Below are 56,815 nucleotides of genomic sequence, written 5' to 3'. Positions count from 1 at the left end.
GTCCGTGAAATGGCCGCGAAGGCGCGCATGGAAAACGAGGCGTTGAAGCGCCGCGTGGCCGATCTCGAGGCCAAGGCCGGAACCGCGTCGGCCGCGCATTCCAACCACGGCGAGACCCCCTTCGCAGGTGACGAACCGCCGGTTTCACCCGGCCCGTAAGGCCCGCGAATCGGTTATCCACAGGTTGCCAACAGATTTCAGCGGGCGTTTTCGACGCCCGTCATCTTCGCGAAAAACGCGAAGCGAGAGTCGTTTAATGGAATCCGCTCGTGGATCGATTCAGGCGAGACTAGCAGAAAGTCCTTAATAATTCGGATCGCCCCTTAAGTCGAAGAATCCGGTTCTGTAGACTGATTCATAAGGGTGATTCGCTGCCGGCCTGGCAGGCGGAGATTGCGCCGGCCTTGAGCCGCGCCGATCCTGCCGCCGCCGTCCCATCGACCATCCGCGAAAAGCCAAGCGAGAGGGCGGACCGCCTTGCGGACGATCGAGAACATGGAAATCCAGGAGCGGCGCGAGAATCCGGTCGATGTGATCGAGCTCGTCGCGTCCTCGCATGAATGGGAGTTCGAACGCTTCTGCGACGACGAGATCGCGGTCGCCGTCATCGGACGCTGCACGGAATATTCGGTTTCTTTCTCCTGGTTGGAAGAGTGCGAGGCGCTGCATCTCGGCTGCGCCTTCGATTTCGACGTGCCGGAGAACCGCGAGGTCGAGGTGCTGCGGCTTCTCGCCAAGATCAACGAACAGCTTCTCGTCGGCCATTTCGATCTTTGGCCGAAGGAGAACGCGGTGATGTTCCGCCATTCGCTGCTTCTGTCCGGCGGTGCGGAGGCGACGAGCCATCAGGCCGAACGGCTGCTCGGCGTGGCGCTGGAGAATTGCGAGCGCTTCTACCAGGCGTTCCACTTCGTGGTTCAGGGCGGTAAGACCGCCGGCGAGGCGCTGGCTTGGTCGCTGTTCGAGACCGTTGGCAACGCATGAGCGATTCTCTGCGCGATATCGGCCGGGTGCTGCTGGTCGGCGCCGGCAATATGGGCGGCGCCATGGCGCGCGGCTGGGTCGGAGCGGGCGCTCGGCCAAGCTCGATTCACGTCGTCGATCCGCGCCGTTCCGAAGCGCTGGAGCCCTTCTTCGCCGACGGCAGTCTGGTTTATTCCGCCGCCGTGCCGAGCGGGACATTCGATATCGTGGTTCTCGCGGTGAAACCGCAAATGATGGGCGAAGCGTTGCCGGCTTTGCGCTCGGTTTTACGCCCCGACACGCTGGTGATCTCCGTTGCAGCCGGCACCACGACGGCGACGATCGCCTCCCTTCTCGGAGACGTGCCCGTGGTGCGCGCCATGCCGAACACACCCGCCCTGATCGGGCGCGGCATCACCGGATGCTTCGGCGATGCGCGCGTTTCTGCGCGTTCGCGGCGCGACGCGGAAGCTCTTCTGATCGCCTGCGGCTCGGTGCTCTGGGTCGAGCGCGAAGCGGATATCGATGCCGTGACGGCCGTGTCCGGCAGCGGGCCGGCCTATGTCTTCCTCCTGGCCGAGACGCTGGCGTCCGCCGGTGAGGCCGTCGGTCTGTCGCGCGATCTCGCCCTGACGCTGGCGCGCCATACGGTGGCGGGCGCGGGCGAATTGATGATCCGGTCTGAGGACGAACCTTCGACCCTTCGGCGCAACGTAACCTCGCCGAACGGCACGACGCAGGCCGCGCTCGACGTTCTGATGGCCGCGAACGGCTTAGGCCCACTGATGCGCGACGCCGTGGCCGCCGCCGCCCGCCGCGCTGCCGAGCTTGCCGGAGACAAGACGTGAGCGAAGATGCCCCAACCGGCCAGATCGCCTATGACGACTTCCTGAAGGTCGATATCCGCGTCGGCACGATCATCGCCGCAGAGCCCTTTCCGCAGGCGCGCAAACCTGCCTTCAAGCTCCAGATCGACTTCGGCGAGGCGATCGGCGTGAAAAAGTCCTCGGCGCAGATCACCGTGCATTACAGGCCCGAAGAACTGGTCGGTCGGCAGGTGATCGCGGTGGTGAACTTCCCGCCGCGCCAGATCGGCCCGATGCGCTCCGAAGTCCTGACGCTCGGGGTGCCGGACGAGGCCGGCGAAGTCGTGCTGCTCGCGCCCAGCATCAAGGTACCGAACGGCGGACGCCTGTTCTAAGAGGCTGTCTGAAAATTCCTCGTCGCCCCTCCGCCGGGGACTTTTCAGACAGCCTCTAAGCGGGAATCCGAACGAGAGCCCGCAAGCCACCCATCGCGCTGTCGGAAAGAAGGATGTCGCCGCCATGGCTGCGGGCGACGTCCCGCGCGATGGAAAGACCGAGGCCGGTTCCGCCCGCATCGATGTTGCGGGCCGTGTCGAGCCGCACGAAAGGCTTGAAGACCTCCTCGCGCTTGTCGGCGGGAATGCCGGGCCCGTCGTCTTCCACGGTGATCGTCAGCCAGCGCCCTTCGCGACGGGCCAGCACCGCGACGTGCTGGCCGTGGCGCAGGGCATTGGACACGAGGTTCGTCACGAGCCGGGTGAAGCTGTCGGGGCGCACGGCGATGAGCGGGTCGATCTCGACTTCGGATGTCAGCGACTTGCCCTTGCGCTCGGCATCGGCTTCGAGGCGGGCGAGCATGTGCTCCAGATCGAGTTCGCCGACATCCTCGCCCTGTTCGTCGCGCGCGAAGGCCAGATAGCCTTCCAGCATCCGCTGCATTTCCTCGACGTCGCGTTGCAATTCGCGCTTGTCCTCGCTGTCTTCCATGAATTCGAGCTGGAGGCGAAAGCGGGTGAGGATGGTGCGCAGATCGTGGCTGACGCCGTTCAGCATCTGCGTCCGCTGCTCGATCTGGCGTTCGATCCGGTCGCGCATCTGGATGAAGGCCAGCGAAGCGCGGCGGACTTCCGAAGCACCGGAAGGTCTGAAATCGGTAGGCGCCGCTTGGCCGCGCCCGAAACTGTCGGCGGCGGCGGCGAGCGCCTGGATCGGGCGGATCTGGTTGCGCAGAAACAGGATCGCGATCAGGAGCAGGACGAGCGAGGACGCTACCATCCAGACGATGAAGATATGGGTGTTCGACGCATAGGCGGAATTGCGCCGGGCGAAGACCTGAAGCACGCGGTCGGGAAGCTGGATACGCACTTCCACCACCTTGGATTCGCTGGCGGTGTCGATCCAGAACGGGCGCCCGATCTGGTCGCGGATTTCGTCGCTGAGAATGCCGTCGAGAATGTTGAAGATGTCGCTGCGGCGCGGCGCGGGCAGGGGCGTGGGCGGCAGGATCTTGACGCTGAGTTCCAGCCGGTCGTTCGCGATCCTCTGGATAAGCGCGAAGTTCTCGGGCTGCGGGAAGGCCTCGATGAGGTCGATCGTCGCCGCGATGTCCTGAACGACGGCCGTCGACAAACGCTGCGTGACGAGCTGCCAGTGCCTCTCCATGAAGAGATACACGACCACCGATTGCATCAGCACCATCGGCGCGATGATGATGATGAGCGATCGGGCATAAAGGCCTTTCGGCATCTGCCGCCCGAACCAGCGGGGCAGGCGGCGCAGCGGGCGGCGTAACGGTTCGGCGGCGGCGGAAGCGCCCGGCAGCGTGTCGCGCAGGCTGTGCAGCCTGTTTCCAGTCAGGCGCTCGATCAGCGACATCGCCTCAATCCACGTTCAGGCGGTAGCCGATGCCGCGCACCGTTTGCAGCCAGAGCGGGTTGGCCGGATCGCTCTCGATCTTGCGCCGCAGACGGTTGATCTGGACGTCCACCGTCCGCTCGCCGACTTCCGTTTCGTCGCCCAGAAGGTCCTGGCGCTGGATGGTTTCCCCGGCCTTGCCGGCAAATTGCGACATGATCTCCTGTTCACGCTCGGTGAGGCGGATGATCTCGGCGCCGCGCTTCAACTCGCGGCGGGCCAGCGAGAAGGTGAAGGGGCCGAACCGGACATTGTCCACCTTCAGAACCGGGGCAGGGGCGCCGCGCTTCAGGATGTTGTTGATGCGAAGAACGAGTTCGCGCGGGTCGAAGGGCTTGGCCAGATAATCGTCGGCGCCCGCTTCCAGACCCTCGATCCGGCTTTCGGTTTCAGAGCGCGCGGTGAGCATCAGGATCGGCGTATCGCGCTCCGCCGAGAAACTGCGCACCAGATCGAGCCCGCTTTCGCCCGGCATCATCACGTCGACCACGAGAAGGTCGAAATCGAGGCCGGACAGGATCACCCGCGCTTCGGCCGCATCTGCCGCCATCGAAACGCGGAAGCCGCGCTCGGACAGAAAGCGCGACAGGAGGCCGCGAATGCGGCGGTCGTCGTCCACGACCATGATATGCGGCGCGTCGTCTTCCGGCGCTTGGCCGCTTACGGCTTGGGGGGTGCCCTGCGTCGAACTCATCCCGTTTCCTCCTTCGCCGATCCGATGCCCTGGCGGTCGAACCAGGCGATGGTGGCTTCACGGTCGCCTGCCATTTCCAGAAGGAAATGCGTGATCGAACGCCGTTCGCCAGCATCGGTCGCTTCGAGCGCAGCTTCGATTCGATGGGCCTGCGCGCGAGACAGTTCCAGGGTCAGTTCCCGTCCGCGCGTCGTCGGGTAGAGATGGCGCTGGCGTCGATCCTCGCATCCTTGTTCCTGCTCGATGAAGCCGCCGTCAAGAAGCTGGCGCAGCACGCGCGACAAGGACTGTTTGGTGATCTGGAGAAGATCGAGGATGTCGGCCACCGTCATGCCCGGCGCGCGGTTGACGAAGTGCAGCACGCGATGATGCGCGCGCCCGAACCCGTACCGTTCGAGCACCATGTCGGCGTCGCCGGTGAACTCCCGGTAAGCGAAGAAGAAAAGTTCGATGATGCGAAAGTCCACGTCGCCCGTCGTGGGCAGGGGCTTGCGAACCACGGGAGGCGAGGCGGCCTGTTCGGAGGAGGAGCGGGAAATGTCTGCGTCCATCAAAATAGGTCAGTAATATTGACGTATCTGAGAGCCATTGTTACACCTCTCGTCGTCCCTTGGAACAGGGACGCTCCATCGCTTTTCGGTTCGGCAAATATCCACCTCTCCCTTTCTCCTTGATTCGTTCGTCAAAATGCGGGCGTCTTGTGCACGGAAGGACGAGAGATCGTCCGAAGCTTCGGAAATATCCGACAAGCGGAAACATACGGACAACGAGGAGATGCCCGAGAAGGGCACTGGACCGTCATGAGCGCAATTCCATTCGATCAGTTGAACGGCGAAATCTGGTTCAACGATGAGTTCGTCGCCTGGGGCGATGCGAAGATTCATGTGTTGAGCCATGGTCTGCACTATGCGAGCGCCGTCTTCGAGGGTGAGCGCGCTTATGGCGGCGAAATCTTCAAGCTGCGCGAGCATACGGAGCGGCTGGTCGAATCCGGCCGCATCCTCGGTTTCACGATCCCGTATTCCCTCGACGAGATCGACAGCGCCTGCAATGAACTCCTCCGTCGGCAGGGCTTTTCGGACGCCTATGTCCGGCCGATCGCGTGGCGTGGCAGCGAGTCCATGGGCGTTTCCGCGCAGAAGAACCGCATCAATGTCGCGATCGCCATCTGGCAATGGCCGAGCTACTTCAACCCGGAAGAGCGGATGAAGGGCATTCGGCTCGACATGGCCGAATATCGCCGTCCCGATCCGCGCACCGCGCCGTCCCGTTCCAAGGCGAGCGGCCTTTACATGATCTGCACCATTTCCAAACACGCCGCCGAGGCGAAGGGCTATGCGGACGCCCTGATGCTCGACTGGCGCGGCCATGTGGCGGAAGCCACCGGCGCTAACGTCTTCTTCGTGAAGGACGGCGCGCTCCACACGCCGACGCCCGATTGCTTCCTCGACGGCATCACGCGCCGCACCGTGATCGATCTGGCGCAGCGGCGCGGGATCGAGTTGAATGTCCGCACCATCATGCCGGAGGAACTGGAAGGCTTCACCGAGTGCTTCCTTTGCGGCACGGCCGCCGAGGTGACGCCGGTTTCCGAGATCGGCCCCTACCGCTTCTCGCCCGGCGAAATCAGCCGGCAGCTCGTCGCCGATTACATGAGCGAAGTGACGCCGAAGCGGATCGCGGCCGAGTGACGGACGCCCTTTCAAACAGCGGGTCGGACGGTTTCGGTATCGAGATCGTTCCGGTCACGCAATTCCAGCAGAACTGCGCGATCCTGTTCGATCCCGGCACGAAGGCTGCGGTGGTTGTCGATCCCGGCGGGGACGTCGAACTGATCCTCGCCGCGGTCGAACGTCTTGGCGTGACCGTCGAAGCGATCTGGCTGACGCACGGCCATATCGACCATGCGGGCGGCGCGATGGCGCTGAAGGAAAAGCTCGGCGTCGAGATCGTTGGGCCGCATGAAGCCGACCGTCCGTTGTTGGAGAATATCGAAAAGCAGGCGCAGATGTTCGGCGTGGGCGGTGCCCTCCGAAACGCCTACCCCGATCGCTTTCTCGCGGAGGGTGAGACGCTTGCGCTCGGCGATCTGCGGTTCGAGGTCCTGCATTGTCCCGGGCACTCGCCGGGGCATGTGGTGTTCTTCGAGCGCTCGCTGCGCTTCCTCCACGCCGGCGATGTCTTGTTCGCCGGCTCGATCGGGAGGACCGATCTGTGGGGTGGGGACCACGCGACCCTGATCCGTTCGATCAAGGAAAAAGTGCTGCCCCTCGGCGACGACGTTTCTTTTATCTGCGGGCATGGACCGGGAAGCACGGTCGGGCGGGAACGACTTTCCAACCCGTTTCTTCGATAGCATGGGCCGAGTCGGTCGGGGATCGGCGCCTCGACCGACAACCCTTTTTATTCGCCCGTGCAGAAGCGGCGAGCGCCGTTCTCATCGGTGAAGGTGCCGCGCGCCGGGTCGAAGTCGGCATGCGTGCGGGTGCAGTAGCGCTCCCAGCCTTCCGACCAGGGCTCCAGCGGAGCGCGGCGCGTGGCTTTGCTCGGCCCATCGTGCGGCTTGGCCTCCGCGGCGATGCGGATGATCTTCGCCGTTCCCACATAGCTGACCGAAACGTCGTCCTCCACCGGCTTGCGGTCGAGGCGGTCGGTTTCGACGTCGATGACGCGGGGCCCGCCGCCGTCGAGGGACGGGGTGCCGAGATAGATGACGCTCGATCCGCCGAAGCTCGGATAAACGCCGGCGAGGGAGCCGGCGCGCTGCAGCGGGGCGATGGAGTCGCGCAGGGTGACGAAGGAATTGTAGCGTGGGACGCGGATGTTCTCCGCGCCGTAATAAGGGCGCTCGGCGCCGTAGCCCGCGCCGGTGCCGCCATAGGCGCCGGTGGAAGCGGGGAGGCGGTCGATGGCGTAGGCTTCGCCGACATAGCCGCAAACGCCGCCGACAAGGGCGGTGAGAAGGGCGAGACCGAAGAGCGTCTTCGGGTTGCGGGGCATGGCATCTCTCCGATGGATCGGCGGAAAGCCGTCGGAGAAGCTGGTGCAGGAGGCGTGCCAGGCGAGGGCGTGCCGAAACGGGGCAGGTGGCGGGCAAAAGGCCTCAACCGATCAAAGCCGCCTGTCCGCTTGTCCCGAAATGAAACAGGGGCAGCCATGCCGCCCCCGTTCGAATTTCGTTGGGTGCCGCCGAGGATGCGGCGGCGGTGCCGAGGCTTAGTCGGCGGCCGAAAGGTTGACCGCCTTCGGGCCCTTGCCGCGCTTGTCCGGCTCGGTGTCGTAGGAGACCTTCTGGTTCTCCGTCAGACCCGGGAGCCCGGATGCCTGCACGGCGGAAATGTGGACGAAAATGTCCGGGCCGCCGGTATCCGGCTTGATGAAACCGAAGCCCTTTTCGGTGTTGAAAAACTTCACGGTGCCTGTCTGCGCCATCACTGTACTTCCATTTCCGGCTGTTCGCTTCGCCTTGTCGGCATCTGCAGGCAAGTCTCGAACTTCAAGAAAAGGAAGCGATACATCGTGGTAACTGCGGAAAGCAGCTTCCACTCGGAGTAAGCGTCTCCGATACGCAGTCCGCCCAGTCCCATGGTGTTCACGAAATTGCCCATGCACCCGAATTAATGCAATCGTCCGAAGACTTTTGCAAGTAGAACTTTCGTTGGGAGTTTTCTCTATTCGCTATCGTATGATGAAACCGGGCGAAACTATTGAGAACATGAGGAATATGCCCTCACGGGAATGTCGCGAAAGCTCTGCTTCCGCGCAAGCCCCGGTGGTTTTCGAGTTCGCCGGCTCATCTTTGGCGACACAAGAGTCGAAGCTTTCCGCGCCGCAAGGGAAGAGACGCGGCGACTTCCTGGAACCGTTCCATGACGAGACGAGGCAACACCGAAGCATCACGGCACTGTGTGGGCTTTTTCGCAACTGCGAAGGTTTTACGTCACCCGTGGCAGGAACGTTAACACTGGCTCCGCGTTGTTGTGGCAGAAATGGGCCTGGAATCGGGCAGCCGATTCGCCCTGAAGGGACCTCTGCCATGACGCGCATCCTCGTTGCCGCTCTCCTCACCGCCGTCGCTCTGCCGGCCGCCGCGCAGGACCGCGTCCGTTACTCCGCCCCCGAGCGCGTCGCGTCGATGGGCGGCCCGATCGAGAATCAGGTTTACGCGCCGGGCCTGCCGGGCGTCGGTTCGTCGGCCGGCATCACCACGGATCGCCCGAGCGGCCCCGGCGGCTTGTCGAACGGCGTCGGCGCGGTCGGCACCTTGATGCCGAACTCCTCCAGCTCCAACGGCCAGCTTCTGAACGACCAGGGCAACGGCATCGGCTTCCAGTTCGGCGCCCCGCGCCGCTTTGTCGACTGAGGGCTCGACGCCTTTCATTCTGCCAGCACGAGCGGCCCGCGCCCGGATCGAACCGGGGCGGGCCTTTTCGTGTCTCAAGCCTCCTTGCTGACGGTGCAGGAAGAAGGAGCGGCTCGGGCGCCGAAGGCAGACCCTCCGACGTATGCATTCGTCAAAACGGCCCGCCTTCGGCGCCCCGCACGGATGATTTCGACGCTTTGCCACCGGATGCCAGCTCCGGCGTCCCCCAAGCCTTCGACCGGACGGCTCATCCGGTCTCAAGGGCGTGATCCGACCATTGTCGCAGCCACACGGCCTTTCGGGTTCCTTCGGCTTGCTCCCGGACCGCCTTTATCATCGGCGGACCGGCTCGGGTTCGGCGTCGACCGGGCCTCGATCCCTCCGGTAGGGACAAAGACCCGGACCCGCCCGCCACCCCTTCGAACGATCCCGGTGATCATTCGCGCTCCTTCGTCGGGGCGGCGGTCCGGGGCATGATGTGCGAGACTTCGATTGCGGGGATAGATTTCTTCGCGGAACGGCGCGGGCGAGGGGGCGTTGCCTCCGCTCCAACCCTTGGCCGGAGAGTTTCCATGGTGCTGCGCCCGAAGGCCGTCGCCTTCGATATCATCGACACGGTCTTTCGCTTGGGAGCGCTCGTCCCCGCCCTGGAAGCGAACGGCATGCGGGCGGAGGATGTCGATACGCTCTATGCGGCGATGCTGCGCGACGCGATGGCTTTGGCAAGCGCCGGCGGCTATGCGCCTTTGCCGGACATTCTCGGCGGCGCGCTCGACCAGCTTCGCGCCAACCGGGGCATGGGGCCGAGCGAAACGGGACGCCAGGCGGTGGCGGACGCGATGAAGCGGCTCGACCCGCATCGCGACGCCAAGGAATGCTTCCGCCGCTTGCGGCAAGCCGGGATCGCCGTCCACGCTCTGTCGAACGGCGCGAAGAGCGCCACGGAGAAGCTGATCGACCGCGCCGGCTTCGCCGACTTCTTCGACGGGGTGCATTCGGTGGAAGGCCCCCGCAAATACAAGCCGCACCGCGCCGTTTATCTCGCGGCGCTCGGCGAGATGGGCTGCCTGCCGGAAGAAGCGATGCTGGTCGCCACCCATGCCTGGGACTGCCACGGCGCGAAACGCGTCGGGATGACGGCCGGCTTCGTGAAGCGCGGCCAGCCCTGGCCTCCCGCCTTCGACCGGCCGGACGTGATGGGCGAGGAACTGGTGGACGTCGCCAATGCCATTCTGGCGATGGGGTAGGGCGCGGCCGATCCCGCGCGACCTTCGATAAACGAAAAGCCTCGCATTCCCGAAGGAGTGCGAGGCTTTCGTGGCTCGATCGACGCCGCTGTCGGCGTTATCGGCAGGGAAGTTCGGGCCGCCAGTTCATCCGTGGTCGACCCTCGCTCCGAAGCGAGCCGTCCGTGAGAACAACCTCGCATGGGAGCCTTGGCTAAACCTGACCGATGACAGGGGAATGACAGGATGCAGCCCTTGCCTGCGAAAGGCCGCATCCGTGTATCATGAGGGGGAAAGCGATTCGAACACGAAAGCATGGCTCCCATGAAGCTCCCGGTTCTCCTCCTCGTCCTGTCCGGCGTCGCCCTCAGCGGCTGCCTGTCGAAGGTCCCGCCCGAGCAGCGCGCTGGGGATAGCTGGGTGAAGCGTGCGGAGATGACGAGCGGGCCAACGACGTTGAATTGAGCGACATGTAATATCATTACGGAGGATGTTCGATGAAGTCTAATGAACTGACCTACAATTCCTTGCAGAGAATTCTCAGTCCGTTTGTAGCAAAGGGTCGTTCTGAATCAGCGGCATTCTTGAATTGGTTTTTGGAGAATATATACCGCCTAGATGAAGTGGAGGCAGATGATGCTATCTGCGATGCCAGTAATGATAAAGGAATAGATGCAATATATGTCGATCACAACAATGAAGAAATTCATCTCTTTCAATGTAAAATACGACAGAAAGATAACGGAACCATCGGAGATGTCGACTTAAAGAACTTAAGCTCCTCAGTCAAGCAATTTGATACGAGTGACAAGGTAAAAAACGTTCTAGCTGGCAACGCTCATAGCGATTTAAAAAAGAACCTTGAGTCGAAAAATATTGCCGATCTTGTAGATAAAGGCTTCAAACTCGTTGGAGTATACGTCACTAATGAAAATCATGATTTAGCGTCCCGAGAATATTTGAAAGGTGATATTAGTTTACGCGTTTATGATCGGATCGAGATCGCAGACAATTATGTCGAGCTAGATCGTAAGGGCGGCATAACTGGTTTCTTCGAGTTTGACGTTAGCTATGTTGAGCCAATGGTCTTCGATGTAGATGGGTCAATCTCAACCTTTGTATTTCCGGCTCAAGCGTTGCAACTAGTTAAGCTGGAAGGTATCTCCGATGGAACATTATTCACCCAAAATGTTAGGTTTAGCTTGGGGAATACGTCTGTCAACAAGTCAATAACAAAGTCTGTCAGAAACAAGGGTGAGCACAAAAACTTTTCGTTGTTTCACAATGGCATTATCATGCTGTGCGAAAAGGCCAAATTGGACGGCAAGAAGCTCCGGGTCGAAAATTATTCGGTTGTCAACGGGGCACAAAGCTTATCGACATTTTATCGTAATAAAGGTGCTTTGACTGGCGATCTAAGAGTGCTGGCTAGGGTTGTTTCGCTAAATGACCAAGCGATGGCACGGAAAATCACTGAAAACAGTAATAATCAGAATTCCATCAAACCTCGAGACCTTCGATCGAACCATGATCTGATGACTAGGCTGCAAGCCGAGTTCAATAACAATCAAAAAGGGTACTTTTTCGAGATCAAGCGCGGTGAGGCCGTTCCACCTGAAAGGACGTCTATATCCAATGACCTAGCTGGTAGAATGCTAATGGCATTCGATCTGCGAAAGCCTTACGTTTGTCACCAAGTTTACAGTATTTTCGACGAAGGATACGCAGAGATATTCGGTCGAAAGGAGGTCGATTCGCAGAGGATAATTTTTCTCTATAATATTTATTCTCTTATCGGGGAGGCGGTTTCGAGGATAGAAAACATGCCATTTGCCCATTATGGTCTAACGAAGTTCTTTTTGATGTATACGGTAGGTAGAATATTGCGAAAGATACCTAAAACCCTACCAATAGTTCAAAGTCCTGCTGGTATGGCGCAATCTGGTTCAGAAGTTTTATTTTTAGATTGTCTGAAAGATTTAGTTGCTACAATCATTATTGATTTGAACTATGAAGTCAAAAGTAAGGGGATAGCTTTCGATTACAAGGCTGATATGAAAAGCCCTAGACAAACGGAGGAATGGGCTGACAGGCTTATACAATCCTACGAGAAAGATGCTGCTCGTGGGAAAGCTCAAAATTTCGAGGATTTGCCGTCTTTCAAGTCAATATAACGATCATTTGGAGAAGTGATTTTTATCAATGGAATCTGCCTCGAAATCAAGGCAGATATGCTTTTGTTTGTCCGATGTGGATATGAACACGCGATACGGGGGTTATTTACCTTCCAGGCCGCCCCGTCTTCCCCGGCCTCCGCTTGCTCCGCTTCACATCCGCCGGGTCCTCGAACGAGCCGATGCCGATGCGCTCGCGGCGAACCGGTTTGGCGTCTTCGCTGCCGGAGGGCTTTTCGGTGCGGCGCACGGTCATCTCGTCCAGCGTGTTCTTGCGGAAAAGGCTTGTGCCGGTCCCTCGTGGTTCGACAGGTTCACCATGAGGTTCGACAGGCTCACCATGAGGGACGATCCGCTCACCATGAGGGACGACAGGTCCGTCGCCATGAGGGACGTTGGCGTCGCGCCCTTCGAGGGCGCTGGCGTTGCGGCCATGAGGGGCATTGCCGTCGCGGCCATCCGTGGCGTCGCCGGAGCCGGGACGGGAAGGGCGGTTCGGGGTGGGGGTGTCGGTGCCGGGGCCCATGTCGTCCAGCGAGGGCTTCTGGAAGTATGAGCGGCCTTCGTCGGGCTTGAGGCGGGCGGCGAGGGGTTCGCCGTTGGGGCCGAAGCGGGGGTTCTGGCGGTTCGGGCCGGCGGATTTGGCACGCGGGGCCTTGCCGCCGGACGTGCGGGTGGCGCGGCCGGTGCTTCCCGTCTGGTCGTCCACGAACATCGAGACCTCGCGTTCGCGCGCCATCGGGTCGGCACCGATGGCGAGTTCCGTCGCCTGAAGGCGCTTGATCTCGTCGCGCAGGCGGGCGGCGCGCTCGAAGTCGAGATCGGCGGCGGCGTCGCGCATGTCCTTTTCCAGATGTTCCAGATGGGCGCGCAGGTTGTTGCCGACCATCGCGCCCTCCGACGCGAAGTTGCCGGCTTCGACGCGGACGTGATCCTTCTCGTAGTAGGAATCCAGAATATCGGCGATGCGCGCCTTCACGCTCTGCGGCGTGATGCCGTTCGCGACGTTATAGGCCACCTGCTTGTCGCGGCGGCGGTCCGTTTCGGCCATGGCGCGTTCCATGGAGCCGGTGATGCGGTCGGCATAAAGGATCACCTTGCCATCGACGTTTCGCGCCGCGCGGCCGATGGTCTGGATCAGCGAGGTTTCGGAGCGCAGGAACCCTTCCTTGTCGGCGTCGAGAATGGCGACGAGGCCGCATTCGGGAATGTCGAGACCTTCGCGCAGGAGGTTGATGCCCACAAGCACGTCGAAGGCGCCGAGGCGAAGATCGCGGATGATCTCGATGCGCTCCAGCGTGTCGATGTCGGAGTGCATGTAGCGCACGCGGATGCCCTGCTCGTGCAGATATTCCGTCAGGTCCTCGGCCATGCGCTTGGTGAGCACCGTGCAAAGGACGCGGTAGCCCTTGGCCGTGGTTTCGCGGATTTCGCCGAGAAGGTCGTCCACCTGGGAGCGCGCCGGGCGCACCTCGACCGGCGGATCGGTGAGGCCGGTCGGGCGGATCACCTGCTCGGCGAAGACGCCGCCGGCTTGTTCCAGCTCCCAGCGGCCCGGCGTGGCGGAGACCGCCACCGTCTGCGGGCGCATGGCGTTCCATTCCTCGAAGCGAAGCGGCCGGTTGTCCATGCAGGAGGGCAGGCGGAAGCCGTATTCGGCCAGCGTCGCCTTTCGGCGGAAGTCGCCGCGATACATGGCGCCGATCTGCGGAATGGTGACGTGGCTCTCGTCGATGAAGACGAGGGCGTTGTCGGGCAGGTATTCGAACAGCGTCGGCGGCGGGTGGCCGGGCTGGCGGCCGGTGAGATAGCGCGAATAGTTCTCGATGCCGTTGCAGGAGCCCGTCGCCTCGATCATCTCGATGTCGAAGGAAACGCGCTGCTCCAGCCGCTGCGCTTCCAGAAGGCGGCCGGCCTTTTCCAGTTCGGCGAGGCGGTGGCGAAGCTCCTCCTTGATGGATTTGACGGCCTGCTGGAGCGTCGGGCGCGGCGTGACATAGTGCGAGTTGGCGTAGATCTTCACCGACTTGAGGTCGTCGGTCTTCTTGCCGGTGAGCGGGTCGAATTCCTGGATCGCCTCGATCTCGTCGCCGAACAAGGAGATGCGCCAGGCGCGGTCTTCGAGGTGGGCGGGGAAGATCTCGATCGTGTCGCCGCGCACCCGGAAGGAGCCGCGCACGAAGTCCATGTCGCGGCGCTTGTACTGCTGGGCCACGAGATCGGCGAGAAGCTGGCGCTGGTCGAGCCGGTCCCCCACCGTCATGGCGAAGGTCATCGCCGTATAGGTCTCGACCGAGCCGATACCGTAGATACAGGACACGGAGGCGACGATGATGACGTCGTCGCGCTCCAGCAACGCGCGGGTGGCGGCGTGGCGCATCCGGTCGATCTGCTCGTTGATCGAGGATTCCTTCTCGATGAAGGTATCCGAGCGCGGCACATAGGCTTCCGGCTGGTAGTAGTCGTAGTAGGAAACGAAATATTCCACCGCGTTGTCGGGGAAGAAGTTCTTGAACTCGCCGTAGAGCTGGGCCGCGAGCGTCTTGTTAGGGGCGAGGATCAGCGCGGGGCGCTGCGTTTCGGCGATCACCTGCGCGACGGAAAAGGTCTTGCCGGAGCCGGTGACGCCGAGCAGCACCTGCGTCTGGTCGTGGTCGTCGCGGATGCCCGACACGAGATCGCCGATGGCCGTCGGCTGGTCGCCGGCCGGCTCGAACTCCGACACGACCTTGAAGGAGATGCCGCCTTCCGACTTGTCCGGCCGGGCGGGGCGGTGCGGCAGCCACATCTCGCCGTTCTTGAACAAGGGATTGCCGGACTCGATCAGCGCGGACAAAGCCTCGACCGTGGCGGTGACGCCCGACTGGGGCAGGGCGGAGGCGTCTTCCAGCGAGACGTTCATGCCGGCCACGGGGTTGAGGCCGGCGCGGGCGCGGGCTTTGGGGTCGCTGGCCACGCCCATGGAGGTGCCGCGCGACGTCTTGCCGGCGCTCTCGGTCTTCTTCGCCTTGGGCTTCGTTTCGGCCTTCACCGTGTTCTTGGCGGCGGCCTTCTCGGCTTCGACTTCCAAATCCTGCGCGATCTGGTCGGCCCAGCCGGACACCGGGCCGTCGAGAGGCGTGCCTTCGAACTCGGCCTGCGGCGCTTCGCCGAAGCCGCCGTGGAGCGACTCGGAAGCGTCGGAATAGTCGAGGATCGGCGAGCGGCGGGGCTGCTTGGAAGCGTCTTTGGCCATGCGCCGAATATGGAGAACGAAACGCGAAGGAGAAAGGGGGAGGAGCGTCGCATTCGCGCCGTTCACCATCCGCTAACCATCCCGCACCTATTCTCCGCCTGTCCGCTCGAGTGCCGCGGCTTTTGCAGTGCAGGAGGCCACCCCCATGAGTTTTCGCGTTGGTGGCTTGCCGATGATCGTGTCCGTCGCCGCATGTGTGGCGGCGACGGGCGCCATGGTCGCTTCCGCCAAGGACGTGGACAAGTCGATCCTCACCGGCTCCACGGCGAAATATGTCTGGGGCGGCAGCGTTCCCGATCTGCCGAAACCCGGCGAGAAGGTCGTCTACATTCCTTCCATCGGCCTGAACGGCGAGAAGCCGGTGCCGATGGTGCAGGATTTCGTGCAGGCGCCCTATGTCGCCGGCATCGAGCCGCCCAAGCCCCATGCGCCGGTGATCGTCGCGCCGGGCGAGGAGATCGAGGAAGGCGAGGGCCGCGAAACGGCGGGCGAAGTGGACGAGCCGCCGGTTCCCGCCGCCAAGCCCGATAGCAAGATGGCCAAGGCCGAGCCGCCGTCGCTGCCCAAAGCCCGTGATGTCGGCAAGCGGGAAGCCGTTGCCGCCTATGCGCCGCCGCGCGAAGCGGAGGAGGACCCGTGGGAGGGCCTGAAGACGGTCACGCCGGGCCTGACGCCGAGAAAGAAGGCTTCCACCCGCGACCTGCCGAGCTACGCTTCCCTGGAGCCGATGCCGTCCGCGCGCAGCCGGGTCGATAGCAACAATCTGCCTGGGCGCGGCGCGCTGGAAGACGAAACGCCGACGGGCTACCAGTCCATGCCGAAGGGCGAGGCCATGTGCCGGGCGGCGCTGAAGAAGCTCGGCGTGCGCTTCGTGGACATGGCCTCGATCTCGCGCGGCCGAAGCTGCGGCATCGACTTTCCGGTGAAGGTGACGGAAATCTCGCCGGGCGTTGCGATGAAGCCGGTCGGCGTCCTCAACTGCATGACGGCGCTTCGCGTGTCGCAATGGGTGTCGAACGAGGTGAAGCCGGCGGCGCAGTCGAACCTCTCCAAGAAGCCGGTGGCGCTCTTCAATGCCTCGTCCTATCGCTGCTCGCGCATCGCCGGCACGCGGACCGTCAGCGAGCACGCCTCCGGCAACGCCATCGACGTCGCGGGCTTCCAGCTCGCGGACGGCTCGAATTTCGACGTACGCAAGAAGGGTGCCTTCGCGTTCGGCGAAAAGAACTTTCAGGCCAAGGTGCGCCAGAGCGCCTGCCGTTACTTCGGCACGGTGCTCGGGCCCGGCTACAATCGCGACCATGCCGACCACTTGCATCTCGACCTGAAGCAGCGGCGGCGCGGCGTCTGCAAGTGATCGCGCTGCGACGATAAGCATCGCCGACTGCCGAAAACATCGGGGAACGCGGCCCGGATGGTCGTGTTGCTTCCTGCACATGCCTTCATCGGCGTGCCGACTTCGCAGGAGGCGAGACAATGACCAACACACTCATCCGGGCCATGCTGTTCGGATCGGCCCTGACCCTTGCCACGGGCGCCTTCGCGCAGGAGCACAATCCGAGCGGCGAAGCGCCCGTTGCCAATACGGGCAGCACCGCGACCTCCGGCACGCGCGCGGAAGACCTGAAGGGCCAGTTCGTGGAGAAGCTGGAGCCGAACCACATGATGGGTTCGACGCTGATGGGCGCGACGATCATGGGCGCCGACAACCAGCGCATCGGCACGGTGGACGACATTCTGCTCGATCAGGACGGCAAGGTCGCGGCGGTGACGACGGATGTCGGCGGCTTCATCGGCATCGGCGCCAAGACCATCGCCATCCCGGTCGGCTCGTTCCAGTTCGTCACGGCAGAAGCGCCAGCCGGCAACAAGCCCGAGAACAACCAGCAACCCGGCACCGGCCAGAACCCGGCCGGCATCGGCGGAAGCCAGCCGCCGGCGGGCGGGGACGTGACGGCAAGCACGACGCCCGCGCCGAAGCAGGGCGGAACGGATGCAGCGTCAGGCGGACCGAAAATCCAGGGCCAGACCGGCAATCTGGACCATATCCAGGTGACCTACAGCCGCGAGCAGCTTCGCAACGCGCCCGAATTCACCGAGGCCGAATAACGAGTTCACCGTGGGCGCGAGCGACTTTCCTCCTCGCGGCCACGCCATCGTTCTCACTCGGGAGGAATTTCGCGGGGGCTGCCGGTTTCGTCGAGCGCGACCATGACGAGCGTTCCTTCCGTCACCTTGACCTTCGTGCGGGTTAGGTGGCGCTGCGCCCAGGCTTCCACGGCAACCGTCACCGAGGTCCGCCCGACGCGCTCGATCGACGTATAGACCGCCAGGACATCGCCGATCTTCACCGGCTTGCGGAAGCTGACACCGTTGATCGCGACGGTCGCCACGCGACCGCCGACGCGCTCGTTCCCCCGGATCGCCGCTGCCAGATCCATCTGCGCGACCACCCAGCCGCCGAAGACGTCGCCATCGGCATTGGCATCCGCCGGCATCGCCTGAAGACGCATGGTCAGTTCGCCCTTCGGTGCTTCGTCTTCCTCGCCATCCGTGGTCATCGCTCGAACTCCTGCGTCCTGCCTTCGCTCGGCCGTGTTTGCGACAGTGCCATCGGCCAGCGCAAGGGGACGAGTTCCACTGCCAGCATGGCGCAGAAGATCAGGGCGCAGCCGCCATAGCCGATCGGCGTGATCCGTTCGCCTAGGAAGATCGCGCCGAAGAGAGCCGCGAATACCGCTTCGGACGACAGGAAGATGGCCGCCTGCGGCGCGGTGGTCCATCGCTGGCCGACAGTCTGGAGCGTGAATGCGAGGCCGGCCGAAATGCAGCCGCCATAGAGAATCTGCTTCCAGACGAGCGAAACGGCGGCCGGATCGACGGTCTCGAACGCGGCCGTTCCCACCGTCGCGAGGAAGGCAGACACGGCGAACTGGACGAAGGACAGGGTCAGCACCCGGCCGCTGCGGGACGCGAAGGCGCCGACAAGGACGATCTGAAGAGCGAAGCCCGCCGCCGCCACGATCGTCAGCCAGTCGCCGCGTCCGATCGCATCCAGCCGCCCGCCGGCCGCCAGAAGGAGACCGAACAAGGAAAGGAGCGAGGCTGGCCAGACGATCCAGTGCGGCTTGCGGCGAAACAAAAGAAGCGCGACGGCCGGCGTCATCACGACGTAAAGGCCGGTGAGGAACCCCGAATTGGTGACGGTGGTGGTGAGGATGCCGAACTGCTGAAGAATGGAGCCGGCGAAAAGCATCGAACCGCAAAGCGCGAAGCCGATAAAGTCCGCGCGGTCCAGGGGCCGAGCGGCCCGGCGCATTTCCCACAAGGCGAGCGGCGCAAGCGTTGCGGCCGCGAGCACGAAGCGCGCGGCCGTGTAGGTCCAGGGACCGATCGCCGACATCGCGCTGGATTGCGCGACGAAACCCATTCCCCAGACGGCCCCGGTGAGGAGCAGAAGGAGATTGGCCTGAATGCGGGTCATGCGACGGCGGTCCTCTGGAGCGTCGTTCAGGACGCCCTTTCCGGCAGCCAGTTCATCGGCTGGAAGCCGGGCAGGGCAACGACGCGGCGCAACCAGTTCGCGACGCCGGGAAAGGCGTCGAGATCGAAGCCGCCTTCGTCGGCGACGTGGCTGTAGGCGAAAAGCGCGAGGTCCGCGAGGCTGGGCGCATTGCCGGCCAGAAACGGCGTTTCCTTCAACTGCCGGTCCATGATGGAAAGCGCCGCCTCACCGCCCTTCAAGGTGGCGTCGAGGCGCTCGGGCGTCGCCTGCGCCTTGCGGCCAGGGTAAAGGAGAAGGGCGCGGCGCACCGCGATGAAGGGTTCGTGGCTGTATTGCTCGAAGAACAGCCATTCGAACATCTTGGCGCGCTCGAACGGGTCTTCGGGCAAGAAGGCGGTGCCCTCGCCGAGGTGAACCAGCATGGCGTTGGATTCGGCGAGGAAGCGCCCATCCTCGAGCTGGAGGAGCGGCACCTTGCCGTTCGGGTTCTTGGACAGGAACTCCGCTGAACGGGTTTCGCCCGCTTCCGAGTTCACTTCCACATGAATGAAAGACCGGCCGAGAAGGGCGAGCAGCAGGCGCGGCTTGTAGCAGTTGCCGGAATCCAGCCGTCCATAGATGGTGAGCATCGCCCTGTCTCCTCGCCGAATCGTGTCGCCCATCTTGCGCATGAGGAGCGGGCAAGGCCAATTCGCGAAACGGATCGGCTTCATCACGAGATTTGATGAGGTCGCGGCACTCACGCCTTGCGTGATGGAACCGCCCGAACTAGACCGGGCCGTTTTCATCGAACCGGAAGTCCGGAGCCGCACCATGGCCTTTCTCGCCTCCTCGCTCGATCGCGTGAAGCCCTCCGCCACGATCGCCGTCAGCCAGAAGGCGCGCGACCTGAAAGCCAAAGGGCGCGACGTGATCGGCCTCGGCGCGGGCGAGCCGGACTTCGACACGCCCGACAACATCAAGCGCGCGGCGATCGAGGCTATCAACCGGGGCGAAACCAAGTACACCCCGATTTCCGGCATTCCGCAGCTTCGCGAGGCGATCTCCAAGAAGTTCAAGCGCGAGAACAATCTCGACTATTCTCCGGCGCAGACGATCGTCTCGACGGGCGGCAAGCACGTTCTGTTCAACGCCTTCATGGCGACGCTGAACCCCGGCGACGAGGTGGTGATCCCGGCGCCCTATTGGGTGAGCTATCCCGAGATGGTGTCGCTGTGCGGGGGAACGCCTGTCGTCATCGAGACGCGGCAGGAAGAGAACTTCAAGCTGACGGCCGAGGCGCTGGAGCGCGCGATCACGCCCCGCACCAAGTGGTTCCTGTTCAACTCGCCCTCCAACCCGACGGGCGCGGCCTATACGCGCGACGAGGTGAAGGCGTTGACCGACGTCCTCCTGCGCCATCCCCATGTCTGGGTGATGACCGACGATATGTACGAGCATCTCGTCTATGGCGACTTCACTTTCGTCACGCCCGCCGAGGTGGAGCCCTCGCTCTATGATCGCACCATCACGATCAACGGCGTGTCCAAGGCCTATGCCATGACTGGCTGGCGTATCGGCTATGCCGGCGGCCCGTTGGAACTGATCAAGGCGATGGACATGATCCAGGGCCAGCAGACCTCCGGCGCCTGCTCCATCGCGCAATGGGCGGCGGTGGAAGCCCTGAACGGCACACAGGACTTCATTCCGAAGAACCGTGAGATTTTCCAGGGCCGGCGCGACCTCGTCGTGTCCATGCTGAACCAAGCGAACGGCCTCGAATGCCCGACGCCGGAAGGCGCGTTCTACGTGTACCCGTCCTGCAAGGGGCTGATCGGGCGCAAGACGGAGGCCGGCAAGGTGATCGAAACCGACGAGGATTTCGTGTCCGAGCTTCTGGAAGCGGAAGGCGTCGCCGTGGTGCACGGTTCGGCCTTCGGTCTCGGGCCGAACTTCCGCATCTCCTACGCCACCTCCGACGCGCTTCTGGAAGAAGCCTGCAACCGCATCCAGCGCTTCTGCGCTTCGCTCCGGGCCTGATCGCGATGGCGGCCGGCCGACTGATCATCGGCTCCAAGCGCTATTCGTCCTGGAGCCTGCGCGGTTGGCTGGCGGTTCATCTCGCCGGCCTCGAGGTGGAAGAGGTGGTGATCCGGCTCGCCGGGGGCGCGACGCCGGAGGTGAAGAAGCAAACGCCGGCCGGCTTCGTGCCTTATCTGGAGCACGATGGCGCACGGGTCTGGGACTCGCTCGCCATCTGCGAATATTGCGCGGAGATCGCGCCGGGTCTCTGGCCGCGGGACCGTGTTCGCCGCGCGGCGCTGCGCAGCGCATCGGCCGAGATGCACAGCGGGTTCCGGGCCCTCCGCCAAACCTATCCGACGATCATGGGCGGGATTGCCAGCCCGGCCGCGCGCGACGCCGTCGCCAATGCGGATGCCTCAAGCGACATCGCGCGGATCGTCGCCTTATGGGACGAACTCTTGAGCGCCAGCGGCGGGCCGTTTTTGCATGGGCAGGCGATGGGTGTGGCGGACGCGATGTTCGCGCCGGTCGCGACGCGCTTTCGCACCTGGGCGATCGAGGTTCCGGAGAAGGCCGAGGCCTATGTGACGGCGATCCATGGCCATCCGCTGGTGAAGCGCTGGTTCGCGGAAGCGGCCGCCGAGCCGGCGGAATGGCGCATCGAGGCTCACGAGGCGAAGCTCAGCGGCGCGTGAGCCGAGGCTTCGATCTCGCCCAAGATCCAGTCGCGGAAAAGCCGGATCTTGGGCACGTTGCGCCGGGCTTCGGGATAAACCAGGAAATAGCCGGCGATATCGCCGCGCCCGAGAATGTCGAAGGGCTGCACCAACTGGCCGGACGCGATTTCGGACTGGAAAAGGTGCGGGTTGAGAATGCCGACGCTTTTGCCCACGAGCACGGCGCGCCCTTCCAGAAACTGCGTGCCGAAGCATGAGGTCGGCGGCAGGGCGCGCGCGACGCTGGTGACACCGGCCTTCTCGAACCAGATGCTCCACCACGGATCGGTCGCGTCGAAAAGACGGTAGCGCAGGAGGTCGGCCGGGCCCGACAGGCCGCCCATCTCGGCCAGAAGCCGGGGGCTCAGCATGGGCGTGAAGACGCTTTCCACGAGAAGATGGGAAACGAGGCCGGGCCATTGGCCGGAGCCGGCCCGGATCACCACGTCGATGTCCTCGCTCTGGAAATCGGAGGCGTTCATCGTCGCGTCGAGGCGCACGGCCAGATCGGGATTGGCGCTCTGGAAGAGGCCGATGCGCTGCATCAACCACTGCGCCGCGAATGTCGCCTGGCTCTTGATGCTGAGAATTCGGGACGTGCGGTCCTGCATGGTGTCGAAGGCCGCCGACATGCGCTGAAAGGCGTCGGTGAGGGCCGGGGACAGGACGCGCCCGGCTTCCGTCAGCTCGATCGACCGGGCCTTCCGCAGGAAAAGCGGCTGCCCGACGCGCTCTTCCAGCACCTTGATCTGATAGCTGGCCGCCGCCTGCGTCATGCCGAGTTCCTCGGCCGCGCGGGTGAAACTGAGGTGCCGCGCGACCGCCTCGAAGACCCGCACGGCGGCAAGTGGCGGGATGTCGTGAGTGCTTCGCATAAGGCCTCCTTATGCCAGATGATCGATCTTTAGTTGGCTCCAAACGCGCTGGGAAGGCAATCTCGGGTCATCGGCGCAAGGCGCTACCCATCAGAGATAAAGACGATGTTCGGGTTCGATCGATCTGTCCGCTGGCGGAGCCTTCTGCCGGGCGTGGGGATGCTTGTCTCCATCGTGGCGAAGATGGAGGGGCGCAGTCGGTGTACAGCCCTCGATCTCGATGACGCGCCGCATTGGCTTTACCGCGACCTCGGATTTCGGGACGGTAAGCCGACCGAGGCCGAGATGCGGCGTCCGCCTGAATGGCCGGACGGGAATGCTCGGTGAAGGCCGTCAGTGCCGAGGCTTCGAAAGGGCCAAAAAAAAGCCGGGCTCAAGGCCCGGCGGAATAGGGCGCCATAGGCAACCCTTGGGAGGAAACGGCCGGAACGGAAATGGATGGGAGGAATATCCAACCGTAGCCCGACTGTCCCTGAACCCTACCACGCTGATCGGCCTTCACCATATGCATTGCAGCATGCCTACCATGCAGGCAATGCATGGCTGTGAATGACGTATAGGCAGGTATCAGAAGGACCAAGTCCGGGCTTTGGAAATCAGAAAATCCCGGAAAACCTGGAGTTTGGCGGAGTTCCGCAACTGCTCGGGGTAGCAGAGATAGGTGTCGAAGGTCGGCATCTCGATCTCCGGCAGCACCTGAACGAGCTTGGAATCCTTGTTGATCATGTAGTCCGGCAAAAGGCCGATGCCGATGCCGCGCTCGATCGCCGAGCGCACGGACATGAGATTGTTGATCTGCAGGATCGAGGAACGGGTCTGGCCATCGGCAAGGCCGACGGTTTCCAGGGCGTTCAGGCTGCGCAGATAGGTCGGCGCCGGCTCGCCGAAGGTGATGAGCCGATGCCGGTCGAGGTCCTGCGGGCTCTCCGGCGTGCCGAAGCGCGCGAGATAGCTGGCGGCCGCATAGACATGAAGATGCACGGTGAAAAGGCGGCGCTGGATGAGGTCCGGCTGCTGCGGCTGGCGCAGGCGGATGGCCGCATCCGCCTTGCGCATGGTCAGGTCGATTTCCTCGTTGTCAAAGACGAGCTGGAGTTCGAGTTCGGGATAAAGTTCGAGAAACTCCTTGGCGCGCTCCGTCAGCCAGCCCGAACCGAGGCCGACCGTTGTGGTGACGCGCAGCTTGCCCGTCGGCTTCTCGCGCGTTTCGGTGAGTTGCGCGCGCACCATTTCGAGGCGCTTCAGCACGTCCGTCGCCGTTTGGAACAGGATCTCGCCTTGTTCCGACAGAACGAGACCGCGCGCGTGGCGGTGGAAGAGCGGGGCTCCGATCTCCTGTTCCAGCGCCGCCACCTGCCGGCTGATGGCCGACTGGCTGAGATTCAGGGCGTCGGCCGCGTGCGTGAACGAGCCGGCTTCCGCCGCCGCATGAAAGATGCGCAGCTTGTCCCAGTCGAGCGCCATCTCCTCCGATCCCCCCTCGCGCTCCCGGCGAACCGGGAGGGTGCGTTTCCTATTCGGCCGCTTCGCGCAGCTCTTGCATTTCGGTGGCCGCCAGGAAGCGCTCGGCTTCCAGGGCCGCCATGCAGCCGAGGCCCGCCGCCGTCACCGCCTGACGGTAAACGTCGTCCGCGACATCCCCCGCCGCGAAGACGCCTTCCACCGAGGTCCGTGTCGAGCCGGGCTCCACCCAAAGATAGCCCGACGACTTCTGCCGAAGCTGGCCCGTGAATAGTTCCACCGCCGGCGCGTGGCCGATGGCGACGAAGACGCCGTGAACGGCCCGCTCGCTGGTTTCGCCGGTGATGCGGTTCTTCAAGCGAATGCCGGTGACGGACTTCATAGGCTTGGTGTCGCCGAGAATCTCGTCGATCTCCGTGTTCCACACGACCTCGACATTCGGCTGCGCTTCCAGACGATTGCGCAGGATGCGCTCGGCCCGGAACTCGTCGCGCCGGTGCACCACGGTCACCGATTTGGCGATATGCGAAAGGTAGAGCGCTTCCTCGACGGCTGTATTGCCGCCGCCGACCACGACCACGTCCTTGTTGCGATAGAAGAAGCCGTCGCAGGTGGCGCAGGCCGAAACGCCGAAGCCCTGGAAGGTCTGCTCGGACGGCAGGCCGAGCCACTTGGCCTGCGCGCCCGTCGCGATGATCAGCGCGTCGGTGGTGAACACCGCACCCGAATCGCAGCGCAGCCGGAACGGCCGGCGGGACAGGTTGGCCTCCACCACAAGGTCGTTGATCATCTCGGCGCCGACATGAAGCGCTTGGCGCTTCATCTGCTCCATGAGCCAGGGGCCCTGGATGGCATCGGCGAAGCCGGGATAGTTCTCGACATCGGTCGTGATGGTCAACTGGCCACCTTCCTGAAGGCCGGCGACAAGAACGGGCTTCAGCATGGCGCGCGCGGCATAGATCGCCGCCGTATAGCCGGCCGGGCCGGAACCGACGATCAAAAGGGGGACGTGGCGCTCGGTCATCACCGCCTCACTGGATTGGCTGCTGCCGCAGGTGGCTGCGCAACGACAAAGGTTCAAGACTTCAATACTGGACGCAAGCAACGCGAACAAGCGCGCGTTGCAGGAAAGCCACAGGCATATTCTTAATCGAGATGGTCTTGCCATCCTGAAAACAGCAAGGCATGGTTGCGCAGCCTTCGGCGAATAACCGCGAACCTGAGGAGGGCAGCATGACCAATATGTTCAAGCTTTCCGCCTTTGGCGTGGTTCCGGCTGGCATCTCTCCGCGTGGAGAGGTCGGCCTCGGCTCCGGCGCCCGAGTTTAACTCGGCCCCCTGAGTGTTCGCTTTCCGGCTGTGCCGGATCGATTTCCAAGCTTCAGACTGAACTGGCGCCGCGATGCGGGGGCCCTTCGTCATCGAAGCATGAAGGCAGGCGCTTTCGCGCCGACAGATCCATGACCGATCTCAAGGACAACAAGCAGGGCGGCGCCCTGCGGGGTGTTTTCCGCTTCACTTTCGCGAACTGGCGCGAGGAGCGCGGGCTCGTGGTCGTCGTCGCCGGGGCGATCTGCCTCGCGACGCTGGCCGACATCCTGGTGCCGATCTTCGCCGGCCGCATCATCGACTCGCTCGCCCCGGGCAATGGCGGTGATATTGCCACCGCCTGGCGCGCGTTGGCGGCCATGGCCGCGCTCGGAGTGGGCTTCCTTCTGTTCCGGCACATCTCGTGGTGGACCATCTCGATCTTCACTCTTCGCGTCATGCAAAGGGTGGGATCGCGAGGCTTCGCGCGTGTCCAGCACCTTTCGACGGATTGGCACGCCAACGCCTTTTCCGGCTCGACCGTGCGGCAGATCACGCGGGGAATGTGGGCGCTCGACATGATGCACGACACGCTGCTCGTGGCGCTGCTGCCGTCCGCGGTCGTGCTGGTGGGAACCGTCGCGCTCCTCGGCTGGCATTGGCCGGCGATGGGGCTCGTGCTCGGGCTCGGCGCGGCGATCTATATCGCGTTGACCGCGACGCTGACGCTGCGCTGGGTCGCCGAGGCGGCCCGACGCTCCAACAAGGAGGACACGAAGGTCGGCGGCGTTCTTGCCGACGCCTTGTCCTGCAACGCCGTGGTGAAGGCCTTCGGCGCGGAGGAGCGGGAAGAAGAGCGGCTGGGCGGCGCGTTAAATCGCTGGAAGGCGCAAACCTGGACGACGTGGCGGCGCGCGACCTGGAACGGCACGTTGCAGGCGACGGTGCTGTGGGCGATCCGCATCGCCATCACGGCGCTCGTGCTCGTCCTCTGGTCGCGGGGAGAAGCCTCGCCCGGCGACGTCGCCTACGTGCTGACGACCTATTTCGTGCTGCACGGCTACCTGCGCGACATCGGCCAGCACGTCATGAACCTGCAGCGTTCGGTGAACGACATGGAGGAACTGGCGGAACTCGACGCGCTGATGCCCACGATCCGGGACCGGCCGGCGGCGAAGGCGCTGGCGGTCGATCGCGGGGAAGTCCGCTTCGACACCGTGACCTTCCGTTATGGCGCGCATGCGACGCCGCTCTACGACCGGCTGTCGGTGACGATCGAAGCCGGGCAAAGCGTCGGGCTCGTCGGTCATTCGGGATCGGGCAAGACGACCTTCGTCAAGCTCATCCAGCGGCTCTACGACGTGACGGACGGGCGCGTCCTGATCGACGGGACCGACATCCGCGATGCGACGCAGCGCTCGCTGCGCCGACAGGTGGCGATCGTGCCGCAGGAATCGATCCTGTTTCACCGCAGCCTGTCGGAAAACATCGCCTATGGACGCCCCGGCGCATCGAAGGCCGAGATCGAGGCGGCGGCGCGGCTCGCCTCGGCCGACGGCTTTATCGAGCGCCTGCCGCAGGGCTACGAGACGCTTGTGGGCGAGCGCGGCGTGAAGCTGTCGGGCGGCGAACGGCAACGTGTGGCGCTGGCGCGCGCTTTCCTTGCCGATGCGCCGATCCTGATCCTGGACGAGGCGACGTCGAGCCTCGATTCGGAATCGGAGGTGGCCATTCAGGAGGCGACCGCGCGGCTCATGAAAGGGCGCACGTCGCTGGTGATCGCCCACCGCCTTTCGACGGTGCGCTCGCTCGACCGCATCCTCGTCTTCGACCGGGGGCGGATCGTGGAGGATGGCGACCACAAGAGCCTGATCGCGCGGGCCAACGGGCGTTACCGGCAATTGTCGGAACTCCAGTCGGTCTCCTTCCTCGCGGCCGAATAGAAATGGATCGGGGCTGGCGCGTTGCCGGCCCCGTTTCGTTTGAGGTACGAAGTCGCCGGCCGGATGGAGGCCGCCGGGAGAACGCAAGTGACGTTGAGCGAAAGGGACGGCAGGAAGGCATCGACGCCGACCATCCGCTTCATCAATCTCGACCGTGCCACCGAGCGATGCCGGTTCATGGAAGAACAGGCGCATCGGCTCGGTCTCCATTTCGAGCGTGTGCCGGCCGTCGCGGCAGCGGATATCGCGGCGGATAAGGCGAGAGCATTGAACCATGCCTGGGAGCGCCCGCTGACGCCGGCCGAACTCGGCTGCTTCCTATCCCATCACACGATCTGGCTCGACGTGGCGCGAGGAAAAGCGCCGGTGCTGGTGCTGGAAGACGACGTGATGCTGTCCGCCCGCCTCGCCGAATTCCTGCCGCTTCTCGCCGGACTGCCGGACGCTGACTTCCTCAACATCGAGAGCTTCGACCGAAGGCGCTTCGTGGCGCGGCATTCAAAGGCTCTGGCGGAAGGTCTCGCGGCGGTTCGGGTGTATCGCGACAAGTCGGGTTCGGCCGCCTATCTCCTTTGGCCGAGTGGGGCGCGGAAGCTTTTGCGCAAAGCCGAGCGCGGGGCGGCGCCGGTGGACGCCTTTCTGCACGGTCTGCGCTCGCTCCTATCCTGGCAAAGCGAGCCGGCGCTGGCGATGCAGCTTCACCTTCTCGAAGCGCGCGGGGTCGCGGTGCCGATCCCGTCCGGTTCGTCCATCCAGACACCGCGAACCCGGCTGCCGTGGCGATGGGCGAACGCGGCTTTCCACGCCCGGCGGCTGCGAACGCAGGGGCGACTTGCCTGCGATCATCTGATGCGGCTGTTCGGCCGGCGCTATCGGCGCGTCGACATCGCGGAAGGTGACTTCTCAGCTTCCGACCAGAGCCCGCGATAAACCGCTTCGATCTCGTCCGCTTCGCGTTGCAACGGGAAACGGGATCGGACATGGGCGAGGGCGGCGCGCCCCGCTTCGGCACGCAGCGTCGGATCGGCCATGAAGGGCTCGATGGCGGCGGCGAGCACCGCCGCATCGCCGACAGGCACGACCCGGCCCGTGATGCCGTCCAAGACGAGTTCGTTGAAGGCCCCTGCATCGCTGGCGACGACGGGCGTTCCGGATGCCATGGCTTCCAGCGGCGTCAAGCCGAAGCCCTCGTTGCGTGGTGGGGCAACATAAAGGTCGAAGCGACGGAACCAGGGGGCGACATCCTCCACCTCGCCGAGGAAGAGAATGCGGTCGGCAAGACCAGCGGCTTTCGCTCTTTCGATGAGGTCGCTTTGGAAGGAGGAATGCTCGGCTGTCGCGCGACCGGTGACGACGGCGGTCCATTCGGGAAAGCGCGGCAGAAGGGCGATCATCGCTTCCACGAAGAGGTCGGTGCCCTTCTGGTGGCGGATGCGGCCCGAGCAGCCGACGACGAGGCGGCTGGGTAGGGCATCCGCGACCGGGCCGTCCGGGCCGAAACGGTCGAGATCGATGCCGTGGAGAACGACGCTCGCCGGGCGATGAAGAAAGGCGGCGCTGCGGGCGCTTGTGGCGATCACCGCGTCCATGCGCGAGATCAGGAAGCGCGTCCACCCGGTATGATGGCGCTGCGCGGCCGAGGTGAAGACGAGGCGGAGCGGCATGCGCAGAAGGTCGCGCATCACGATGCCGGGCAGCATCTCGAGGTTGCGGCGCGCATGCCAGATGCGGAACGGGCGGGTCGCCGGCCGTTTCCAGAACCGGAGAAGATCGCGGAAACGCAGTTTCGGCAGATGGGAAGGCAGGCCGGGTCCGAGCGCCGCGATGCGCAAGATACGCGCTTGCAGCGGCACGAGTTGGACGATCGTCGATGTCACGCCGGAAAGCCGCCGCTTGAAGTTCGGCGCGACGACTTCGGTCTCCGAAGGCAAGGGGAGCGAGTTCAACGAGTCAGGCAGGGGGATTATTCGGCGACTCGAACAGGCCAGTGCCTTCGTAGATGCCAGCGAGCGAGAGAACGAATGAACCGTCGCCGAGTGTCAGCGAAAGGTCACCTTCGAGGATATCGGGTTGCTGGATCAGGCGGCCGTCGCCATCGCGCAGCCAGACACTCGCCCGCATTTCCGATTGTGAAACGCAGATATACTGTCGAACAGTCGGCACGCTGTCGTAGTCCCGAACCTTCTGCGTCTGATCGTACCATCCGGTCGATTTCGACAGGACTTCGAAGATCACAGCCGGTTCGGATGCATCCAGCGCGGCAGGATCGAACCGACCACAGTCGATCATAACGTCCGGGTAACGGGAATTTCCCGTTGCCGGGATCGGCACGCGCAGGTCGGAACCGAACGGCAGACAGGAAGAGCCGCGAAGCATGGGCCGTAGAAGGGCGATGAGGTTGGCGGCGATGAGCGCCTGAGCACGGGTGCCGCCCACCATCATGACAGCCTGACCGCTTACGAACTCGTGGCGTCGTTCCTGGCCATTTTCCCAGGCCAGGAACTCCGTCAATGACCAGCCGTGACTGCGGGCCTCGCTCATTGCAGCGGTTCTCAGCCCCAGCGCAGTTCGAGGATTTCGTAGGATTTGGCGCCGCCTGGCGCGGTGACTTCCACCGTGTCGCCTTCACCCTTGCCGATCAAGGCGCGAGCGATGGGGGAGGAGATGGAGATGCGCCCTTTCTTCACGTCGGCTTCCTGGTCGCCGACGATCTGGTAGGTCTTCTCTTCTTCCGTGTCCTCGTCGACGAGCTTCACGGTGGCGCCGAACTTGATCTTTTCGCCGGACAGCTTGGTGACGTCGATCACCTCGGCGCGCGTCGTCAGGTCCTCGAGCTCGGAGATGCGGCCTTCGTTCAGGCTCTGCGATTCCTTCGCCGCGTGGTATTCGGCATTTTCCGACAGATCGCCATGCGCGCGCGCTTCGGAGATCGCCGCGATGATGCGCGGGCGCTCTTCCTGCTGGCGTCGGCGGAGTTCCTCACGCAACTCCTCGAAGCCCTGGCTCGTCATCGGAATTTTTTCCATGCCTCACCCTCGAATGCCGACCGTGGCCGGCAGTCCCTTCTCGTTCCGGTCGACCGCCGCGGATGCGGCCTGTCGCCAATAAAAAACGGCTCCGGACAGATAAACCGACCGGAACCAACCAATTCATGTGCGCCACTGGCTGGGAAGCGCGTGCGGGATGATGATGCGCCGGCCGGCCCGTGTCAAATCGGGATGTTCGCCACCAATTTGGGCAGCGAAATGCCGCGCCGTGATCAGGCGGCGCGGAAGTAGGACTGGAGCGAGCGCACTTCAAGGCCGCCGGCCTTCAAGGCGGCGATGGCTTCCGCCGCCGCCACCATTCCCGCGACCGTGGTGTAATAAGGCACCTTGTTGATCAGCGCGGCACGGCGGAGCGAACGCGAATCGGAGAGCGCCTTGGCGCCTTCCGTCGTGTTGAGAACGAGCTGGACCTGCCGGTTGCGGATGGCGTCCTCGATATGGGGACGCCCTTCCAGAACCTTGTTGATCTTCTCGGCGGCGATGCCGTTTTCCTGAAGGTGGCGTTGCGTGCCGCCCGTCGCGATGATCCGGAAGCCGAGTTCGGCGAGACGGCGCACGGGCGCGATCACGCGGTCCTTGTCGCCTTCCTTCACCGACACGAAGACGGTGCCGGCCATCGGCAGTTCCACGGACGCGCCGAGCTGCGATTTGGCGAAGGCGACCGCGTAGTTGTGGTCGAGGCCCATGACCTCGCCGGTGGAACGCATCTCGGGGCCGAGAAGCGTGTCAACGCCGGGGAAGCGCGCGAAGGGGAACACCGCTTCCTTCACCGCGATGTGCTTCAGCGCGCGCCAGTCGGCCGGGCCGCCGTAAGCCGCGAAGGCTTGGCTGAGCGTTTCGCCGGCCATGATGCGCGAGGCGACCTTGGCGATCGGCGAGCCGATGGTCTTGGCGACGAAGGGCACCGTGCGGGACGCGCGCGGGTTCACTTCGAGGACGTAGATGACATCGTCCTTTACCGCGAACTGAACGTTCATCAGGCCGACGACCTTCAAGGCGAGAGCCAGCTCGCGCGTCTGACGCTCGATCTCGGAAACGATAGCGTCGGACAGGGAGTGGACGGGAAGGGAACAGGCCGAATCGCCGGAATGGATGCCGGCCTCCTCGATATGCTCCATGATGCCGGCGACAAAAGTGTTCGTGCCGTCCGACAGGCAGTCGACATCGACCTCGATCGCATCGGTCAGATAGCTGTCGATCAGGACCGGCGACTTGCCGGAGACGACCACGGCCTCCGTGATGTAGCGCTGGAACTGCGCGTCGCCGCGCACGATCTCCATCGCCCGGCCGCCGAGGACGTAGGAGGGACGGATCACGACGGGATAACCGATGCGGTCCACGATCAAACGCGCCTCGTCCGCCGAGCGGGCGATGCCGTTGTTCGGCTGGCGGAGATTCAGATCGTTCAGAAGCTTCTGGAAGCGGTCGCGGTCTTCGGCGAGGTCGATCGCGTCCGGCGAGGTGCCGAGAATCGGGATGCCGGCTTGTTCGAGGGCGTTGGCGAGCTTCAACGGCGTTTGGCCGCCGAACTGCACGATGACGCCGTGCAGCGTGCCTTGGCTCTGCTCGACGCGCAGGATTTCCAGAACGTCCTCGGCCGTCAGCGGCTCGAAATAAAGGCGGTCCGACGTGTCGTAGTCGGTCGAGACGGTTTCCGGGTTGCAGTTGATCATGATGGCTTCGAAGCCCGCATCCTTCAGCGCGAAGGCGGCGTGGCAGCAGCAATAATCGAACTCGATGCCCTGGCCGATGCGGTTCGGACCACCGCCGAGGATCACGACCTTCCTGGCATTCGAGACGTCCGCTTCGGAGCGCACCGCGCCGGCGAAGGGCCGCTCATAGGTGGAATACATATAGGGCGTCGGCGACGCGAACTCGGCCGCGCAAGTGTCGATGCGCTTGAAGACCGGATGCACGTTCGCCTGTTCGCGGCGGGCGCGCACCATGCGCTCGTCTTCGCCGGAAAGCTTGGCGAGGCGGGCGTCGGAGAAGCCGGCGGCTTTCAGGAAGCGGAGGTTCTCGGGATCGTTCGGCAGGCCGTGTTCCTTCACGCGGGCCTCGAGATCCACGATCATCTTCAGCTTGGCGATGAACCAGGGGTCGATGCGGCAGGACTGGAAGACCTGTTCTTCCGAGGTGCCCATGCGAAGCGCCTGCGCCACCATGCGCAGGCGATCGGGCGTCGGCGTGCCCAGCGCCGCGCGGATGGCGTTCTTGTCGTCGCCTTCGCCAAGGCCCGGAATGGCGATCTCGTCCAAGCCGTCGAGGCCGGTTTCAAGACCGCGCAGGGCTTTCTGGAGCGACTCTTCGAAGGTGCGGCCGATGGCCATGACCTCGCCGACCGACTTCATGGCCGTGGTCAGCGTCGGCTCGGCGCCGGGGAACTTCTCGAAAGCGAAGCGCGGGATTTTGGTGACGACGTAGTCGATGGTCGGCTCGAAGGACGCCGGGGTCGCGCCGCCGGTGATGTCGTTGTCGAGTTCGTCCAGCGTGTAGCCGACTGCGAGCTTGGCCGCGACCTTGGCGATGGGGAAGCCGGTCGCCTTGGAGGCCAGCGCCGAAGAGCGCGACACGCGCGGATTCATCTCGATGACGACGAGGCGGCCGTCTTCCGGGTTCACCGCGAACTGGACATTGGATCCGCCCGTCTCGACGCCGATCTCGCGCAGGACCGCGATCGCGGCGTTGCGCATGATCTGATATTCCTTGTCGGTCAGCGTCAGCGCCGGGGCGACGGTGATGGAGTCGCCCGTATGGACGCCCATCGGATCGACGTTCTCGATGGAACAGACGATGATGCAGTTGTCCGCCTTGTCGCGGACGACCTCCATCTCGTATTCCTTCCAGCCGAGCACTGATTCCTCGATCAAGACTTCCGTCGTCGGCGAGGCGTCGAGGCCGCCTTCCACGATCTCGAAGAATTCCGAGCGGTTATAGGCGATGCCGCCGCCCGTGCCGCCCATGGTGAAGGATGGGCGGATGATGGCGGGCAGGCCCACATGGTCCAGCCCTTCGGCGGCGGCGGCCAGAGCCTTCGTCATGTAGCGCTGCTTGCGGTCGCTTTCGCCCACGCTCCATTCGGCGTCGAGGCTGGCGAGTGCGGCTTCCCGCTCCGCGCCGTCCTGCATCGAGGCGACGATGCCGGCGCGGCGCTCTTCATGCGCGCGCTTGTCGGCCTTCTTGGCGTCCGTGGCGTTGGCGAGGAAGCTTTTGGGCGTCGCCAGACCGATCTTGGTCATCGCCTCGCGGAACAGGGCGCGGTCCTCGGCCTTGTCGATGGCGACCGCATCGGCGCCGATCATCTCCACGTTGTATTTGTCGAGAACGCCCATGCGCTTGAGGCTGAGGGCGGTGTTGAGGGCGGTCTGGCCGCCCATGGTCGGCAGGATGGCGTCGGGGCGCTCGGCCGCGACGATCCGGGCGACGACTTCCGGCGTGATCGGCTCGATATAGGTGGCATCGGCGAGATCGGGATCGGTCATGATCGTCGCCGGATTGGAATTGACGAGGATGATCCTGTAGCCTTCCTCGCGCAGCGCCTTGCAGGCCTGCGTGCCGGAATAGTCGAATTCGCAGGCCTGACCGATGATGATCGGTCCCGCGCCGATGATCAGGATCGATTTCAGGTCGGTGCGTTTCGGCATGTCGTCGTTTCCTGCGCGAGAAAGCCGGCCGCCGAGTTTTCCTCGCGACCGGCTTGCTTCAACTGGATTCTTTTGGCTGAGGCCGGCTTATAGGGGAAGGTGGTTGCGGGGGGAAGGGCGCGTTTGCACCTTCTTGGCTTCCGCCCCGTCCGCCGGCGACGCGAACCCCGGAATACCCGGCTTCAGCGATATTCGTGCAAAGGTCCGACCACTGGCATTGCGCGCAGGCGAGACGGATTTCGTTCGCGGCAAAGGCGGCGCGCAGGTGCGACAGGAGGGAGGCATCGGGAACGAGCGTCAGGCCCGGCTGGACGGGACGGCGAAGAAGCACTGTGAGATCGGATGCGGCGGCTCCGTCGCGGGCGTGGAGGCGCGGCAAACGGCAATGGGCGTCCGGGTCGTCGATCCAGCCCCGGCAGATGTCGTCGGGGCCATCGATCACGGTGATCGGTTCGCCCTGCGACAGGCGTTCGGCGATCGCGTCGTAGTTCGCGGTGAAGGCCGGGGTGTAGCCCCGGCCGACATAGGTCAGAACGCAAAGAAGGTGATGCGCCCTCAGGCGGATGGTCAACGGGCGCTGGTGGTCCAGCGGCCGGGAAGGGCCTTGAGCACGGCCGCACCAAGCGCCGACTTCAGGACGCCGCCGAGGATGAAGGGCACGACGCCGACGAGCATCGCCTTCTCAAAACCGATGAGAGCGGCGAGCCAAAGGCCGCCGACCGCAAGGCACAGCGCGTTGCCGACCAGCATGGCGCCGAAGGCGAGGCCGACATTGCGGCCGTTCCAGCCGCGCTGCGCGAGCCAGCCGGTGAGGGCGGCAACGATCGGGAAGGAAGCGAGATAGCCGGCGGTCGGGCCGAAGAAAGCGGCCGTGGACGCGCCGTTGGCCAGAACCGGCAGACCGAGCGCGGCCTCTCCCAGCCAGGCGAGAACGGTGACGAAGCCGAGCCGCCAGCCGTAGAGAGCGCCGATCATGGTGACGGCGAAGGTCTGCATCGTCACCGGCACGGGGATCATCGGAACGGCGATCTGCGAGGCGATCGCCAGCGCGATCGTGCCGGCGAAGACGGCGGCGGCCTGCTGAAGGAGCGGGCGCTCGCCGATATTCAGGAGGCCGGCGGAGGCGGCGCGGCGGGCGGCGACGTTCGACATGGGCAAGTTCGCTTCGATTGATGGCGTCGCTCCGCACCATAAGCAAGTGCGGTGCGACGATCCAGAGCGAGCAAAAGAAAAGCGAGGCGGCCTTCCGGTCGCCTCATACGGTTACGCTGCCGTGGGCTTGTTCTTGTTCGCGTCGATCAGGTCGAAAAACCGGTCGAAGAGGTAGTGCGAGTCCTGCGGGCCGGGCGAGGCTTCCGGGTGGTGCTGCACCGAGAAGACCGGAGCGTCCTTCAGCTTCAAACCGCAATTGGAGCGGTCGAACAGCGAGACGTGGGTTTCCTCCACCGATTCGGGCAGCGAATCGGCGGCCACCGCGAAGCCGTGGTTCATCGAGACGATCTCGACCTTGCCGGTGGTGAAGTCTTTCACCGGATGGTTCGCGCCGTGATGGCCCTGGTGCATCTTTTCCGTTCGGCCGCCGAGCGCCAGCGCCAGCATCTGATGGCCGAGGCAGATGCCGAACATCGGCACGCCGGTCTCGATGAGCTTCTGGATCGTCGGCACGGCATATTCGCCCGTCGCCGCCGGATCGCCGGGGCCGTTCGACAGGAAGATGCCGTCCGGCTTATGCGCCATCACCTCGTCCGGCGTCGCCGTCGGGGGCAGAAGCACGACGCGCGCGCCGCGCCCGGTCATCAGGCGCAGGATGTTGCGCTTGGTGCCGTAGTCGATGGCGACCACCGTGCAGCGCGGTTCGGAATTGCGGCCGTAGCCGGCGTTCCACTGCCACGGTTCTTCGTCCCAGACTTCCGTCGCGTTGGAAGCGACGTCCTTGGCGAGGTCGAGCCCGACGAGGCCCGTCCATTCGGCGGCCTCGCGCTTCAAGGATTCCACGTCGAAATTGCCGTCCGGGTCGTGGGCGATCACCGCGTTCGGCATGCCGTTCTCGCGGATATGCGCGGTGAGGGCGCGGGTGTCGATGCCGGAGATCGCGACGATGCCGCGCTCCTTCAGCCAATGGTCGAGACCGCCGGCGGCGCGATAGTTCGAGGGCTCCGTGACTTCGGCGCGGAACACGGCGCCGACCGCGCCATGGGCGTTGGCGGGCACGAGGTCTTCGATATCCTCCGCGTTCGCCCCGACATTGCCGATATGGGGGAAGGTGAAGGTGACGATCTGCTTGGCGTAGGAGGGGTCCGTCAGGATCTCCTGGTAGCCGGTCAGCGCGGTGTTGAAGCAGACCTCGCCGATGGCGCGGCCGACGCGCCCGATGCCTTCGCCCTCGATCACCGTTCCATCCGCGAGAACGAGAAGTGCGGTGGGCTTGGCGATGCTCCATCCGTCGGTCATGGCGTCACCTTGAGCTTTGGTCGGTCGAAACGACGCGCAAGGAAGCATTCCCCTTCGCGGTCGTCCTCACCCGTTTTGTCCGTATCCCCTCGCATATCGCCGCAAGAGCCATCGAACGCAAGAGGGTTGCGCGGTGCCGGTGGCGGAGTCTACCTCGCCGCTTCCGAGACGAACGACGAAAGAGGGCCCAGGTCATGCGCGACGAGATCGCAACGGCGCTGAAGCAGGCGTTGAAGGATGGGGACAAGCGGCGCACCGGCACGCTGCGCCTCGTGAGCGCGGCGTTCAAGGACCGCGACATCGCCAACCGGACGGCGGGCAAGGACGCGGCGGGCGACGACGAGCTGCTTCAGGTTCTCGCCAAGATGATCAAGCAGCGCGAGGAATCGGCCAAGATCTATGCCGAGAACGGCCGGCCGGAACTCGCCGAGGTCGAGCGCGAGGAGATCGCGATCATCCAAGGCTTCATGCCGCAGCAGATGGGCGAGGCCGAAATGCGCGCGGCGGTGGATGCCGCCATCGCCGAGACGGGCGCGAAAGCCATGAGCGACATGGGCAAGGTGATGGGCGTCCTGAAGGCCAAACACGCCGGCAGCATGGACTTCGGCAAGGCCAACGGCGTCGTGAAGGCAGCCCTCACGGGCGCTTGATGGCGAAGGCGACGTTCACCGCCCGCGACGTGGCGGCGGCGAGAACCGACATATGCGTTTCGCCGCCGAAAACCTCGAAGCGGGACGAAACGCCGGGAAGCGCATCGAGCCGCGCCGCCATTTCGCGGGCGAGCCGGAGCGTTCGGGCTTCCGCGGCCTTCTCCAGACGCTTTTGGCTGTCCTCGCGCCCGTATTGGAAGGGCGCGAGCGCGTCGCCTTCGTGTTCCCCGGCCGACAGATGCACGATCACCGGCGCATCGTCGCCCGGCGGAGCGTAGAGACGTTCGGCATCCAGAAGGAGACCGTCCTCCCAATAGATCGTCGGGCTCGCGGCCACGAAGCGCCGGAACGCGGCCGAGCCCGAAAACATCACCCAAAGCGCGAAGAGCCCGCCGAACGAATGGCCGAACAGGGTTCGCCGCGCCGGGTCGATCCGCGCGAGGCGATCCACGAAGGGAAGCACCTCGTCTTCGATGAATCGCTGGAACGCAACCGCGCCGCCGGTACGTACCACCGGCCCGCCTTCGGTGAAGGGCGGATAGGTGCGGCCGGGCGGCGGGCTGAGATCGAAGGACCGGCGCAGCGGATCGTAGGGCTCGTCCGTCGGATAGCCGACCGCGACGATCACGCCGGGCTCGACATCGGTGCTGGCGGGATAGCGCGACTGGACGCGCGACGTCTCGACCGCCAAGCCGATCATGGCGTTGCCGTCCACGATGGCGAGCAGCGGCCATCCGTCCTTCGGCGCAGGCGTGGAAGGGACGTGAACGAAGATCCGATAGGTTTCGCCGTTGCCGGCGGACGGGAGGTCGTAGGCGCGGGTGCCGGGCAAAAGCACGACGTCACCACTCGCTGAATTTGTCTGGAAGCCTTCCAAATTCCGTTGCCCTTTTGCCGCTTTCACCGATGGAACAGGCCTCGATCGGACCGCAACCGATCGATCCGGCGGATTCTGCCGTTCTAATTATTGACTCTCATACTCATGTTTTACAGACGAACGGAAGCGGCATGTGCCGCGTCGGCATCATGACCGCGAGGCTCGTTCGGTGGATCGCTCCCGTCTTCTTCTTCGTATCACCCGCGTCGCGCTTCTCGGCGCATCCTGTTTCGCGATCGGCGCGACCGCCAAAGCGCAGCAGGCGATCGAACTCGATACGGTGACGATCGACGCGGCGGAGGGAGTTCGAGGCGGCAACGGCAGTGCGCAGGCGACACCCGGCGATGGCGCCGGCGGCGGGTTGGAAACCAATGGCTACGTCGCCAAATCCGCGGCGGTCGGCACGAAGACCGACACGGAACTGAAAAAAGTTCCGCAAACGATCAACGTCGTTTCGCGCCAGCAACTGGAGGACCGCAACGTCCAGACGCTTTCCGAGGCGCTGACCTACACCCCGGGCGTCCGCATCGGCGCCTTCGGGTTCGATCCGCGCTTCGACAGCTTCTATATCCGCGGCTTCGACGTGACCTACACGGGCGTTTATCGCGATGGTCTGCGCGAGCTGAACGGCAACTTCTCCATCTTCAAGACCGAACCCTACGGGCTGGAAGGCATCTCGATCCTCAAGGGACCGAGTTCTGTGCTCTACGGCGGCGGCTCGCCCGGCGGCATCGTCAATCTGGTGTCGAAGCGCCCGACGGAAGCGCCATTCCGCGAGATCGTCGGCGAGATCGGCACCAACAAACGTTATCAGGCGAGCTTCGACGCATCCGGCCCGCTCGGAAACAGCGACAACGTGCTTTATCGAATCACGGGGCTGGCGCGCGACGCCGAGACCGATCTCGCCAGCGCGCCTGACGACCGCACCTTCATCGCGCCAGCCCTGACGATCCGCTCCGACGACCGCAACACGCAACTCACCGTGCTCGGCGAATACATGGATTTCACGACCGGCGGCAATGCGTCCTACGTCAATGAAAACGGTCGGATTACCAACTTCGAGAGCGGCGATCCTGCCTTCGGCGATTTCGACGGCGAGCAGGGACGGATCGGCTACGAGTTCGAGCACCGGTTCGACGACACCTTCACCGTCCGGCAGAACCTGCGCTACGCCCATATCGACGCCGATGTGAAATACACGCAGATCGACCGCCTGATCCGCAGCGAGAACCGGGCCGAGCGTTCGGCGTGGCGGATCACCGACGACCTGAACTCCTTCGCGGTGGACAACCAGGCGCAGGCGAACTTTTCGACCGGTCCGGTGAAGCACACGCTGCTCGGCGGGCTCGACTATACTTATGTCGATGTGAGCGACAAGATCGGCTTCGGACCGGCCCCCGACCTCGATCTCTCCCGCCGAAACTACGGCGAACAGCCGATCGGGGCACCGAACGGCTATGCTCTGGCGGATGGGATCACGCAGCAAGGGCAGGTCGGCCTCTATGCGCAAGACCAGCTTGAATACAACCGCTTCGTCCTCACGCTCGGCGGGCGCTACGACTGGCTGACGACAAAGAACTTCAACTTCATCGGTGCATCGAGCCAAGAGCAGGACAACGAAAAGTTCTCCGGCCGCGTCGGGCTGAACTATCTCTTCGACAACGGCATCTCGCCCTATGTCAGCTATTCCACCTCCTTCGCGCCGGAGATCGGTCGCGGTTTCGACGGCTCGACGTTCAAGCCGACGGAAGGCGAGCAGGAGGAAATCGGCATCAAGTACGCGCCGGATGATCTGAATCTGACGATCAACGCCGCTTTGTTCCGCATCCGCCAGACCAATGTGCGAACACCCGATCCGCTGAACGCGGGCTTCCAGCTTCAGCGCGGCGAGGTGGAATCGAAAGGCTTCGAACTCGAGGCGACCACGAGCCTCGCCGCCGGCCTGAACCTGACGGCCGCCTATACCTATCTCGATCTTGAAGTCATTGGCGGCGACAGCGACGGGGCCTTCCCGTCCGGTATTCCGTCCAACCAGTTCTCGGTCTGGAGCGATTATACGGTGCAGAGCGGCGCTGCGGCCGGTCTCGGCTTCGGCGGCGGGCTTCGCTATGTCGGCGAAAGTTGGACCGACGACACCAACACGGACAGGAACGACGACCGCATCTTCGTGGATGCCAAGCTGTCCTACGACTTCGGCAAGGCGGACCCCAAGCTCGACGGCATCTTCGCGCAGGTGAATGCCAGGAACCTCTTCGACAAGCGCGGCGATACCTGTCAGGCCGCCTACTGCTACCGCGACGAGGGCCGCAGCGTCATCGGCACGGTGCGCTACCGCTTCTGAGCGGCCTCTGCCCCGTGGTGGCCGGGGACTGAAAACCGCCGCATCGGCTTCTTAACTATGGTCGTGCTAAGGGCTGCCGTTCAGCCTGCCTCACTGCCAAAGGGCCGATGCGCTTTCCGCCGAGCTTCCTCGATGACATTCGCCAGCGCGTCCCCATCTCGGACGTGATCCGCCGGCGCGTGACATGGGATCGCCGCAAGTCCCAGCCGGGGCGCGGCGACTACTGGGCCTGTTGTCCGTTTCACGGCGAGAAGAGCCCGAGCTTCCACTGCGAGGACGCCAAGGGGCGCTACCATTGCTTCGGCTGCGGCGTGTCGGGCGATCATTTCCGCTTCCTGACCGAGCTCGAAGGCATGAGCTTTCCCGAAGCCGTGGAACGCATGGCGGCGGAAGCCGGTCTCCCCATGCCGGCCCGGGACGCGCAGCAGGAAAAACGCGACGAACAGCGCGCGACGATCCTCGACGCGTTGAAGCACGCGAGCGCGTTCTTTCAAAGCGTGCTGCACGAGGCGGACGGTGCCAAGGCGAGGGCGTACTTAAGGGATCGCGGGCTTTCCGCCGCGACGCAAAAGACCTTCGGCCTCGGCTACGCGCCGGAAAGCCGCAACCGACTGAAGGAGTTCCTGGCCGGCAAGGGCGTCGGCAAGGGGGAGATCGAGGGTGCGGGCCTTGTCGTCCATGGCGAGGGCATCGCCGTTTCCTACGATCGGTTCCGCGACCGCGTGATGTTTCCGATCGAGGACGTGCGCGAGCGCGTGATCGCCTTCGGCGGGCGCGCCATGTCGGCCGAGGCGCAGGCGAAATATCTGAATTCGCCGGAAACCGAGGTCTTCAACAAAGGCTCGACCCTTTTCAACCTCGCCAGAGCCCGGCGTGCGGTGAAGGCTGCCGGGACGCTCGTTCTCGTTGAAGGCTACATGGACGTGATCGCGCTCCATCAGGCCGGTTTCGAGAACGCCGTCGCGCCGCTCGGCACGGCCATGACCGACCGGCAGCTCGATTTGCTCTGGCGAACGACGCCGGAGCCGATCCTGTGCTTCGACGGCGACGCGGCCGGCGTGAAGGCCGCCAACCGCGCGGCCGAACTGGCTTTGCCGTTGCTCGCGCCCGGCCGTTCCTTGCGATTCGTGCTTCTGCCGGGCGGCAAGGACCCTGACGATCTCGTGCGGGACGGCGGGCCGGACGCCTTTCGCGAGGTGCTCGGCCAAGCGCGCCCGCTCGCCGATCTCATCTGGATGCGCGAAACCGGCGGCGGCATCTTCGACACGCCGGAACGGCGCGCGGAACTGGAACACCGCGTGAAGGCGCTGGTGCGCCAGATCGGCGACGAAAGCGTGCGCCGCCATTACGCGCAGGACATGGACGAGCGGCTGCGCGCCTTTTTCGGGCCCCCGCCCTCCGAAACACGGCGCAACGGCAACTGGCGCAACAACGGCGACCGGAGGCAGGGTTCGAACGGCAGCCGGGGCAGCGGTGGGTATGAGGGCGGCGGCTACCGGTCCGGCGGCGGGGCGGGCGGGCAGGGGCGGCGGCATGTCGTGTCCGACCGGCTGACGCGCTCCAACCTGATGCGCAAGCCCGAGACAGTCGCTTCGCCGCGCGAAACCGCGATCGTCGTCGGCTTCATCAACCACCCGCAGCTCTTCCACGAGGGCTTCGATTATTTCGACGGGCTGGAACTGCCGGAAGGCGATCTCGCCCGCCTGCGATCGGCGGTTCTCGACATCTATGCCGATCATCAACCGGCTTCGCGCGAGGAACTGCTGGAGCGGCTCGACCGCACCGGGCTGAAGCCCGTCTTCGAGGCGTGCTGCGATATGATGCGACGCTTGCGCCTGTGGCCGTTTCTGGAAAACGCCGCGCCGGAAGACGCGCGCGAGGCGGTGCGGCAGGCGCTTCACTTGCACCATCGCTCGCGATCCCTAAATAAGGAACTGCGCAGCGCCGAGGAGGCTCTCGGGCACGATCCTTCCGAGGCTGCCTATCTTCATGTCGTGGAAGTCAAACGAGAAATCGAAACGCTGCACGGGACCGAGGCCCTGATCGACGGCTTCGGCGTCCTTTCGGGCCGCGCGATGAAGAGCTACTAGACCATCGGGTCGGAAACGGGGTTCGAATCTTTCGGAGCCTCGTTTCGGTTCCGGTGCCGTAATTGCTGGCTTTTCAGGTTGTTGGGGTGTATGGGCCCGCGGTCGTAAGCCACGACGGGAACGCGGCTGGCCGGCCCGTTGCACGGGACGGGCGCTTGCCGAATACCCGCACGGTGTTCTGGCCCCGGACTTGAAATCCTTCGGTTCTGTGCTCTTTGCGAGCGAGGACCTTCGAGCGGAACTTCGCTTCGACGGACCTACATGGTTAGTCGAACGTTAATGCTCCGCTTCTATTGGTGATTGGCGACACCCGCCGCGCGCCGTCTACGGCAGGGCGAGCGTTGCGGGTCTTGGAGACGGATACGCAGATGGCGACGAAGGCCAAGGAAAGCGAAGCTGCTGTCGAGGAGCGTCAGGACACGCCTGACAGCCCATTGCTGGACCTTTCCGACGACGCGGTCAAGAAGATGATCAAAGCCGCCAAGAAGCGCGGCTTCGTCACCATGGACCAGTTGAATTCAGTTCTCTCGTCGGAGGAAGTGACCTCCGAGCAGATCGAGGACACGATGGCCATGTTGAACGACATGGGCATCAACGTCGTCGAAGAGGGCGAGGAAGAGGAAGCCGAGGAGAAGGAGGCCGAGGAAGGCTCCACCGAACTCGTCGAGGCCTCGACCACCGCCGTCGCGACCACGACGCGCAAGGAAGCCGGCGACCGCACGGACGATCCCGTGCGCATGTATCTTCGCGAGATGGGCTCGGTCGAGCTTTTGTCGCGCGAGGGTGAAATCGCCATCGCCAAGCGCATCGAGGCCGGCCGCGAGACCATGATCGCGGGCCTTTGCGAAAGCCCGCTGACCTTCCAGGCCATCATCATCTGGCGCGACGAACTGGTGGAAGGCAACATCATGCTGCGCGAGGTCATCGACCTCGAAGCGACCTATGCCGGACCGGAAGCCCGCCAGCCACAGGTCGCCGCGGCCGAAGGCGAAAACGAGGAAGGCGAGGGCGGGTTGCCGCCGGAGCGGATCGGCGAGGAAGAGGACGACGAGGACGATCTGGAGAACTCGCTGTCGCTCGCCGCGATGGAAGCCGAGATTCGTCCGCAGGTGCTCGCCACCTTCGACCTGATCGCCGACTCCTACAAGCGCCTGCGCAAGCTGCAGGACCAGCAGGTCGAAGCGCGGCTCGCCGCGACCGGCGCGCTTTCCTCCAGCCAGGAGCGTTCCTACAAGAAGTTGAAGGAAGAGCTCGTCACGGCAGTGAAGAGCCTGCTCCTCAACCAGAACCGCATCGATTCGCTCGTCGCGCAGCTCTACGACATCAACAAGCGGCTCGTGTCCAACGAGGGCAAGCTTCTGCGCCTCGCCGAAAGCTACGGCGTGAAGCGCGACGAGTTCCTGAAGAGCTACCAGGGCTCGGAGCTCGACCCGAACTGGACCCGCTCCATCGCCAACCTGTCCGGCAAGGGCTGGGCGAAGTTCGCGTCCACCGAGAAGGAAGGCATCCGGGGCCTTCGCGGCGAGATCCAGAGCCTGGCCTCCGAGACCGGTCTCGAGATCACCGAGTTCCGACGCATCGTCCACATGGTGCAGAAGGGCGAGCGCGAAGCACGGCAGGCCAAGAAGGAGATGGTCGAGGCGAATCTGCGTCTCGTGATCTCGATCGCCAAGAAGTACACGAACCGCGGCCTTCAGTTCCTTGACCTCATCCAGGAAGGCAATATCGGCCTGATGAAGGCGGTCGATAAGTTCGAGTATCGGCGCGGCTACAAGTTCTCGACCTATGCAACGTGGTGGATCAGGCAGGCGATCACCCGCTCGATCGCCGATCAGGCGCGCACGATCCGCATTCCGGTCCACATGATCGAGACGATCAACAAGATCGTGCGGACTTCGCGCCAGATGCTGCACGAGATCGGCCGCGAGCCGACGCCGGAGGAACTGGCCGAAAAGCTGGCCATGCCGCTGGAAAAGGTACGCAAGGTCCTGAAGATCGCCAAGGAGCCGATCTCGCTCGAAACGCCGGTGGGCGACGAGGAGGATTCGCATCTCGGCGACTTCATCGAGGACAAGAACGCCATCCTGCCGATCGACGCGGCGATCCAGGCGAACCTGCGCGAAACCACCACGCGGGTTCTGGCGAGCCTGACCCCGCGCGAGGAGCGCGTGCTTCGCATGCGCTTCGGCATCGGCATGAACACCGACCACACGCTGGAAGAAGTCGGCCAGCAGTTTTCGGTGACACGCGAGCGTATCCGCCAGATCGAGGCGAAGGCGCTGAGGAAGCTCAAGCACCCCAGCCGGTCGCGCAAGCTCCGGTCCTTTCTGGATAGCTGAGCCGCTGCGGATTCCAGAAACGAAAGGGCGTCCATGCGGGCGCCCTTTTTCTTATGGTCGATTCTGCTAGTCTCTCAGCCCATGAACCATCATGCTTCCATCGCGAAGGCATCACCGCCCGGCACGACCATGGCCGCCGAAGCCATGCCGCGCCGCGCCTGGACGGTCGCCGAGGTGGAGGCGATGGTGAAGGCGGGCATCCTGTCCGAGGACGAGCGGTTCGAGATGATCGGCGGGGAGGTGGTGCCGATGTCGCCCAAGGGCGCGCGACACGAATGGGTGAAGGTCGTTCTGAATCGTTCCTTGCAGCGGACAATCGGCGACGAGTTCGTCATCGCACAGGAAACGACGCTTCGCTTGGACGAGCGAAGCTTCCTCGAACCGGACTTCTGCCTGTTTCCGGCTTTGGTTCTGCCTGGACCCGTGCGCGGCCCTGATGTGCTTCTGGCGATCGAGGTGGCGGATTCGAGCCTTCTCTACGACACGGGCCGCAAGATCTCGATCTACGCCGCCTACGGCATTCCCGAAGTCTGGGTGGTGAATGCGAAGACGCTGGAAACACTGATGTTCCGCACGCTCGGCGTCGAGGGCTACCGCACGAGACGCGTGTTCGGGCCAAACGACCAACTGATGGCCGGCTCCGTTGACCTTTCCGTGACGCTTGCCGCGCTTGGGCTGACCCCCGCCGAGGGGCGCGACGAGGAGGATTGAAACCCTCCCGCTGGGCGGGTGCTCAACAAGCCTTGCGCCGTGCCTCCTCGCTCGGTTCCTTGCCAAGAAACGCGATGAGGTCCGGTTTCGGCATCGGCCGGGCGATGTGGTAGCCTTGGAAGAGGTTGCAGCCGGCCGCTTTCGCGAGGCGCATCTGCTCCTCGGTCTCGATCCCTTCGGCGACCACGCCGATCTACATCGTGCGTCCGACATGGATGATGGCGGAAACGATGGCGTCGTCGACCTTGTCTCGACCGAGGCTCGAAACGAAGCTGCGATCGATCTTCAGGGACCGGATGGGGAAGGCGCGCAGATAACCGATACCGCAATAGCCGGTGCCGAAATCGTCAAGCGCGATGCCGACGCCCATCTCCGTCAGGCGCACGAGACGTTGGCGCATCGCCGGGGTCAGGACGATCGCGGCCGACTCGGTGATTTCCAGCACCAGCCGGCTCGGCGCGAGACCCGTGTCGCGCAGCACCGCCGCAACGGTTTCCTCGATCAGGTCGCGCTTGATCTGGTTGGCCGAGATGTTCACCCCGACCTTCAGGTCGCCGAAGTCCGCCGCATCCCGGCAGGCGCGTCGCAGCACCCATTCGCCGAGAAGATCGATCAGAGTCGTTTCCTCGGCCACCGGAACGAAGTCCGAAGGCGGGATCGGCCCGCGCACGGCATGGTGCCAACGCACCAGCGCTTCCATCGCAATGACCCGGCCCGTGCCGTCGACGATGGGCTGATAGGCGACGTCGAGTTCGTTAAGGAGGATCGCCGAGCGCAGCTCCCGCTCGATGAAGCGGCGCTGCTGGGCGTCTTTCAGCATATCGGAAGTGAAGACGGTGATCCGGTCGCGGCCGCCCTTCTTGCTGGCATAAAGCGCCAGATCGGCGTGGTGCAGCATCTCGTTCAGGAAAACGCGGTTGGACGGAAGGTGCAGGATGCCCGCCGAGATGGAAACGCCGATGGTTTGGCCGGCGGCGGGCGCGGGATGGCGCAACGCGACCCGCATGGCCTCGGCATGGGTTTCGAAGGCATTCTCGCCGTCGTGCTCGCACAGGACGCAGAATTCGTCGCCGCCGAGCCGGCCGATCAGCGCGCGGGGAAAGGTCTTGCGCAGTTCCGCGCCGAGCCGGGCGATCGCCGCGTCCCCCACTTGATGGCCGAGCGCGTCGTTGAGCGTCTTCAGATGATCGATATCCACGAGCATCAGCGAGCGCTGCGGTCCATGTCGCTTGGTCGCCATCGCGGTTGCCGCTTCCATGAAGGCGCGGCGCAGCAACGCGTCCGTCATCTCGTCGCGGCTGAGGCGGCTGTTGCCGAGGCTGCGCTCCGTTTCGGACCGCTCGAAAAAGGCGAGCGTCAACCGCCGGATGCGAAGCGCGAGCCCGAGACCGGCGACGAGAAAGGCGACGGACACCACGCCGAGCAGATCGGCGGTCAGCGAAGCGCGCTCCGCCGGCCAAAGCATGGCCGTGCCGCTGATGAGGAATGCGCCCACCATCAGGGGGTAGCTGATCCGGAAGGCTTCCGATGGAGAGATGGAATCGCTCATCGCTATCCCCATGATTTGACGGGGATATCGCCTTGAAAGACCTAAGATAGGATCAATGACGAAGCGGTGACGGCAATTCACCAGACGACCGCTGAGCTTAGCGGTCGCCCATCGTCAAACGGTTCGAAGCAGCGAAGGGTTGTTCTGGCGCGGAACGCTGCGCTTGCGCGATCCCGACAGGATCGCCGCCACCATCAACCCGCCGATCAGCGACACGTGTTCGGTCGCGAAGAAGAAGTGGATCATCGCCTCCTCCCCGGTCATGGTCCAGAAATGGTGGACGATCGGAATGGTCAGCACCGTGAAGACGGCGAGCGCTCCTGCGCCCAGCCAAGCCATTCGATCGAGGATCACAAGGGCGGAGCCAACAAGAAGGGTCACGATCGAGGCGATGTTGAACGCGATGGCTGGCTCCAGCCCGTAACGGGCCATCTCGGCGACGCCGTTCGGGAAGTCGATCAGCTTCGACAAACCGCTTCCCCAGAAGGCGAAAGTCAGAACGATTCGCGCCAACACGCGGAGCCAAGTCGAAGCGATCAGGCTCGATACGAAGGATGGCATCCGACGGCACCCGCAAGCGAACGTTCCGACCATCCTACGCCTGTATGACGCCAGGGAAGTATTGATTGCGACATTCCGGCTCGTCCCACGCGACGCGAAGCTGGCCTTTTTGCCCGAGAACTCCTTCGATGGCCGCGACTTCATTGAACGCGGAATGAACGAGGTCTTCCGTCTGCGTTCAGGCGGGAAGCGCCATAGGTTGTTCCGGCCGGCACGGAAGCCCCGCTTTCGGAGCCGAGACAGGAGGTTGGACATGATCAGGAACTTCGTTCACGGCATTCTCGTCGCGGCAACTGTGGTCGGGGGTTTCGCGGGTCTGGGGATCGCGCCCGCAGCGGCGGCATCCGATATCCGCATGGTGGCCGGCGGGGGTGTGCGCGTCGAGCCGATTCAATATCGCGAATATCGCGATCAGTACGAGCGTCGTGGCTGGGACCGTCGTGGCGACCGCGATCGCGGCAATTTCGAGCGTCGCGATCGCGGATGCAGCCCGCGCCTCGCGGTGCGCAAGGCTTACGATCTCGGGCTGAACCGCCCGCGCGTCGTGCGCGAAGGCCGGAACTCCGTCGTGGTGGATGGCGTGCGGCGTGGCCGGCTTCAGACCGTGCGCTTCGCCAACGATCGCGGTTGCCCGGTGATTTCGGTTCGCCGCTGAGCTTTACGGATCTGTTATCGATCGAACGGCCCGGCGACCACATCGCCGGGCCGTTTTCGTTCGTCAGGATTTGGGCACGATCGCGAATGTCATCGTGACGTTGGCGCGCATCGTGGTTTCGCCCGCTTCCACCGGCACCGACGATTTCAGGGCGGCGGCGTCCGCGCGCATCATCGGGGCGGGCATGGGCACCATCGGCATCCCCATCTCCACCGTCTGAATGCCGACAACATCGCCGAGCCCGACGCCGGCGGCTTCCGCCAGGGCCCGCGCCGTTTGCGTGGCGTCCTTCACGGCGGCGGTCTTGGCGTCCACCCGCAGCTTGTCCGTGTTGTCCACCGCAAACGCGATGTCGCCGCCGGAATTCACGCCGAGCGTCACGGCGCGGTCGAGGATATCGCCGGACTTGGCGAGGTCGCGCAGCCGGATCGTCAGCCCGTTGCGCACCTCGTAGCCGACGAGTTCCGGCGGCTTCTGCTCGTTGCCGTTGGCGTTGTCATATCGGTATTGCGGCGAGATCGAGAAGCCGGACGTTTGAAGATCGCGCGGTTCGATGCCGAGTTCCTTCATCCCGGCGATCACCTTGGCCATTGATTCGTTGCTCTGATCCAAGGCCTCGCGCGCCGTTGCCGCGTTGCGTTGAACCGCGAAGGTGATCGTCGCCAGATCGGGCGCGGCGCTCGCCTGGCCTTCCCCCGAGACGGTGATTTCGCGGCGCGGCGGCTGTGACGCGCCGTCCTGTGCCATCGCCGCCAAAGGCGACAGGACGAGAAGGCCGGCAAGGGCGAATCGGGGCAGGGACATCGACAGAACTCCTGACTGGGGATGTGCGACATCCCACGCGAATATGGCGGAAGACGGCCCCTAGGGCTTTCCCGTCGTTGACGGCTGCTCAAACTTGAATATGACGGTCCACAATTCGAACGGTCACGCGGACGATGCCCGGCTTCATCCTTCATCCGACCCGGCGCGGTTTCGTCGCTGGCGCGCTTCTGGCGGGTCTTCGCCGCCCCGCCTCGGCTTCGGTGCCGATCCGTGTCGCCTCCATGGACTACACGCTCGCTGAGATCTGCGTCGTTCTCGGCGCGCCTGCTTTCGCGGTCGCGGGGGCCGAGGATTGGGGGAAGTGGGTGGTGGAGCCGCCCTTGCCGCCCGGCACCATCGACATCGGCGACAGGCAGACCGCGAACTACGAACTTCTGGCGCGATTGGCGCCGGAACTGATCCTGACGACGCCTTATCTCGATTCGGTTTTGCCGACGCTGGAGCGCATCGCGCCGGTGCTGCGCGTCGGCATCTACGAGGAGGGCGCCGAGCCGCTGCCGCGATCGATCGACGCGACCCGCCTCCTGGGCGAACGGCTCGATCGACGGGAGGTGGCAGAGGCTTATCTCGCGCAATCTGACGCGCGTTTCGATGACCTTGCCCGGCGCGTGCGCAGGCTCGGCGCGCCGCCGGTCCTCAGCATCGGTTTCGTGGATGCCCGCCATGTCCGCGTGTTCGGTGGCAAGGGCCTGTTTCAGGGAGCGCTCGACCGGATCGCGCTGCCCAACGCCTATACGGGACCGACGAGCTATTGGGGCTTCGAGACGATCGGAATCGAGGAACTGGCGCGCTACGGCGACGCGCACCTGATGATCTTCGAGCCGGTACCGCCCGACGTGATGCCGACTTTGCAACGCACGCCGCTTTGGACCGAGCTTCCCTTCGTGGAGGAGGCGCGCGTTTCCGTTCTGCCACCGGCGCTGACTTTCGGCGGCGTCGCCACGGCTCTGCGCTTCGCCGATCTCGTTGTCGGCGAGCTCGAAAGGCAGGCCGCGTGAGCGCCGCACCGAGCCGTCGCCTGCCGTTTCTGGCCATTGCCGGTCTTGCGGTGCTGGCCGTCGCGGCGACCGCGCAGAACCTCTACGCGCCGCTGCTTCATCTGAGGGAAGGCGCGGCAAGCGCCGGCTATGACCCCGAGCGGATGGTGCTGCTTTATTCGACGCTGCCGCGGCTTGCGATCAGCCTCGTCTGCGGGGCGGCGCTCGGCGCATCCGGCGCTCTTCTGCAGCAGGCGCTGCGCAACCCGCTGGCATCGCCGACGACGCTCGGCTTCGATGCCGGCGCGCGGCTGGCGCTGGTCGTGGCGACGCTCTTCTTCCCCGCGCTTCTCGGGATCGGGCGCGATCTCGTGGCGATCGCGGGAAGCACTGTCGCGGCGGGGCTCGTCTTCCTTCTCACGCGCCGGCAGGATTTCGCGCCGGTGCCCCTCGTTTTGTCCGGTCTCGTGGTCAGCCTTTATTGCGGAGCGCTGGCGGCGATCCTGACTCTCCTGAACGACCGCTGGCTTTCCAGCCTCTTCATCTGGGGCGCGGGATCGCTGTCGCAGCAGGGCTGGTCGGCGACGAGCGATCTGGCGCTTCGCCTGATCGTGCCGGCAGTCCTTGCGGTTCTCCTTATACGGCCGCTGAACCTCCTCGATCTCGGCGAAGAGAATGCGCGCTCGCTCGGCATGAATGTCGGTCTTCTGCGCGTCCTCGCGGTGGCTTTGTCGATCATGCTCTCCGCCTTCGTGACGAGCGCGGTCGGGGTCATCGGCTTCGTCGGCCTCGTCGCGCCGATCCTGGCGCAGCTTTCGGGCGCGCGGCGTTTCGGTGCGCGGCTGCTTCTGTCTTCGCTTCTCGGCGCGCTTCTTCTATGGGCGACGGATGCCGGCGTGCAGGCCTCGGCCGGCGCGCTCGCGGATTTCCTGCCGACAGGCGCGGTCACGGCCTTTCTCGGCGCGCCGCTTCTTCTCCTCCTGCTGCCGCGCTTGAAGCGCTATGCCCGGCCGCTCTCCGCCGCCAGAACCCGCATCACCGATGCGCGGCCGCAAGCCCGAACCCTGGTTCTTTTCGCCTTTGCACTGGTTCTCCTCGGTACGCTTTCGGTCTTGATCGGCCGCGACATTCATGGCGGCTGGACGATCCTGTCGCCGGGCGAGTTCGTGGATATTCTTCCTTGGCGAGGCCCGCGCCTCGTCGCGACGCTATGCGCCGGGGCGATGCTGGCGCTGGCCGGGGCGCTTCTGCAGCGCTTGACAGGCAACGTTCTGGCCGGGCCGGAAGTGCTCGGCATCGGGGCGGGGGCCACCATTGCCGTGGCCCTGACGCTGTTTGCCAGCGCTTCGCTCGGAGGCGTCGGGCAGGGCGTGGCCAGCCTTCTCGGCGCGTTCGCGGTTCTGGCCGCGATCCTGTCCTTCTCGCACCGCTCCGGCTTCCAGCCCGAACGCGTGATCCTGACCGGCATCGCCTTGTCGTCTCTGCTGGATGCGGTGGTGGGCGTCTTGTCGGCTTCCGGCGATCCGCGCTCCGTGCAGCTTCTCGCCTGGCTCGCGGGAGCGCCGGGCGGCATCGGCTGGGATGTCGCCGGTCAGACCTTCGCGGCGGCGGCCATCCTGTCCGTCTTGTCCCTTCTCCTGTTCCGCTGGGCCGCGATGATGCCGCTCGGGCCGCTCTTCGCCCGCGCCCTCGGCGTGCCGTTGACGCCCGCGCGCTTCCTCATGCTGCTTGCCGCCGCCTCGTTGACGGCCGCTGCGACTCCGATCCTCGGCCCGTTGAGCTTCGTCGGCCTGATGGCTCCGCAGGCGGCGCGGGCGATCGGGCTTCGCCGGCCGCTGCCTTATCTCTGCGGTTCGCTGCTGGCAGGCGCAGCCCTCGCGGCGCTTGCCGATTTCGGCGCGCGGGCGGCGGTTTTTCCGTGGCAACTGCCGACGGGCCTCATCGCCGCGCTGGTCGGAGCGCCGGTGCTCCTTCTCCTCCTCTCACGTCGCGAAGCCGCATGAACGCCATTTCGCCCATCAAGCCGGATGCCGATACCGCGCTCTTCATCCTGAACGGCGCGACATTCGAGGTGGACGGCCGCCGCCTGCTCGGACCGGTCGACATCGCCTTTCCCGCCGGGCGCATGACGGGGCTGATCGGGCGCAACGGGTCGGGCAAATCGACGCTCCTGAAACTCCTGGCGCGCCAGGAAGATCCGAGCGCCGGCGAGGTGCGTCTTGCAGGCAAGGCGCTGTCGGATTTCGCCGCGCGCGCCTTTGCGCGGGAAGTCGCCTTCCTGCCCCAGACCTGCCCGCCGGTGCCGGGAATGCTGGTGGAGGAACTGGTGGCTCTCGGCCGCTATCCCTGGCACGGCGCGCTCGGGCGGGTGACGGAGGCCGACCGCGCGGCGGTCGCGCAGGCGATTGATGCGACGGGCATCACTGAGCATGCGCGGCGCGATGTCGAAAGCCTGTCCGGCGGCGAGCGCCAGCGCGCCTTTATCGCCATGCTGATCGCGCAAGGCTCCGGCGCACTGCTTCTGGATGAGCCGATCTCCGCTCTCGACGTCGCGCATCAGGTGGAGGTCCTGGCGCTCCTGTCCTCGCTCTGCCGCGAGCGGGGGCTCGGCATCGTGGTCGTTCTCCACGACATCAATCTCGCGGCGCGTTTCTGCGACCGGCTCGTGGCCCTGCGCGACGGGGCGCTGATCGCGGAAGGCCCGCCGGCGGAAGTCCTGGATTCGGTGCGTCTGGAGGCGATCTACGGCCAGCGCTTCGAAATCCTCGAGAGCCCTCTCGGGCACGCTCTCGCGTTCCCCGTTTGAAGAAGTTGCGCGATCCGCGAAGCCCGCCCCATCGCCGTCTTGAGTAAAGAGCCTATCTCAGCGCGCAAACAGGGATTTTGGAACATGAGCGCTCTTCGCAAGGACGTCTCCCACGACGCCACCGATGGCACCAACGAGCAGCTTGCGATCGACACGATCCGCACGCTGACGCTGGATGCCGTCCTCAAAGCCCATTCCGGCCATGTCGGCGCGCCGCTGGGCTTGGCCCCCGCCGCCTACACCTTATGGACGCAGTTCCTGCGCTACGATCCGGACAAGCCGGATTGGCCGAACCGCGACCGCTTCGTCCTGTCGGTCGGCCACGGCTCCATGCTGCTCTACGCGCTTCTGTTTCTCGCGGGTGTCCGCGAGATCGACGCGGAGGGCAAGGAAACCGGCAAGCCCGCCGTGTCGCTGGACGACATCCGCCAGTTCCGCCAGCTCGATTCCAAGACGCCGGGCCATCCCGAATATCGCATGACCACCGGCGTCGAGACCACCACCGGCCCGCTGGGTCAGGGCTGCGCTAACTCGGTGGGCATGGCGCTCGCCGAGCGCTATCTCGCCGCTCATTACAACCGGCCTGATCACACGATCTTCGATCACGACGTCTACACCTTCTGCGGCGACGGCGATCTGATGGAAGGTGTCGCCAGCGAAGCGGCCTCGATCGCGGGCCATCTGAAGCTGTCGAACCTTTGCTGGGTCTACGACAACAACCGCGTTTCCATCGAAGGCTATACCGATCTCGCTTTCTCCGAGAACGTCATCGACCGGTTCCGCGGCTATGGCTGGAACACGGTGCATGTGGCGAACTTCAACGACACGGCGCTGATCCGCAACGCCATCGAAGAGTTCCGCCGCACCTCCGACCGCCCGACGCTGATCGTTATCGACTCGGTCATCGGCTTCGGTCTCCAGAAGCAGCAGGGCACCGCCAAGGCGCATGGCGAGGCCTTCGACGCCGAGGATGTGAAGGGCGCCAAGCGCGCCTATGGCTGGGACGAGAACAAGGACTTCTTCGTGCCGGACGGCGTGCCGGAGCGTTTCCGCGAGGCTGTCGGCGGGCGCGGCAAGCAGGCTCGCGACGAATGGGAAAAGACCTTCGCCGCTTATGCCAAGGCCTATCCCGAGCTTGCCGCCGATATCGAGAACATGCGCCAGGGCAAGCTGCCGGACGGTTGGGATTCGGCCATTCCGAGCTTTCCGGCCGACCCCAAGGGCGTCGCCTCGCGCGATGCCGGCGGCAAGGTGCTGAACGCCATCGCCGAAAAGGTGCCGTATCTCATCGGAGGCTCGGCCGATCTTGCGCCTTCCACCAAGACGCTTCTGACCTTCGACGGCGCGGGCTCGTTCGAGGCGGATAACTACGGTGGCCGGAACCTCCATTTCGGCATCCGCGAGCATGCGATGGGCTCCATCGCCAACGGCATGGCGCTGACATATCTGCGCTCCTACACCGCGACATTCCTCGTCTTTTCCGACTACATGCGTCCGCCGATCCGCCTCGCGGCGATCATGGAGCTGCCGGTGGTCTTCGTCTTCACGCACGATTCCATCGGCGTCGGCGAGGACGGGCCGACGCACCAGCCGATCGAGCAGCTCGCCAGCCTTCGCGCCATTCCGGGCCTCAACACGATCCGGCCCTGCGACGCCAACGAGGTGGCGGAAGCGTGGAAGGCCGCCATGCGCCAGACGCACGAGCCGACTGCGTTGATTCTCTCGCGCCAGCCGTTGCCGACGCTCGACCGCTCGAAATTCGCCTCCGCCGAGGGGCTGGCGAAGGGAGCTTATGTGCTGGCGGGCGAAAAGGACGAGCCGGAAGTGATCCTGATCGCCACCGGATCGGAAGTCTCGCTCTGCATCGAGGCGCACGAGAAGCTTCAGGCCGAAGGCGTCAAATCGCGCGTCGTTTCCATGCCGTCCTGGCACCTCTTCGAACGCCAGGAGCAGAGCTATCGCGATGAGGTCCTGCCGCCGGACATCATGGCGCGCGTCGCGGTGGAGCAGGGCGGCTCGCTCGGCTGGGACCGCTATGTCGGGGCCAAGGGCGCGCAGGTGGTGATGACCACCTTCGGCGCTTCCGCTCCCATCGCGAAGCTGCAGGCGAAATACGGTTTCACCGTCGACAACGTGGTGAAGCTCGCAAAGGAGCAGATCGCCGCGCGCGGCACGGCCAAGAACGCCTGACGACAGCTTGAAGCGGGCGCACACCGGCGCCCGCTGCCATTTCTTCAAAGAACGCCGCACAGGACGGAAGCCACATGCAGATCGGGATCATCGGCCTCGGACGGATGGGCGCCAACATCGCGCGCCGTCTCACGCGCGGCGGCCACCAATGCGTCGTCTTCGACCGCAAGCCGGAAGCGACGCAGTCTCTGGCGGCCGAAGGCATGACCGGGGCGACGTCGCTGGAAGACATGGCCGAAGCGCTCGCCACGCCGCGCGTCTTCTGGGTGATGCTGCCGGCGGGCGATCCGACGGAACAGGCGATTCAGCGCCTCGCCGCCATCGCGCAGCCCGGCGACGTCATCATCGACGGCGGCAACACCTTCTACAAGGACGACATCCGCCGTGCCAAGGAACTCGCCGGCCGGCAGGTTCAGTATATCGACGTCGGCACGTCCGGCGGCGTCTGGGGCCTCGAGCGCGGTTATTGCATGATGATCGGCGGCGAGGTGGAAACGGTCCGCAACCTCGATCCGATCTTCGACACGCTCGCGCCCGGACGCGGCGAAGTGGAGCGCACGCGCGGCCGCGATACGGCCGACGACCGCGCCGAACGGGGCTATATCCATGCCGGCCCGGCGGGCGCCGGCCACTTCGTGAAGATGGTCCATAACGGCATCGAATACGGGCTGATGCAGGCCTATGCCGAGGGCTTCGACATCCTGAAGACCAAGAACTCGGATCATCTGCCGCAGGACGAGCGCTACGACCTCAACCTTACCGACATCGCCGAGGTCTGGCGTCGGGGCTCCGTTATTTCCTCGTGGCTGCTCGATCTGACGGCCGAGGCGCTGGTGAAGGACCAGTCGCTGGCGCAGTTCTCCGGCCATGTCGCCGATTCCGGCGAAGGGCGCTGGACGATCCACGCCGCGATGGAAGAAGCGGTACCGGCCTATGTTCTGTCCGCCGCGCTCTACGCCCGTTATCGCTCGCGCCAGGAAGCGTCCTATGCCGACAAGCTTCTGTCGGCCATGCGCTTCGGCTTCGGCGGCCATGTGGAGATCCCGCAATAATGTACGCGGTCTCGGATGACGGCGCGGCGCCGCCGGCAACGCTTGTCATCTTCGGCGCGACGGGCGATCTGACGCGCCGGCTTCTCGTGCCGGCGCTCGCCAATCTCATTCGCGACAAGCTCGTCCTGAAGGAAAAGTTTGCGATTCTCGGCGTTTCGTTCGAGGACGAGACGGCCGAGGGCCTGCGCGAGAAGCTCGGCGAGTTCTGCGTGGACTGCGGCGGGGCCTGGGATGAGCTGAAGCCGCGCGTTCATTACATCCAGGGCGATTTCCTGGATGATGCGACCTACCGAGCGGTGGGGGCGAAGCTCGACGAGATCGGCTTCGGCAATGCGGGCTTCTACCTGGCCGTCGCGCCGAACTTCTTTGGCGAGATCGCCGAGCGATTGGCGAAGGTTGGGCTTCTGGAAGAAACCGAAGACGCCTTCCGCCGGCTGATGGTGGAAAAGCCCTTCGGACACGATCTCCAGTCCGCGCGTGCCTTGAACGCGCGGCTTCTGTCCGTGATGGACGAAACGCAGATCTACCGGATCGACCATTTCCTCGGCAAGGAAACGGTTCAGAACGTCATGACCACGCGCTTCGCCAACAATCTCCTCGAAGCCGTCTGGAACCACCGCTACGTCGACAACGTCCAGATCACCGCTGCCGAAACGGTGGGTGTCGAGAAGCGCGGCAAATATTACGACGCCACGGGCGCGATGCGCGACATGGTGCCGAACCACCTGTTCCAGCTTCTCGCCGCGATCGGCATGGAGCCGCCGAACTCCTTCGGGGCAGAGGCCGTGCGCACCGAAAAGGCTAAGGTGATCGAGGCGATCCGGCGCGTGAAGCCGGAAGAAGTGGGAAGGTTCTCGGCGCGC

Annotated in this window: 50 protein-coding genes and 1 pseudogene (2 of these 51 only partly in view); 28 read left to right on the top strand and 23 right to left on the bottom strand. The window is 64.5% G+C overall.

Annotated elements, in window-relative coordinates; genetic code table 11:
* The 4 genes from F9929_RS08060 to F9929_RS08045 form a co-directional block, all read left to right on the top strand.
* On the top strand, nt 1-159 hold the 3' end of the coding sequence (locus F9929_RS08060) for an accessory factor UbiK family protein (protein WP_152046041.1). The gene continues 168 nt to the left of window position 1, outside the view; 159 of the gene's 327 nt are visible here — the last part of the coding sequence; its start codon lies beyond the left edge, outside the window; it ends in the stop codon at nt 157-159.
* 336 nt (nt 160-495) lie between these two features.
* The gene (locus F9929_RS08055; RefSeq protein ID WP_152046192.1) at nt 496-984 is read left to right on the top strand and encodes a type III secretion system chaperone family protein; all 489 of its coding nucleotides are present in this window, start codon (nt 496-498) and stop codon (nt 982-984) included.
* A complete protein-coding gene (gene proC / locus F9929_RS08050; RefSeq protein WP_152046040.1) occupies nt 981-1,811 on the top strand; it encodes a pyrroline-5-carboxylate reductase in 831 nt (276 codons plus the stop codon). Before F9929_RS08055 ends, proC begins: the two co-directional genes overlap by 4 nt.
* Nucleotides 1,808-2,164 carry a tRNA-binding protein gene (locus tag F9929_RS08045; RefSeq protein WP_152046039.1) on the top strand — a complete coding sequence of 119 codons (357 nt, stop codon included), beginning with the start codon at nt 1,808-1,810 and terminating at the stop codon, nt 2,162-2,164. The genes proC and F9929_RS08045 overlap by 4 nt, the downstream gene beginning before the upstream one ends.
* Nucleotides 2,165-2,219: 55 nt before the next feature.
* Here the strand turns inward: F9929_RS08045 and F9929_RS08040 are convergent, their stop codons facing one another.
* From F9929_RS08040 to F9929_RS08030, 3 genes are all read right to left on the bottom strand, one after another.
* Nucleotides 2,220-3,515 (bottom strand): ATP-binding protein, encoded by a 1,296-nt coding sequence (locus F9929_RS08040; protein WP_235919135.1) that lies wholly within the window; start codon nt 3,513-3,515, stop codon nt 2,220-2,222.
* A gap of 133 nt (nt 3,516-3,648) precedes the next feature.
* Complete coding sequence (locus F9929_RS08035) at nt 3,649-4,377, bottom strand: response regulator (RefSeq protein WP_152046037.1); 729 nt, start codon at nt 4,375-4,377, stop codon at nt 3,649-3,651.
* Nucleotides 4,374-4,928 (bottom strand): MarR family winged helix-turn-helix transcriptional regulator, encoded by a 555-nt coding sequence (locus F9929_RS08030; protein WP_152046036.1) that lies wholly within the window; start codon nt 4,926-4,928, stop codon nt 4,374-4,376. Before F9929_RS08030 ends, F9929_RS08035 begins: the two co-directional genes overlap by 4 nt.
* Nucleotides 4,929-5,177: 249 nt before the next feature.
* Between F9929_RS08030 and F9929_RS08025 the strand changes: the two genes are divergently transcribed.
* Together F9929_RS08025 and F9929_RS08020 are read left to right on the top strand one after the other, a co-directional pair.
* On the top strand, nt 5,178-6,068 hold the full coding sequence (locus F9929_RS08025) for a branched-chain amino acid aminotransferase (RefSeq protein WP_152046035.1): 891 nt from the start codon (nt 5,178-5,180) through the stop codon (nt 6,066-6,068).
* A complete protein-coding gene (locus F9929_RS08020; protein WP_235919112.1) occupies nt 6,065-6,733 on the top strand; it encodes an MBL fold metallo-hydrolase in 669 nt (222 codons plus the stop codon). The genes F9929_RS08025 and F9929_RS08020 overlap by 4 nt, the downstream gene beginning before the upstream one ends.
* Before the next feature lie 47 nt (nt 6,734-6,780).
* Here the strand turns inward: F9929_RS08020 and F9929_RS08015 are convergent, their stop codons facing one another.
* Both F9929_RS08015 and F9929_RS08010 read right to left on the bottom strand, forming a co-directional pair.
* Nucleotides 6,781-7,377: a hypothetical protein gene (locus F9929_RS08015; protein ID WP_152046034.1), complete on the bottom strand. Its 597-nt coding sequence runs from the start codon at nt 7,375-7,377 to the stop codon at nt 6,781-6,783.
* A 216-nt stretch (nt 7,378-7,593) separates the two neighbouring features.
* Nucleotides 7,594-7,809 carry a cold-shock protein gene (locus F9929_RS08010; protein WP_152046190.1) on the bottom strand — a complete coding sequence of 72 codons (216 nt, stop codon included), beginning with the start codon at nt 7,807-7,809 and terminating at the stop codon, nt 7,594-7,596.
* A 604-nt stretch (nt 7,810-8,413) separates the two neighbouring features.
* Between F9929_RS08010 and F9929_RS08005 the strand changes: the two genes are divergently transcribed.
* The 4 genes from F9929_RS08005 (at nt 8,414) to F9929_RS07995 (ending at nt 12,140) form a co-directional block, all read left to right on the top strand.
* The gene (locus F9929_RS08005; protein WP_152046033.1) at nt 8,414-8,740 is read left to right on the top strand and encodes a hypothetical protein; all 327 of its coding nucleotides are present in this window, start codon (nt 8,414-8,416) and stop codon (nt 8,738-8,740) included.
* A gap of 572 nt (nt 8,741-9,312) precedes the next feature.
* Nucleotides 9,313-9,987, top strand: a complete 675-nt coding sequence (locus F9929_RS08000; RefSeq protein WP_193227657.1) for a haloacid dehalogenase type II — start codon at nt 9,313-9,315, stop codon at nt 9,985-9,987.
* 303 nt (nt 9,988-10,290) lie between these two features.
* Nucleotides 10,291-10,431, top strand: a complete 141-nt coding sequence (locus F9929_RS23945; RefSeq protein ID WP_193227656.1) for a hypothetical protein — start codon at nt 10,291-10,293, stop codon at nt 10,429-10,431.
* Nucleotides 10,432-10,463: 32 nt separating this feature from the next.
* Nucleotides 10,464-12,140, top strand: a complete 1,677-nt coding sequence (locus F9929_RS07995) for an AIPR family protein (protein WP_152046031.1) — start codon at nt 10,464-10,466, stop codon at nt 12,138-12,140.
* A gap of 106 nt (nt 12,141-12,246) precedes the next feature.
* Here F9929_RS07995 and uvrB read toward each other — a convergent pair whose 3' ends face one another.
* Entirely contained in the window at nt 12,247-15,375 is a 3,129-nt protein-coding gene (gene uvrB, locus F9929_RS07990; protein WP_152046189.1) for an excinuclease ABC subunit UvrB, read from the bottom strand.
* A gap of 145 nt (nt 15,376-15,520) precedes the next feature.
* Here uvrB and F9929_RS07985 point away from each other — a divergent pair, with 145 nt between their 5' ends.
* Entirely contained in the window at nt 15,521-16,732 is a 1,212-nt protein-coding gene (locus F9929_RS07985) for an extensin-like domain-containing protein (RefSeq protein ID WP_152046030.1), read from the top strand.
* Nucleotides 16,733-16,851: 119 nt separating this feature from the next.
* Nucleotides 16,852-17,484, top strand: a complete 633-nt coding sequence (locus F9929_RS07980; RefSeq protein ID WP_152046029.1) for a PRC-barrel domain-containing protein — start codon at nt 16,852-16,854, stop codon at nt 17,482-17,484.
* A gap of 53 nt (nt 17,485-17,537) precedes the next feature.
* Here F9929_RS07980 and F9929_RS07975 read toward each other — a convergent pair whose 3' ends face one another.
* Genes F9929_RS07975 through F9929_RS07965 form a run of 3 tightly spaced genes read right to left on the bottom strand, consistent with a single transcriptional unit; the run spans nt 17,538 to nt 19,509 of the window.
* A complete protein-coding gene (locus F9929_RS07975) occupies nt 17,538-17,936 on the bottom strand; it encodes an acyl-CoA thioesterase (protein ID WP_152046028.1) in 399 nt (132 codons plus the stop codon).
* The gene (locus F9929_RS07970; protein ID WP_152046027.1) at nt 17,933-18,859 is read right to left on the bottom strand and encodes a DMT family transporter; all 927 of its coding nucleotides are present in this window, start codon (nt 18,857-18,859) and stop codon (nt 17,933-17,935) included. The genes F9929_RS07975 and F9929_RS07970 overlap by 4 nt, the downstream gene beginning before the upstream one ends.
* 26 nt (nt 18,860-18,885) lie before the next feature.
* On the bottom strand, nt 18,886-19,509 hold the full coding sequence (locus tag F9929_RS07965) for a glutathione S-transferase family protein (protein ID WP_152046026.1): 624 nt from the start codon (nt 19,507-19,509) through the stop codon (nt 18,886-18,888).
* Nucleotides 19,510-19,693: 184 nt separating this feature from the next.
* Between F9929_RS07965 and F9929_RS07960 the strand changes: the two genes are divergently transcribed.
* Nucleotides 19,694-20,899, top strand: a complete 1,206-nt coding sequence (locus F9929_RS07960) for a pyridoxal phosphate-dependent aminotransferase (protein ID WP_152046025.1) — start codon at nt 19,694-19,696, stop codon at nt 20,897-20,899.
* Between the two features lie 5 nt (nt 20,900-20,904).
* Nucleotides 20,905-21,579, top strand: coding sequence for a glutathione S-transferase family protein (locus F9929_RS07955; protein ID WP_152046024.1), 675 nt, complete (start codon nt 20,905-20,907; stop codon nt 21,577-21,579).
* Here F9929_RS07955 and F9929_RS07950 read toward each other — a convergent pair.
* The 3 genes from F9929_RS07950 to trxB all read right to left on the bottom strand — a co-directional run bounded on the left by F9929_RS07950 (nt 21,552) and on the right by trxB (nt 24,960).
* Nucleotides 21,552-22,475, bottom strand: a complete 924-nt coding sequence (locus F9929_RS07950; RefSeq protein ID WP_152046023.1) for a LysR family transcriptional regulator — start codon at nt 22,473-22,475, stop codon at nt 21,552-21,554. The two genes, F9929_RS07955 and F9929_RS07950, sit on opposite strands and share 28 nt — an antisense overlap.
* Nucleotides 22,476-23,042: 567 nt before the next feature.
* On the bottom strand, nt 23,043-23,939 hold the full coding sequence (locus F9929_RS07945) for a LysR family transcriptional regulator (RefSeq protein ID WP_152046022.1): 897 nt from the start codon (nt 23,937-23,939) through the stop codon (nt 23,043-23,045).
* Between the two features lie 49 nt (nt 23,940-23,988).
* A complete protein-coding gene (gene trxB / locus F9929_RS07940; RefSeq protein WP_152046021.1) occupies nt 23,989-24,960 on the bottom strand; it encodes a thioredoxin-disulfide reductase in 972 nt (323 codons plus the stop codon).
* 436 nt (nt 24,961-25,396) lie between these two features.
* Here trxB and F9929_RS07935 point away from each other — a divergent pair, with 436 nt between their 5' ends.
* Both F9929_RS07935 and F9929_RS07930 read left to right on the top strand, forming a co-directional pair.
* A complete protein-coding gene (locus tag F9929_RS07935) occupies nt 25,397-27,187 on the top strand; it encodes an ABC transporter ATP-binding protein (RefSeq protein WP_152046020.1) in 1,791 nt (596 codons plus the stop codon).
* Between the two features lie 93 nt (nt 27,188-27,280).
* Nucleotides 27,281-28,117, top strand: coding sequence for a glycosyltransferase family 25 protein (locus tag F9929_RS07930; RefSeq protein ID WP_193227655.1), 837 nt, complete (start codon nt 27,281-27,283; stop codon nt 28,115-28,117).
* Here F9929_RS07930 and F9929_RS07925 read toward each other — a convergent pair.
* The 7 genes from F9929_RS07925 to carA all read right to left on the bottom strand — a co-directional run bounded on the left by F9929_RS07925 (nt 28,057) and on the right by carA (nt 36,329).
* Entirely contained in the window at nt 28,057-29,118 is a 1,062-nt protein-coding gene (locus tag F9929_RS07925) for a glycosyltransferase family 4 protein (protein ID WP_235919111.1), read from the bottom strand. The two genes, F9929_RS07930 and F9929_RS07925, sit on opposite strands and share 61 nt — an antisense overlap.
* Before the next feature lie 19 nt (nt 29,119-29,137).
* Complete coding sequence (locus F9929_RS07920; protein WP_152046017.1) at nt 29,138-29,728, bottom strand: Uma2 family endonuclease; 591 nt, start codon at nt 29,726-29,728, stop codon at nt 29,138-29,140.
* A gap of 11 nt (nt 29,729-29,739) precedes the next feature.
* Nucleotides 29,740-30,213 carry a transcription elongation factor GreA gene (greA, locus tag F9929_RS07915; RefSeq protein ID WP_152046016.1) on the bottom strand — a complete coding sequence of 158 codons (474 nt, stop codon included), beginning with the start codon at nt 30,211-30,213 and terminating at the stop codon, nt 29,740-29,742.
* Nucleotides 30,214-30,446: 233 nt separating this feature from the next.
* Entirely contained in the window at nt 30,447-33,878 is a 3,432-nt protein-coding gene (gene carB, locus F9929_RS07910; RefSeq protein ID WP_152046015.1) for a carbamoyl-phosphate synthase large subunit, read from the bottom strand.
* A gap of 58 nt (nt 33,879-33,936) precedes the next feature.
* A complete protein-coding gene (locus tag F9929_RS07905) occupies nt 33,937-34,449 on the bottom strand; it encodes a DUF1284 domain-containing protein (protein WP_152046014.1) in 513 nt (170 codons plus the stop codon).
* Nucleotides 34,446-35,030: a biotin transporter BioY gene (locus F9929_RS07900; protein WP_152046013.1), complete on the bottom strand. Its 585-nt coding sequence runs from the start codon at nt 35,028-35,030 to the stop codon at nt 34,446-34,448. The genes F9929_RS07905 and F9929_RS07900 overlap by 4 nt, the downstream gene beginning before the upstream one ends.
* A 111-nt stretch (nt 35,031-35,141) precedes the next feature.
* Entirely contained in the window at nt 35,142-36,329 is a 1,188-nt protein-coding gene (gene carA, locus F9929_RS07895) for a glutamine-hydrolyzing carbamoyl-phosphate synthase small subunit (RefSeq protein WP_152046012.1), read from the bottom strand.
* A gap of 194 nt (nt 36,330-36,523) precedes the next feature.
* On the opposite strand from carA, the gene F9929_RS07890 reads away from it, so the two are divergent.
* Nucleotides 36,524-36,979, top strand: a complete 456-nt coding sequence (locus F9929_RS07890; RefSeq protein ID WP_152046011.1) for a GatB/YqeY domain-containing protein — start codon at nt 36,524-36,526, stop codon at nt 36,977-36,979.
* On the opposite strand, the gene F9929_RS07885 is transcribed toward F9929_RS07890, so the two are convergent.
* Nucleotides 36,966-37,817 (bottom strand): alpha/beta hydrolase, encoded by an 852-nt coding sequence (locus F9929_RS07885; RefSeq protein ID WP_152046010.1) that lies wholly within the window; start codon nt 37,815-37,817, stop codon nt 36,966-36,968. The genes F9929_RS07890 and F9929_RS07885 overlap by 14 nt on opposite strands.
* A gap of 208 nt (nt 37,818-38,025) precedes the next feature.
* Here F9929_RS07885 and F9929_RS07880 point away from each other — a divergent pair, with 208 nt between their 5' ends.
* The 4 genes from F9929_RS07880 to F9929_RS07865 all read left to right on the top strand — a co-directional run bounded on the left by F9929_RS07880 (nt 38,026) and on the right by F9929_RS07865 (nt 45,337).
* Nucleotides 38,026-40,197, top strand: coding sequence for a TonB-dependent siderophore receptor (locus F9929_RS07880; protein WP_152046009.1), 2,172 nt, complete (start codon nt 38,026-38,028; stop codon nt 40,195-40,197).
* Between the two features lie 107 nt (nt 40,198-40,304).
* On the top strand, nt 40,305-42,287 hold the full coding sequence (gene dnaG / locus F9929_RS07875; protein ID WP_152046008.1) for a DNA primase: 1,983 nt from the start codon (nt 40,305-40,307) through the stop codon (nt 42,285-42,287).
* Nucleotides 42,288-42,655: 368 nt separating this feature from the next.
* Nucleotides 42,656-44,626: an RNA polymerase sigma factor RpoD gene (gene rpoD / locus F9929_RS07870; RefSeq protein ID WP_152046007.1), complete on the top strand. Its 1,971-nt coding sequence runs from the start codon at nt 42,656-42,658 to the stop codon at nt 44,624-44,626.
* Nucleotides 44,627-44,755: 129 nt separating this feature from the next.
* Nucleotides 44,756-45,337 carry a Uma2 family endonuclease gene (locus F9929_RS07865; RefSeq protein WP_235919110.1) on the top strand — a complete coding sequence of 194 codons (582 nt, stop codon included), beginning with the start codon at nt 44,756-44,758 and terminating at the stop codon, nt 45,335-45,337.
* Between the two features lie 22 nt (nt 45,338-45,359).
* Here F9929_RS07865 and F9929_RS07855 read toward each other — a convergent pair.
* Together F9929_RS07855 and F9929_RS07850 are read right to left on the bottom strand one after the other, a co-directional pair.
* A pseudogene (locus tag F9929_RS07855) lies at nt 45,360-46,625 on the bottom strand (putative bifunctional diguanylate cyclase/phosphodiesterase).
* A 375-nt stretch (nt 46,626-47,000) separates the two neighbouring features.
* The gene (locus F9929_RS07850; RefSeq protein ID WP_152046003.1) at nt 47,001-47,447 is read right to left on the bottom strand and encodes a DoxX family protein; all 447 of its coding nucleotides are present in this window, start codon (nt 47,445-47,447) and stop codon (nt 47,001-47,003) included.
* Between the two features lie 253 nt (nt 47,448-47,700).
* On the opposite strand from F9929_RS07850, the gene F9929_RS07845 reads away from it, so the two are divergent.
* Nucleotides 47,701-48,102, top strand: a complete 402-nt coding sequence (locus F9929_RS07845) for a hypothetical protein (RefSeq protein WP_152046002.1) — start codon at nt 47,701-47,703, stop codon at nt 48,100-48,102.
* A gap of 63 nt (nt 48,103-48,165) precedes the next feature.
* On the opposite strand, the gene F9929_RS07840 is transcribed toward F9929_RS07845, so the two are convergent.
* Nucleotides 48,166-48,906, bottom strand: a complete 741-nt coding sequence (locus F9929_RS07840; RefSeq protein WP_152046001.1) for an SIMPL domain-containing protein — start codon at nt 48,904-48,906, stop codon at nt 48,166-48,168.
* Nucleotides 48,907-49,040: 134 nt separating this feature from the next.
* On the opposite strand from F9929_RS07840, the gene F9929_RS07835 reads away from it, so the two are divergent.
* The 6 genes from F9929_RS07835 to zwf all read left to right on the top strand — a co-directional run.
* A complete protein-coding gene (locus F9929_RS07835; protein WP_152046000.1) occupies nt 49,041-49,925 on the top strand; it encodes an ABC transporter substrate-binding protein in 885 nt (294 codons plus the stop codon).
* Nucleotides 49,922-51,907 carry a Fe(3+)-hydroxamate ABC transporter permease FhuB gene (fhuB, locus tag F9929_RS07830; protein ID WP_152045999.1) on the top strand — a complete coding sequence of 662 codons (1,986 nt, stop codon included), beginning with the start codon at nt 49,922-49,924 and terminating at the stop codon, nt 51,905-51,907. Before F9929_RS07835 ends, fhuB begins: the two co-directional genes overlap by 4 nt.
* Nucleotides 51,904-52,710, top strand: a complete 807-nt coding sequence (locus F9929_RS07825; protein ID WP_152045998.1) for an ABC transporter ATP-binding protein — start codon at nt 51,904-51,906, stop codon at nt 52,708-52,710. Before fhuB ends, F9929_RS07825 begins: the two co-directional genes overlap by 4 nt.
* Before the next feature lie 84 nt (nt 52,711-52,794).
* Nucleotides 52,795-54,900 carry a transketolase gene (gene tkt / locus F9929_RS07820; protein ID WP_152045997.1) on the top strand — a complete coding sequence of 702 codons (2,106 nt, stop codon included), beginning with the start codon at nt 52,795-52,797 and terminating at the stop codon, nt 54,898-54,900.
* Nucleotides 54,901-54,938: 38 nt separating this feature from the next.
* Nucleotides 54,939-55,952 (top strand): phosphogluconate dehydrogenase (NAD(+)-dependent, decarboxylating), encoded by a 1,014-nt coding sequence (gene gnd / locus F9929_RS07815; protein WP_268915642.1) that lies wholly within the window; start codon nt 54,939-54,941, stop codon nt 55,950-55,952.
* Nucleotides 55,952-56,815, top strand: partial view of a glucose-6-phosphate dehydrogenase gene (gene zwf, locus F9929_RS07810; protein ID WP_152045995.1) — the 5' portion only. The gene runs 615 nt beyond the window's last position; the window shows 864 of its 1,479 coding nt (coding positions 1-864); the start codon lies at nt 55,952-55,954; its stop codon lies off the right edge, out of view. Before gnd ends, zwf begins: the two co-directional genes overlap by 1 nt.

It is taken from the genome of Aureimonas psammosilenae, from assembly GCF_009176975.1.
GTDB lineage: Bacteria > Pseudomonadota > Alphaproteobacteria > Rhizobiales > Rhizobiaceae > Plantimonas > Plantimonas psammosilenae.
This window is presented reverse-complemented; position numbering and strand designations above follow the sequence as displayed.

What these genes read in the sequence shown, in the direction of transcription:
- F9929_RS07950 (WP_152046023.1), bottom strand. Translation starts at nt 22,475, where the DNA reads ATGCGAAGCACTCACGACATCCCGCCACTTGCCGCCGTGCGGGTCTTC.
- F9929_RS07975 (WP_152046028.1), bottom strand. Translation starts at nt 17,936, where the DNA reads ATGACCACGGATGGCGAGGAAGACGAAGCACCGAAGGGCGAACTGACC.
- F9929_RS23945 (WP_193227656.1), top strand. Translation starts at nt 10,291, where the DNA reads ATGAAGCTCCCGGTTCTCCTCCTCGTCCTGTCCGGCGTCGCCCTCAGC.
- trxB (WP_152046021.1), bottom strand. Translation starts at nt 24,960, where the DNA reads ATGACCGAGCGCCACGTCCCCCTTTTGATCGTCGGTTCCGGCCCGGCC.
- F9929_RS07985 (WP_152046030.1), top strand. Translation starts at nt 15,521, where the DNA reads ATGAGTTTTCGCGTTGGTGGCTTGCCGATGATCGTGTCCGTCGCCGCA.
- F9929_RS07945 (WP_152046022.1), bottom strand. Translation starts at nt 23,939, where the DNA reads ATGGCGCTCGACTGGGACAAGCTGCGCATCTTTCATGCGGCGGCGGAA.
- F9929_RS07920 (WP_152046017.1), bottom strand. Translation starts at nt 29,728, where the DNA reads ATGAGCGAGGCCCGCAGTCACGGCTGGTCATTGACGGAGTTCCTGGCC.
- carB (WP_152046015.1), bottom strand. Translation starts at nt 33,878, where the DNA reads ATGCCGAAACGCACCGACCTGAAATCGATCCTGATCATCGGCGCGGGA.
- F9929_RS08030 (WP_152046036.1), bottom strand. Translation starts at nt 4,928, where the DNA reads ATGGACGCAGACATTTCCCGCTCCTCCTCCGAACAGGCCGCCTCGCCT.
- F9929_RS07850 (WP_152046003.1), bottom strand. Translation starts at nt 47,447, where the DNA reads ATGCCATCCTTCGTATCGAGCCTGATCGCTTCGACTTGGCTCCGCGTG.
- F9929_RS08025 (WP_152046035.1), top strand. Translation starts at nt 5,178, where the DNA reads ATGAGCGCAATTCCATTCGATCAGTTGAACGGCGAAATCTGGTTCAAC.
- F9929_RS07890 (WP_152046011.1), top strand. Translation starts at nt 36,524, where the DNA reads ATGCGCGACGAGATCGCAACGGCGCTGAAGCAGGCGTTGAAGGATGGG.
- F9929_RS07965 (WP_152046026.1), bottom strand. Translation starts at nt 19,509, where the DNA reads ATGCTCACCATCTATGGACGGCTGGATTCCGGCAACTGCTACAAGCCG.
- F9929_RS07845 (WP_152046002.1), top strand. Translation starts at nt 47,701, where the DNA reads ATGATCAGGAACTTCGTTCACGGCATTCTCGTCGCGGCAACTGTGGTC.
- F9929_RS07995 (WP_152046031.1), top strand. Translation starts at nt 10,464, where the DNA reads ATGAAGTCTAATGAACTGACCTACAATTCCTTGCAGAGAATTCTCAGT.
- F9929_RS07935 (WP_152046020.1), top strand. Translation starts at nt 25,397, where the DNA reads ATGACCGATCTCAAGGACAACAAGCAGGGCGGCGCCCTGCGGGGTGTT.
- F9929_RS08055 (WP_152046192.1), top strand. Translation starts at nt 496, where the DNA reads ATGGAAATCCAGGAGCGGCGCGAGAATCCGGTCGATGTGATCGAGCTC.
- F9929_RS08035 (WP_152046037.1), bottom strand. Translation starts at nt 4,377, where the DNA reads ATGAGTTCGACGCAGGGCACCCCCCAAGCCGTAAGCGGCCAAGCGCCG.
- F9929_RS07970 (WP_152046027.1), bottom strand. Translation starts at nt 18,859, where the DNA reads ATGACCCGCATTCAGGCCAATCTCCTTCTGCTCCTCACCGGGGCCGTC.
- F9929_RS07955 (WP_152046024.1), top strand. Translation starts at nt 20,905, where the DNA reads ATGGCGGCCGGCCGACTGATCATCGGCTCCAAGCGCTATTCGTCCTGG.
- tkt (WP_152045997.1), top strand. Translation starts at nt 52,795, where the DNA reads ATGAGCGCTCTTCGCAAGGACGTCTCCCACGACGCCACCGATGGCACC.
- F9929_RS08015 (WP_152046034.1), bottom strand. Translation starts at nt 7,377, where the DNA reads ATGCCCCGCAACCCGAAGACGCTCTTCGGTCTCGCCCTTCTCACCGCC.
- F9929_RS08010 (WP_152046190.1), bottom strand. Translation starts at nt 7,809, where the DNA reads ATGGCGCAGACAGGCACCGTGAAGTTTTTCAACACCGAAAAGGGCTTC.
- rpoD (WP_152046007.1), top strand. Translation starts at nt 42,656, where the DNA reads ATGGCGACGAAGGCCAAGGAAAGCGAAGCTGCTGTCGAGGAGCGTCAG.
- greA (WP_152046016.1), bottom strand. Translation starts at nt 30,213, where the DNA reads ATGGAAAAAATTCCGATGACGAGCCAGGGCTTCGAGGAGTTGCGTGAG.
- F9929_RS08040 (WP_235919135.1), bottom strand. Translation starts at nt 3,515, where the DNA reads ATGCCGAAAGGCCTTTATGCCCGATCGCTCATCATCATCATCGCGCCG.
- F9929_RS07840 (WP_152046001.1), bottom strand. Translation starts at nt 48,906, where the DNA reads ATGTCCCTGCCCCGATTCGCCCTTGCCGGCCTTCTCGTCCTGTCGCCT.
- F9929_RS07900 (WP_152046013.1), bottom strand. Translation starts at nt 35,030, where the DNA reads ATGTCGAACGTCGCCGCCCGCCGCGCCGCCTCCGCCGGCCTCCTGAAT.
- F9929_RS07825 (WP_152045998.1), top strand. Translation starts at nt 51,904, where the DNA reads ATGAACGCCATTTCGCCCATCAAGCCGGATGCCGATACCGCGCTCTTC.
- F9929_RS08000 (WP_193227657.1), top strand. Translation starts at nt 9,313, where the DNA reads ATGGTGCTGCGCCCGAAGGCCGTCGCCTTCGATATCATCGACACGGTC.
- carA (WP_152046012.1), bottom strand. Translation starts at nt 36,329, where the DNA reads ATGACCGACGGATGGAGCATCGCCAAGCCCACCGCACTTCTCGTTCTC.
- F9929_RS07980 (WP_152046029.1), top strand. Translation starts at nt 16,852, where the DNA reads ATGACCAACACACTCATCCGGGCCATGCTGTTCGGATCGGCCCTGACC.
- F9929_RS07835 (WP_152046000.1), top strand. Translation starts at nt 49,041, where the DNA reads ATGCCCGGCTTCATCCTTCATCCGACCCGGCGCGGTTTCGTCGCTGGC.
- F9929_RS07865 (WP_235919110.1), top strand. Translation starts at nt 44,756, where the DNA reads ATGGCCGCCGAAGCCATGCCGCGCCGCGCCTGGACGGTCGCCGAGGTG.
- dnaG (WP_152046008.1), top strand. Translation starts at nt 40,305, where the DNA reads ATGCGCTTTCCGCCGAGCTTCCTCGATGACATTCGCCAGCGCGTCCCC.
- uvrB (WP_152046189.1), bottom strand. Translation starts at nt 15,375, where the DNA reads ATGGCCAAAGACGCTTCCAAGCAGCCCCGCCGCTCGCCGATCCTCGAC.
- proC (WP_152046040.1), top strand. Translation starts at nt 981, where the DNA reads ATGAGCGATTCTCTGCGCGATATCGGCCGGGTGCTGCTGGTCGGCGCC.
- F9929_RS07960 (WP_152046025.1), top strand. Translation starts at nt 19,694, where the DNA reads ATGGCCTTTCTCGCCTCCTCGCTCGATCGCGTGAAGCCCTCCGCCACG.
- F9929_RS08005 (WP_152046033.1), top strand. Translation starts at nt 8,414, where the DNA reads ATGACGCGCATCCTCGTTGCCGCTCTCCTCACCGCCGTCGCTCTGCCG.